This window comes from Facklamia sp. HMSC062C11, assembly GCF_001810675.1.
Lineage (GTDB): Bacteria > Bacillota > Bacilli > Lactobacillales > Aerococcaceae > Facklamia > Facklamia hominis.
Window position 1 is genome coordinate 35,373 of the sequence record NZ_KV802416.1, and the last position, 57,001, is coordinate 92,373.

Consider the following 57,001-nt stretch of genomic DNA (forward strand, 5'->3'; position numbering starts at 1 on the left):
GATCCGCCACAGCAGAGGAAGGGTTCAGTTTTGAGGTAATTTTTTTGATTGACATGCAGCAGCCTATAGGATTGATTTTTATAATCGATCCGTTAAAGTCATAATTTGCTGATACTTACATTAAAAAGCTTAATAGATAAATAAAAACAGGAGGCAGCAACATGGCTGGAATATGATTCAAGACCTTGAAATTGGTCACGTTCATAATATTCAAAGCCAAGGCAATCAACAAGAGTGACCCGACAGATACGATCTCCGTTACGACCGCATCCGATAGAATAGGGGCTAACACCTGAGCCATTAACATAATGCATCCTTCAACAATCACTACTGGAATTGAAGAAAAAGCCACACCCACCCCTAAAGAGGAAGCTAATAATAGTGCAGTAATCCCATCCAAAATAGACTTCGTATACAGGGTTGTATTATCTCCTTGAAGCCCGGCTTGCAGGGAACCTAAGATTGCCATGGAACCGATACAAAAAATCATGACCGCTGATATAAAGGCCTGCCCAAACTGGTTATCCACTGCTTCCTTTTTTTGACCAACGAACTTAAGCTCCAAAAAATGAATGCCATTGGTAACCGCCTTATCAATATCAATACGTTCTCCAATATAGGTTCCTACAATCATAGAAAGAATCATTACAATGGTATTCTTTCCACTTATGGTTCCTTGAATTCCAATCGTTAAAATACAAAGAGCGATTCCTTGCATTAACCGCTCATGTATTCTGGGTTGAATTCCACCTCTTAACAGCAAGCCTACCAAACTAAACACGATTATCACGAGTCCATTAATTAACACACCCATTACTAAGCTCCTCTCTTAGTTATCAAGTTGATCCTCTGTCGCTGATTCTTGACAGGAATCCGATTTAAATTGACCAGTTTCCTTTTCGAACGTCCTTTTTGAGTCAAATTTCTGTGAATCTTTAATGTCATCATCTTTGTATAAGGACGAACGGTCGCGATAAATTTGGTAAAGCTCTGTAAAAACAACTTTAATCACTGCAAAAGCAGGTACTCCTAAGATCACTCCCGTTAAACCAAACAAACGGCCAGCTCCTAAAAGAACTAGGAGAATCGTTACAGGATGAATTTTCAAATTAGACCCCAGGATATGTGGCTGCACTAAACGTCCTTCAATAAAATTCTCAATAGCTAAGACCATTACGACTTTTATAAACATAAAAGGTGAAACGGTTAAGCCGATAATCAAGGCCGGTACCGCTGCAAGGATCGATCCAATATAAGGCACCACATTTAATACCATGGCTAATAGTCCGAGTGTAATCGAATAATCTAATCCAATCACCGAAAAACCAAATGCAAACATTAAACCGACAACGATCGCAACCAGGATCTGTCCTCGAATATAACGTCCCACTTGATAATGCGATTGGTAGATGATAGTTTTAACGGTCGATCGATATTTATTCGGCACAAAATAAAGAATAGTTGGAATTAAGTGGTAGCCTTCTAAGAGCATATAATAGAGCAAGACTGGTATCGTTACTAATCCTGCCACTACCGTTGAGACGGTTCCTAGAACGTTAGTTAATCCCCCAAAAGTCGTTGATACCAAGGGCTGAACATCCTGAATAAAACGATTGATATCCAACTGATCTAACTGGTGGGCTAGACTCGGGTAAGTCGTCTCTAAGTCCGGCAGGAGCGGATTGCTCTCTAAAATACTGTTCAACGAATGAAGATAGCTAGGTAAGTTGTCCATAAAGGACCGAGTTTGTGATTGGACAATCGGTACTAAAGTCGCTACCCCCCAAATAGCCAAGAGAATAACACTTACATAGATCAACCAGATCGCCAAATGGCGGTTCATACCACGCCTTGATAATTTGACCACAATCGGCGAAAATAGATAATAGAAAATCCCCGTTGCTACAAAAGGAAAAGCAAAAAATTGCAAAAAGATCCATACTGGTTCAAAAAGATAGGCGATCTTAGTAAAAACAAACAAAACTAAGAGAACCAATAAAAGCATTAATAAATTCATAAATAATCGATTCTCTACGATTGGCCTTTTCCAAGGGGTCTTGGATTGGGTATGTTGCTTCGCATTCATAGGGCACCCCTTCTTATAAGTTTAATCAACCTCATTCTAACATAATTTGGGATGAAGAGTCGATTTGAAAACCGTTAGAAAATGTTAAAGTCACCATCATCATTTTAGGAGGTAAACATGGAAAGCTTCATTCTTGGCGGATACACCCGTCTATCCAACAAAGGAATTTCTCAGTTAAATATTTTTGATTTTTCAAAAAACACCACTCATCGTCAACGTCAGATCGCCGAGTTAAATAGTCCCACCTATCTCTGCCTGTCAAAGGATGGAAGATTCCTCTTCTCAATTATTAAAGATCAACCTCTAAGCGGCGTAGTCGCCTATGAGCGTCAGGCTGATGGCAACTTTCAAGAAGTCGACCGATGCTTAACCAGCCAGGTCTCAGCTTGTCATATCTGTTACCGGGAATCTTCACGGAGCCTCTACCTTTCAAATTATCATCTAGGTACCCTCGACCACTATCATTTTGATGACCAATGCCAATTGCACCATCGTCAAAGCCTAAACCACCAAAAAAACTCCCTACTCCCAGTACAAGATCAATCACGTATCCACTGTGCTTGTTTAAGTAGCGATCAAAATTGGCTTTACGTCTGTAATCTTGGTGGTGATGAGGTCTTATCCTATCGCATCGATTCTCTGGGTGACTTGACCCTCAAACACCATATGCCCACCCCAGCTGGCAGTGGTCCCCGTCATTTAGTGATTCATCCTAACGGAAAGTGGGGATACTTGGTCAATGAGTTAGCTAATACAACCGCATTCCTAACGATCCAACTTGATGGACAGCTTGAATGGGGCGACTCCTATCCAAATATCCAGACTAATGAGGGAAAAAATCAGCAAGAAGCTAGCGGTGCCGCCATCAAATTAAGTCAGGATGGGCATTTTTTATATGTGACCTCGCGATTTATCAACCAAATTACCGTTTTTGAAATAAATCAAAGAACCGGCCAGTTGAAGTGCATTCAAACCATCCCTAGCCATGGTCAAATTCCGAGGGATTGTTGTCTTAGTCAAACAGAAGATTATCTACTCGTTCCCCACCAAGATTCTGAATTTTTATCTGTTTTTAAGCGCCACCCACAAAAAGGAAGCTTACACTTCCTCCATTCCGCCATTCCAGCACCAGAATGCGTCTGCATCATTGCCGATCCAGCTGCTTCTTTGAGGAAAAACGATGACTAGCTCTTACCAAACCCTTGAATTCCCAGCTATGGCCACTCAGATCCGCTTGAGCTTAATTCATCCCCAAGCCGACCAGGTGTTAAAGGAAAGCCAGGCTTTTCTCTTAGATCTCGCTCAACGTTTTACAGCTTTTGGGCAGACCAGTTCCTTACAAAAAATCAATCAAGCAGCAGGACAGCATCCCGTTCAGGTTGAAGCAGATCTCTATGAATTAATCAAGATTGGCAAGCAAGCCAGCCTCGATAGCCAAAGGCGCTTGAATATTGCAATCGGCCCACTGGTTAAACAATGGAAAATTGGATTTGGTGGTCAAACGAGCCCTTCCGCTTCTAACCTTAAAAAATGTCTTACTTTGTTGTCTCCCCAAGAAATCGAACTCAATTCAAAGGATCAATCTGTCTTCCTCAGAAAAAAGGGAATGAGTTTGGATTTAGGAGGAGTTGCTAAGGGCTATTTTGCTGATCTACTTAAAATATATTGGATTCAAAAGGGGGTTCGATCTGGTCTCATCGATTTAGGGGGAAATCTACTAGCCCTAGCAGGAAATATTGATCATCCGGACGGTCATTGGCACGTCGGTATCCAAGACCCTAGAAAAAATCGAGGGCAGTGGTTGATAACACTGCCCCTCAATGATCAAAGCCTAGTAACCAGTGGGATTTATGAACGTCATTTTCTTGACCCTCAAACACATATTGTACGTCATCATATCCTCGACTCAAACACTGGCTATCCAAGCGATAGTCCTTTGGCGAGCGTCTCCGTTCTCAGTCCCCAATCACTACAGGCAGAAATATGGTCAACGAGACTATTTGTTGATTTCACCAGTCAAGCCCCACTTGCTCAAAAAGAAGGAATCGAATTTATCGCGATCACAAAAGACTCTAAGCTAATAGTGAGCCCCGGTATCAAAACACTTTTAGAAAATAGATCCTAGGCATAATTCAACTTAAACTATGACGGACCGACTATGGCCTCCGCTGGAGTCCCGCCGGCTTAAGAGGCTACTCATGGATAAGCAGTCTCTATAATCAAGAAAAGAATTTACTGAAATGATTCTCATTGACGATTGAATATATTTAACAACTCTCTTTAAAGAATGAAAACTATATAAATAATTCCATTTGTTATGGTAATTCATAAAAGCTAACCTTAATTTGACAATCCTGATCTTAAATTTTTAATATAATGAAAGATTTATCCAATTTATTAGACTGGGTACTATTCATTTTAGATATTTATAAGAATGCCTCAGAAGTGACTTTCTTTAATCGTTTGGTTATGCCGTCTATCAAGTAGTTATGCTAGAGCCTTGAAACAGGCGATAAAAATAAATCCAATCCCACAGCCGTGGTCAAAGGACAGCTGGCGCACATCAAAGTCTTGGCGCTTTAGCGCTTAGTCTTTGAGTAGCCAGCTGAGCCAAAGAGACTTCTTTAGAAGGCTCTTGGCGGTCCACCACAGCCGTGGGATTGGATTTATTTTAATAGCCAGTGAAAAGGCCCATACTTCCTCATCTAAAGGAGGCTCTAGGCGATCCGCCACAGCAGAGGAAGGGTTCAGTTTTTGAAATAAATTTTCGGATTTAAAAATTACAACTATTGGATTTTCGAGCCAGTGAAAAGGACATGGCTTTCTCACCCAAAATAATCATTTATTGATGGGCTTATTTTTATAAGCTCGATCAATAGCTTTCGCTTACACATTAATGGCTGTCGTCGTCTTTGAATTGCACATACTGTGAAGGCAAAGGCAGCTTTTGATAATGTTTGTATAGCCCAGTAAAGTAATTATAACCGGAATCAAGCCAGGGCTTTTTACGGCCACAAAAATGTAGGATAGCCGTATGATCCATCACCCAAGACAAGTCATTATCTCCCCCACTTCGCAAAAGATAAATGGGATAAAAACGAGGATCAAAATTCCACAAGGTATCATCGATTTCCAACGAATGCTTACCATAAAGAATATTAAACACATCTTGGTCCGGATAGATGAGTTCCTGGTCTTTTGATTCAATCAAAGCAAAAATAGCTGCTTGCTTCACCTCTAACCGCATACGATCCAAGTCCATTAATAGTACACCCGTATTAAAAAATGCATGGTCTGTCTTCAGTCGAACATTGTTAACACCCTTTGACAAGTTCAAAATTCCATTATGCGAAGCCGCTGCAAAAATCTGACCTTGAAGGTCCATTTGCCATAAGGCATCTAGGGGGTTAATCACTAAAATATCCGGATCTAAATATAAAACTCGCTTCAAAGATTTAGGTAGAAAATCCCCTGCCAACAAGCGATAATACATGGCAATTGGATAACGATCGGTGGTCTTTGAACCTGAAAAGACCTCTTCTTCTAGTGAAATATCCTGCCAAAGACAACCTAATCCTTGACAGAAGACTTTTAAATCCTCTAATACTAGCTCGTCCATTTGATCATGCAAAAACCAGAAACGAATTGCAAAATGGCTATTCGTCAATGCGAGGGATTTTGCCAGAGTCTTAAAAGGGCCAACATAGCCCGCATCAAAGGTTACTAAAACCTCTAAATTTTCACGTTCATTCGACATACTCTTACTCCTTACCCATTCGCCTAAAGCTCAATAATATGAGCAGGATGTCCAATTGATTCCAGAAAATCAATCAGGTCCTGCGTTGCTATAAAGATTGTTTTTTCATTGGTATTAGGGTGAAAAGACATTCTAGTTTGATCCATAATTTCTTGGTCAATGTATACCTTGATGTCATGCTCGTCATTATTCAATAGTCCAAAGGGGGAGACCACTCCAGCCGATAGATGCATCTTTTCCATCAAAGACTCCTCTGAAGCCATGCGAATTTTCTTTTCTCCCACTAGCTCCTTAAAAAGATCCATATCTAGGCGTTTTTGATCATCCATAATTAACAGATAATAAGCAGTCTTCTTGCGGTTGGTTAAAAACATGGTCTTAGTCCGAACCCCTTCAATGCCTTCAATATAGGAATCGGCTTCTTCAGTGGTTAATGCTGGTGGATGTTCCACGATTTGATAATCCATCGATAATTCCGCTAATTTATCTGCCACTGCTTGATACAAATCCATTTTACTTCACTCCTTATTAGAATTTCCATTCCGACCTTAATACACCATACTTCATACTGTCATAGTAATAGCCTTGCCAATAACGCACTTGACGAATGCGCCCTTCTTCTTGAAAACCAATCTTACGTGCCAAAGCCATCATCGCTGGATTACCCGACCAAGTCGTTAAGCCGAGATGATTAATGCTAGGAAAGGCTTCAAAAGTCTGACCAACCCACTTCGTCAGGGCTTGAGTGCCAATTCCTTTTGACCACAGGTCATCAGCATAAATCACAATCCCCACTTCCATCCAACGCGTTTTTTGACTTTCCCAATAGCGAGAAACCATACCAACCAATTCCCCTTGATAAAAAACAGCCTGAACATTGGAACTTAAGAAAAATTCCGCTAAAGCACTTTCGATAAAAGATTTTGAATCCGAATAAGCTTGATATTCTTCAAAATAAGGGGCGTTCGTCTTAGTCCAAACTGGATCGACTTGTGAAAAACCCAGTTGCCAGAGTGTCTCAAGATCCGTTGACTTAAAAGGCCTTAATTGAATACTCATAGATCCACTCCTTTTCAATCATTTCTGATATTATATCATTTTTTTAAGCAGAGATCCGCTTGAGATCCCCTTCATCTTAAGCTATCATAAAATAAAAGAAATGGAGGTAAGCTATGTCTACAAAATATATCAATGCCCATATCTATGGACACCCTCAAGCCCAGGAAATCCTTGTCAAAGATGGCAAATTCCAAGCTTTTGGGAAGGACTTACAGGAAGCTGATGAAGTGGTTGACTTAAAAGGCCGCTTTGTCATCCCCCCTTATGTGGATTCGCATCTGCACCTAGACTATTATTTTACCGGGCAGGATCCAAAAGTTAAAAACGAATCTGGCACCTTATTTGAAGCTATCGACTTATGGAATAATTATAAAAAAGGGACCAGCTACGAGGAAATGAAAGCTCGAATGAAACAAGCCATCAAAGATGTTGTATCCTATGGCACCCAATATATCCGAGCTCAAACAGACTGTACCGATCCTAATCTGACAGGCATCAAAGCAGCCATTGCTATCCGAGAAGAGTTAAAAGATCTAGTCACCATTCAAGTCGTTGCTTTCCCTCAAAATGGCATGTACTCCTATTGTGAAGCTGGAAAAACGGGCCGAGACTTAGTTGAAGAAGCCCTTCAACTCGGAGCAGATTGTGTCGGAGGAATTCCCCACAATGAATGGTGCCGAGAAGATGGAGAAGATTCGATCAAAGAAATCGTTCGACTAGCGATTAAGTACAATAAGCTCATTGATGTCCATTGTGATGAAACAGATGACGACCAAGCTCGATTCCTAGAGCTACTAAATGCCCAAGCCCTAAAACAAGGCTATGGTCGCTTGACCACCGCCTCTCATACCTGTTCCTTTGGATCAGCCAACGATTCCTATGCCTTTCGTATGATGGGACTCTTCAAACAATCAGGAATTAATTTTGTGGCTTGCCCAACGGAGAATCTTTTCCTTCAAGGACGTCAAGATACCTATCCAAAGCGACGGGGCTTAACTCGTGTTAAGGAGTTTGTTGACCATCAAATTAACGTCGCCTTCGGTCAAGATTCAATTGTTGACTTATGGTATCCTGCAGGTTCTGGTAACATGATGAATATTCTCGATAATGGAATTCATGCTAGCCAATTAATGCGCGAAAGCGACTTTGACCATAACTTAGACCTTGTTACTTACAACGGTGCCAAACTCATGGGACTTGAAGCGGAATATGGCCTTGAAACGGGTAAACCGGCTAACTTCATCGTCCTCGATGCTGATTCGGCCTTCGATGCCCAAAGAAGACGGGTCGAATGCCTAGCCTCTGTCCGCCAAGGGCGCTTCCTCTTCCAAAAAGCTTGGCCAAGTTATCAAATCGAACTTAAATTAGATTAAACAAATCGCAACTTAATAACTTTTATCATAGACAGTTCATTAACACCATCCTGTCTCTAAACAAAACTAGGGAAGGCGCCTCTAGTTCTAGTGGCGCCTTTTTTGGTGGAATACTTAATTAAAGGAAGATACCATGAAAAAACAACGACTCTTAACCCTATTACCCTTATTATATGCGGCCTATGCCAGCTCGCTTTTAGCTATGAATCTCTTAGCAACTAAACAATTCGACCTCTGGCAATTTACCGTAACGACTGGGATTTTAGTTTCACCAATTGCTTTTATCATTCAAGATCTAACAACAGAGGTATTTGGTTTTCGAATTGCTAAAAGGATGATTCTAACCGGCTTCGTCATTCTGATTGTAGCTAGTCTAGTCTATCAACTAGCCATCCTCATTCCACCCTCTAACTTTTGGTCCAATCAAGCAGCTTTTGCGAGTATCTTATCGACTACCCTGAGAATTTCTTTGGCCTCGCTAACCGCTTATTTGATTGGGTCTTTGGTCAACGCTAAAATTATGGACCAACTCAAACAAAGCTACCCAGACTCGCTCTTCTTTAGAGCCATTACTTCCACAATCTTTGGCCAATTACTCGATAATTTACTTTTTGCCTTTCTAGCCTTTTGGGGAGTATTACCACTATCGGCTTTAATATCGATGGTCATTGGGGGAACACTTTTTGAGACGATCTATGAAATTGTTCTTTACCCATTAACACGCTTATTAATCCGTCTTAGTCAAACATATTTAGGAGATGAAATCGATGCTATTTAGTCACGACGCTAGTTATTATGGACAAGGGATTAAAGAAGGCCAATGGTCTTGCCTTGAATTAACCCAAGCTTGCCTTGCAAATACAGAAAAATTAGACCCCCTTCTCAATGCGATCACGGAAGTTTATACAGACTCTGCGATTGAGCAAGCTAAAGCCCGTGACTTAGCCTTAGCTAAACTCAATCATCAAGAACGCCAAGAACTATCCCCTTTCTATGGGCTCCCTTATTTGTTAAAGGATCTCGGCCAATTCTTCCAGGGACATCCTACTACTGCTGGGTCTAGCCTGCTCTTAAAAGACCGCGCCTCTCAAACTGATCGAGCCTTACAACAAGGACAAAAAGCTGGACTCGTTTATTGGGGTCGGTCTAATGTCCCCGAATTCGGCTTAAAAACTGTTTCTGATTCCAAATACTTTGGAAAAGTTGCCAATCCTTTAAACTTAGCTTATAACCCAGGAGGCTCTTCTGGCGGAGCAGCGGCGGCGGTTAAGTCTGGCATGGCGCCTATTGCGGCAGCATCCGATGCAGGTGGATCCATACGGGTCCCGGCTTCCGATACCGGCCTAATCGGTCTAAAGCCTAGTCGAGGACGGATTGCCCAAGGCCCTAATCGCTATCGTCCAGTCAATGGTCTAGCCACTCAACTGGTACTGGCTAAATCCGTTCGTGATGTCTTTAATGCGCTTAAAATCTTCCAAGCAGATCAGCATACAGCCATAGACCACTTACCGCTCATTCAAAAATCCAACTTAAATCCTCTAGACCGCCCCTTAAAAATCGCCTATTCAAGCCAGGATCCGCGTGGAAACCAACTTAGTAACCAAGCTCAAAAAGCCCTTGAAAGTGCTGTTTTGAGTCTTCATGACTTAGGTCATGAAGTCATTGAAATCGATCTTCCCGTTGATTACGACGCAGTGATGTCGGCCTACTACACCATCATGGCAACGGAAACCGGTTACTTAGTTCATCAACTTGAAAAAAATGGTCAGTCCATTGACTTTGATGCACTGGATCCACTCACCTGGGTAACTTATCAACTGGCAGACCAGATGCCGGCCAGTGCTTATATCCACTTTACCGGCCAACAAGATCAATGGGTAGAAAACATGCAAATGCTGCTCCAAGACTGGGATCTCTTCCTAACTCCGACCTGTTCAGCTCCTGCTGTGAAAAATAGCGACCTGGTCTATCCACAAGGACTTCTCGATCAAATTCAAGCCATGGAAAGTATGAGCTTCCAACAAAAATGGCAAGTTGCTAAGACTGCCTTTGATTTTACCTATCTAAGAACCTCTTATTGCCCGCTGCTCAATATTACGGGACAGCCTGGAATTTCCTTGCCAATCTATCAAGATGAAGCGGGCCTTGCTATGGGCGTACACTTCACAGCAGCGATTGGAAAGGAATATCTACTACTTCAAATAGCCCAAGCCTTAGAAGCCCAAGGCAAGCTTCATGTAGAGATCTGTGAGCTTACCTAACAATCTTGATGTGGACACTTAGACAAAGAAGTGACTATCCAATATTCAAGCGTCTGCTTAATTCGGCGACCGGAAGTCCAATCACCGTGTGAATATCTCCCTCAATACTTGCCACAAAACGAGGATCTAATTCTTGAATTCCATAAGCCCCCGACTTATCGAGACAGGATCCACTTTGAATATAGGCTCGAATCGGCGCTTCCAAATCTGGATAGTAGGGAACAAACGTAACTGCCGTCACACAGTAGAAGGTATCTAAATATTCTTTCTGTCGCATACATACCGCCGTGATGACATAATGCGTCTTTCCAAAATAGGACCGCAACATATTATAGGCCTCTTGATCATCTTTAGGCTTATGATAAATCTGATCATGATGAACAACCACGGTATCCGCTGCGATATACAGACAACGATCCCTTAGGTCATTCCCAATCTTTCCCTTGGCAATCTCACAACAGGTCTTAGCCACCCGCTCAAGATAAGGATCTTGCTGATATTTTGCCATGTAGCGTTCTTCAATCGCTCTTTCATCAAGCGGTTCGACCAAGACCTGAGGCCTTAAAAAACCCAATAGTTCACGTCGGCGTGGCGACCCACTCTTAAGAATGACTTCTTGATAGGAATTCAGCTGGCCCTCTTTTTGATAATCATAGACTGTTTGCATTATTTATCTCCTCACTAGTTCTTATGTTTTATATTTTCTTTCAAGTCTTGAATCTGATCTTGCAATTGGCGAATTTCGGTTAAAGATACCTCTGGATTGCTAATGGCTTCCTGAAGTTTAAATTGCAGCAAGGACAAAGTTTGCTGAGATCTGTCAGAATAGTCTGTATCTTGTTGCTCATTTAATAATTGCTGATCTTTTATATAATACCTTCGATTAACACATTCTTTGATGAATTGCTGATCATGCGATACCAACACAAAAGTCCCAGGGTATTCCTGTAAAAATGCCTCTAATTCCTGCAAAGTTGGCAAATCTAAATAATTAGTCGGTTCATCCAAAAATAGAAGATGATGATCTGCTAAAAGCACCTTGGCCAAGCTTAAACGAACCCGTTCTCCGCCAGATAAGGTTGATATCCGTTGATCTAGTTTATCAATATTAAACCCTAAGCCTGCTAATAAATTACGAACCAGAGTCATTGACTGCACGCTATCTTGGGTCACATTTTCTAAGATAGATTGATTGAGATCCAATTGGTCAAAATTTTGTGAAAAATATCCCACTGACAGTTGGTCATAATAATAGCCTGGAAGACTGCGACTAACCATCCCTTTCAAAAAAGTAGTCTTACCCGCTTTATTCGGTCCTAGCAGACCAACCTTATCTCCTTTTTGAAGCTTAAAATGCTGCAAATGAAAAAGCAGTCTATCATCAACTTGGACGTCAATATCTTGAAGATGAATCAAGGTATTTGATGGATCTGACAAATGCCCCAGCGCTTTCAAGGTATAGCGCTTTTCTTTGACCGGTTTGTCTACTTTTTCTAAACGATTCATGCGCCGTTCTAAGGCCTTAGCCGACTTAGCCATAGCCTTTTCCTGAGCGTCATATTTGCCAGCAAAGTTATTGACCTTATAATCAGACCAGGAAATGCTCGCTTTTTTCTTTTTAAAAGATTGAGCTCGATCTAAGCGTTTTTGGGCACTTGCTTGCAATCGCTGTAGGCGATCTTGATATTGATAATAATCCTGCCACTGCTTCGCCCTTTTATTTTCTTGAAGCTTTAAATAATCCGTATAATTGCCTTTATAAACGCTTAATCTTCTTTGTTCGATCGCCCAAATCCAATCAACCGTTTGATCCAAAAAATCACGATCATGAGAAACCATTAAAACGGCCCCCGGGTAATCTTTCACTTGTTGAATCAAACAATTTTTATGGTCTAAGTCAAGGTTAGCAGTCGGTTCGTCTAAGATTAATAGCGACTTGGGCCAAACAAAAAGAGGCTGTAAAGCAGTTATGGTCGCCTCGCCACCGGATTGAGGGCTGGGGGCTTGTATCTGGGGAAGGTAGTCCACTGGAACACGTAGATCAATCCTACCTTGATAATCCGTATCCATCCCCATAATCATCCGCAATAAGGTTGACTTTCCAGAGCCATTGGCTCCCACTAAACCAATTCGATCCTGTGGTTGAACCAATAAACGATCAATTTCAAGGATCAATTCTGCTTGCCATGTTTTTTTTATGTGATTTAACTCTAAAATAGCCATTTTTAGGACTCCTTTCTGGATCATTGCACCACAACATCCAAAGAGCTGCCTAAAAATGGCTAATAAAAAAGACATGGTTAACTTAACCATGAGCTTTAGCGCATAAAATCCCCTATATAAACAGGATTCTTTTAGCCAGCTCCTTAGTTAAGTCCTAAATTCATGTCGACTACCTCTACTTTCTTTGATTAAACTTATTATAAATTTCATGAGTCAAAATGTAAAGGCTTTACTCCATAATACGTCCCTATTATTTGCTGGAGGGTGTAAGGATAACAAATTACCCCGACTTCAAACGTAAAAAAAGAAGCCGCGATCTAAAATCACAGCTTCCTTCAAGTCTATTGGATCTCGACTAATCGATTAGTCGAGGCTCTCTTCTTATATTAACAATTAATGTTCGTTTGGATCATCTTTGGCATCTTGGTGGGTCTTATGAACCGTACCTGGTACATGATCAGGACCCGCATAGATGGTATAAAGCTTCAAAGGCTCATCGCCGGTATTCGTTACATTGTGCCACTTATCAGCAGGAACAAAGATCGCATCATCAGGTCCCACTTCTTGTTCAAAGGTCAACTGATCTTCTTTATCTCCCATTTGGCAGAGTCCCTTGCCGGCTTCAATTCTTAAGAATTGATCAATGCCATGGTGCACTTCTAGACCAATGTCATCACCAACCGCAATCGACATCACCGTGACTTGTAACTTATCCCCCGTCCAGATTGTCGTACGGTAGTTTTCATTTTCCTTGGAATAGTCCTCAATATTTAAAACTTGAGGTTCTTTTCCGTGATCTTTGTAGTCAAATGCCATGAAAATCCACTCCTTTTAAATAATTTGGATAATACTATCCGCTTTCAGCATATCAAAGCCTAAAAGAAAATTCAAAGAATATCCCTCACCAAAACTAACGAATCAAATCTAAAATCGTATCTAAAAGGCCACCCGATGACTGTGAATCAGTGTCCTTAGAACCTAATAATTTATCAAAGATTGACCCACTGGCTTGACTGGCCTCACGTGCTTTACGCGCTAATTGGTCGGTCTCTTTTTTTAGGCCTTCATTATCGAGTTGATTTTTGCGCCGTTGGTCTGCCAAATATTTTAAAACCATAGGCGCAATCAAGATTAGAACACGCTTGACTGCTGCAGGTTCAATCCCTAAAGTATCTGCGATCCGATTAATAATCGAGTCCTTATCTTTAAAGACATGCCCTAGAACCTTATCGCCTTCCACTTCATCCGCTTGGTTCAACAAATCATCCGGACTTTGATAGTGGTCTAAAGCTTGTTCATGCTGATTTAATGCTTCTGAAAAAGACTCTAGTCCTTCCGGGGTTTGGTTGTTATGATTCATTCCTTGAAGAATTGCTGGAAGTCCAAGCGAAAGAATCTTCCCAATACTCCCTTTATCAATTCCTGATTTGGCAGATAAACTATCTAAACTTGGTAAATCTTGGCTGTTGGTCAATAAATCAACCAAACCACCTATTTGATCAAAAATTCCCATTCAATCTCCTCCTTGTCTTTAAGACTAAGTTAGGGGTTTTAAAGCTGGATTGCAAGTAATACGCACACAGAAATCGCTATTCCACTTCATCCCACACTGCAATCACTTCCGCTGGAAAAGCCACCGCATCCTTAATATGTGGACAATTAATCATAATCATGGCACCTGCAGCAGGAACCAGATCCAAATTAGCCATCACTTCGACTTGGAATTTATTCTCATTCAACCAATAGCGTTGGGCCACCAAATCTCCAGCTTGGGCAGCTTGGGGACCAGCATCCGTATTCAAGGTCTCATGCCCAATCGCTGTAATCTGCCGGTCGCGACTTAAGAGTTCCAAAGCTTCTAGCGACCAGCCTGGTGTCACCTCTACGCCTTCCTCGTTCTCATTGGTAAAATCAGCCTGAGAGTGAATCCGAGGGTACCAGCGTGATGAAAATGCCACAAAGGCACCCGCTGGGATTCGACCATACTCTGCCTCATAATCAAGAATGTCCTGCACCGTTACGGCATAGCCTGAATCTTGGGATACCTTGTCTTCAAGATGCAAGACATATAAAGGCAAATAGCGTTCCTTTAAAGGAATCTCGCTTAAGATACGTCCTCCAGCCATAAAGTGCGCTGGAGCATCAATATGAGTTCCATGAGAAGTCCCTAAAGTATACTCTCGATTATCCGATCCCGTTTCTTCTAGGGTCGTTAGGATTCGCTCTTTTAAGGGATTAAAGGCTTGATATATCGCCATATCCGAAGAAACATCATGCGTCAATGATTGCCATTTTTTTGATTTAAGAGCTTGTAATAATTCCTGTGTATTCATCAATTCATTAACCTCTTTCATTTATCGTTTTTTTAATGCGTTTACACGATCTAGCCAAGGGCTTCATCCTTGTAAAACAAGGCATCTTTATCAAAGACCGTTCCTTCAAACAAACAACTAAGCTAGATCACTCGAAAATGCTTCATACTTAAATCCAATATCCCGGCCGAGTGAGTAATAGAGCCGGAAGAAATATAATCTAGACCCAAATGTGCCAAATCTTGGCAATTATCCAAAGTAATATTCCCTGATGCTTCTACAATTGCACGACCGTCAATTCGTTGAAGGGCTTCTGTCATCTGCTCAATGGACATATTATCCAACATGATAATATCAACCTTAGCTTGAAGGGCTTGATCAACCATATCTAGATTCTCAACTTCCACTTCAATCTTATGCATATAGGGGTCTTGCTGCCTGACCAATTCAACCGCAGGCAGAATACCACCCGCCGCTGCGATGTGATTATCCTTCAACATTATCAAGTCCGATAAGCCAAAACGATGATTATACCCACCTCCGACTCGTACAGCATATTTTTCTAATTGACGTAGTCCCGGTGTCGTCTTTCGCGTATCCATTAACTTAATTCCGGTATTATCTAATGCGGTCACAAACCGATGGGTCGCTGTCGCAATACCAGAGAGCCGTTGGATAAAATTCAAGGCTAACCGTTCGCCAGTCAACAAGGTCGTTGCTAGTGCTGAAACTGTTACTAAGACTTGCCCCGGTTGAATGCTTGCTCCCTCTTCAATCCGCCAGTTAAACTTTGTATCCTCTTGTAGGCTAGAAAACACCGCTTCAAAAATTGACTGACCACAAAATATTCCCGCTTCCTTGGCCATTAAATCCACCTGGCCAGACTGACCTTTAAAGATAGCCTGACTCGCTAAATCTCCATACGGGGCATCTTCTTGTAACCCTCGACGGATCAATGCTTGGATCTCTTCTTGATCTAAAAACACCACCCACACTTCCTTTCCTTAAAGATAGTATATCATAAGCCGATGAAATTCGTCCTCCTAAAAAAACACCCACCCTTCCAGCAAGGCTAGAAAGGCAGGTCCTTATCGAGTGACAGCGATTCGTCACTCATTTCTTAATCTAGATGGGTTAAAGGCTCTGATTGAAGGACTACATCAAGAACTTCTACCCCTTGACGGTCATCTTCCAAAACCTTAAAGTTCCATTCCCCGACGCTAAAGCGGTCTCCTTTTTCAGGTATTTTCGCCAAATGATGCATGGCGAAACCATTAATCGTATGGTAAAGCCCCTTTTCAATTTGAGGCATATGTAATAAGACGAAGGCCTTCTCAGTCGAACAAGATCCATTGAACTGATAATGTTGGTCCGGAATCATAACTTCATAATCATTGATAATGACTTCATCTTCGTCCCAAATCTCCCCAACTAAAGCTTCCAGGACATCTTCCATGGTTACGATTCCCATCACACCCCCATGTTCATCGCGGACAACCGCCATATGGACTTTTTGCTTTTGCATCTTATGCAATAAACGGGCTAAAGTCATTGTTTGAGGTATAAATAGAACATCCGATAAAATGCTTTCTATGTTCGCTGTTGGATCATCTTCTAACTTAGCTCTTAAATAACGGTTAAAATCACGTTCATGTAAAACACCTAAGATATGATCAATCTGATCTTCATAAACAAGCAAGCGCGAATAAGGATTATCCATAAAAGTCTCATCGATAATTTGATCTGAATCTGCAATATCAACTGCCACCAGATCAACCCTTGGTGTAAGAATCGAGGCAACTGTTCGATCATCAAAATTAATCGCCGCCTTAACTAATCGGTGCTCATCCTTTTCAATACTTCCACCCAGACGGGCTTCATCCACCATAAATAGGAGTTCCTGCTCCGAAATTCCAGCTTGAGCTTTCAATGGAAGGATTCTTTTAATAAGCTTTTGCCATTGATTGATCAGCCAGACCAATGGTTTTAGCAGAAACATAATTGCCTTTAAGAAAGGAGCTGATAACTTTGCAATGGATTCCGGAGCTAACTTTGCGATAAGTTTAGGCGTAATTTCAGAACAGAATAATAAAATAATGGTCGTTAAAACCGTTGATAGGGTGGCTCCTTGCTTAGGAAACCAAGCCAATAAAACCACCGTTGCAATTGCTGAAGCCCCAATATTAACAATATTGTTGCCAATCAGAATCGTCGATAGCAAGGAGTCAAACTGAGACTGCAAGGCTAATGCCCGTTTCGCTTTCTTATCCCCGAGGTCTGCTTCATTTTTTAAACGAATCTGGTTTAATGAGGTAAAAGCGGTCTCTGACGCTGAAAAATAAGCTGAAAACAATACGCAAGCAATAAATAAAAAGATACTCCCGACATAAGAGTCATCCATTGAACAATTCCTCCCCAAAATTTTATTGATATTATCTCACCTTACTTTATCATATCCCAAACTATTTGTCCTATTAAAAGCTAATTGTTCAAAAATAAAAAGCGATACTGCAAAGTCCAATGATCTATTAATAAAAAATGGAAATAAGACATTCTCATCTTAATTGACTTCTAAAATGGCCTATTTCAATTTAAATCTAAGAATTGAAGAATAATGATAATTCAATTAGAATTATATGGCGAAAAATTAATACGTTAGATATAATTACTAAAAGGAGGTGAATTTGATTTTTACTCTTGTTTACAACGCGTAAAAGAGAAAGGAGCTTATTATGAAACCACTAAAGTCCCTACTATGTATTTGCCTGTTGCTATTAACATTCAACTTAAAAGCTTTTGCGGCTGAAGATGGGGTTTACCTAACCGATCAAGCGGAAAGCCCCATCCAACAAGTGCAATTTAGCGATTCCCAAATTTATCTAACGCTTAATCTGGATTCACAAGATGGTCGTGGTTTAATGATCCGCCTTCTTAGCGCTAGCGATGCAGTCACCAGCCTACTTAATCCTGAAGCTAATCAAGCAGACATTGAGAAAAAACAGAAAGAATTAGGCTTAGATTACCAGAGTAAGAAAGACCTGCTTGACATCCAAGATAATACCCGTGTCTCTGAGGTAATTGACCAACTTGAATCTTTAACCCCAGGGATCTACCCTTATTTCTCTACCGAGGGGCAATTAATTCTTAAGATCAGCCAAGCAGACATCAAAAAAGACGATCAAAAGCTCATTATCTCTTTATTTAATAATCCATTGCTCGAATTTGTCCTTGAGAATGATAGTCTGATCTATGATGATGTGACGCTCAATAAAGAATAAATAAAGTGATTTTAAAATAAAGAGGGTTAATGGAAGCATAAAACGCGTCCACTAACCCTATTTTTTATGCCAAAGTCACTTATTAAAGCAATGAAGTCAATTCCAGAAATTAGACTATAATCACTTTAGGTTTTAGGTCAAAAAAATAAACCAAGCGAGCTAACTTCGCCTGATTTCAAAATTGGATCATAAAGTTGATTTGACACAGATCCTTAATATTCCTAATATCGCCGGAGGGAATCGAACCCCCATCTAAAGAACCGGAATCTTTCGTGATATCCATTACACTACGGCGACCCAACAGCATATATTTTATAATACGCTATATTTACCCTATTTTCAAGAGTCTCTTTAACTTTAATCCAATAATTCAGATTTTCTTTTCAGCTAATCGATACATCCATGAATAAAACTAAGAAAAAACAAGGCATTTTAAGCCTTGTCTCTTCAAAAATCAAGTGTATTTATAGAACTTTAAGAACCGCTATCTTCCTAAAGCTCTTCAACCGCTGGAACATGGTTAAAGACAGCCAATAGTTTTTGTACAAGCGTCACTAACATGACTGCCAATAGCGTTGGTACGAGCCAGGAAAGCCCTTTGTTAGCCAGCGGCATCGATGCTCCTAATTGGGTCAGCAAGGGCAAGCGAAGGTTAAAAGTATGATACAGCATATCAATGAAGGGTAACACTACCGAGATAAAAGCAGCCACTTGATAAGTTAATTTTGAATAATTAAGTCGATCATGACTGATTCCCATAACAATTAATACTAATGCTACAGGATAGATGACGGTCAATACTGGTACCGAGAAAGCCAACAACTTGTTAAGACCAAAATTCGCAATTAAAAAGGAAAATAGTGTCCAGATATAGACCCATGTTTTATAGGATAATTTTTCATTGAATAATTTATAAAAATATTCGCCCCCGCTAGTTATCAAACCGACACAAGTCGTTAAGCAGGCTAAGGTGAAAATCATCGCCAATAGAACAACCCCAAAATTACCCAAGGCTAATCGAATAGAATCTGTTAAAACAACCGCTCCATTCTCTGCTCCTGGAATGCGAGCCGAACTGAGGGCTCCAATATAACTTAAACACGCATATACCGCAAATAAGACCGCCCCCGCCAATAAACCTGCTTTGACCGTATAACGAGTAACTTCTTTCTTATCTTTGATGCCAAAACGTTGAATGGCTAATGCAACCACAAAACCAAAGTTCAAAGCTGCGACCGCATCCATCGTGTCATAACCTGATAAGAATCCTTTAATCACCGCATTATCTGCATAATCTCCCACTGGCGCACTCACTTGCGAAGGAAGAAAGACAATTTTGATAAACATTAAGAAAATGAGTCCCAATAAAGTGGGTGTCAAATACTTACCTACTCGTCTTACCAACTCGTTTGGCTTAAGGCAAATCCATAAAGCAACCCCGAAGAAGACGAGAGTGTATAAAAAACGAGCCAAGCTAACATTCACTTGTTGACCCAGATAAGGGGCAATTGCCATCTCAAAAGGAACACTCCCTGCCCTAGGGATTCCTAAGCCTGGTCCAATCGAAAGATAGATCGCTGTCGTAAATACCAAGGAGAATAAAGGACCTACCCGATTCGCTAAATTAGTCAAACCGTCTGTCTTACCAACTACAATCGCTCCAACTACCGGGAAAACAACCGCCGTCACAGAAAACGCCAGGAGCGCTAACAGTGTTTGATTCCCCGCTTGATTACCCAGCAAAGGTGGAAAAATCAAGTTTCCTGCTCCAAAAAATAATCCAAACAACATGATCGAAACCTGCCAAAATTGGCTTCTAGATAACTTATTCATAAGCTTCCTCCTAAATCTATTTCAATTTAACCCATAAAAAAAAGCCCCTTGTCACGAATGACAAAGGACGAAAAATTCCGCGTTACCACCTTTATTCTTATATTTCCATAAGCGCTCAAGCATCCAACAATGCCGAGTATCGATAACGCCTACCAGAGCGGCAGTTCTTACTCTTATTCAGACCCGCAAGAAGAAAAATGATTTTCGTCTAAATGAGAAACATAAGCTCACACCCACCGCTTATTCTCTGAGCATTCTCATTAAGCTACTCTTTTTTTCATAATTTTTTAATTGTTAATTGATGGTTTCATTCTACCAAGTCTAAGGTAGACTGTCAATTCCATTTTCGAATATATTTTATTTTATTTTATTGGTTAACCGGTCCTACTTCTTTCATCCAACGCTCAAATTGAGCTTCAGTCGCATAAACCGAATGCCCTGGTTGAACCTGAAAAGACTGTACAGGATCTGTCACTTCTTCATGCTGATAAGGCACACGAATTCGTTTTTTCTCACTAATAGGATCTGGTTGCGGAACCGCAGATAAGAGCGACCGAGTATATGGATGCACCGCATGATGATAGATCTGATCGGCGTCGCCCATCTCAACAATCTTACCTCGGTACATGACAGCGATCCGATCTGAAATATATTTAACCATGGACAAGTCATGGGCAATAAATAAATAAGTCAGGTTCTTATCTTTTTGCAGACGTTTCATTAAGTTAACGACTTGTGCTTGAATCGAAACATCTAAAGCTGAGATCGGTTCATCAGCAATAATAAACTGTGGTTCTAATGATAAGGCCCGAGCGATGCCAATCCGTTGACGTTGACCCCCAGAGAACTCATGAGCATACCGATTGGCATGTTCACGGTTAAGTCCCACACTTTCTAATAGCTGTCCAATGACTTCCATCCGTTCTTTTTTATTCTTATGCAAACCATGAATATCGAAGCCCTCTCCAATAATCTCTGCCACTGTCATTCTGGGGTCGAGCGAGGCGTATGGATCTTGAAAGATCATTTGCATATTTTTTGACACTTCTTTGGGAGAGACTTTGGCTCCTTGACCATTCACTAATTTACCATCATAGTAGACTTGACCATCCGTAATATTATAAAGCCCAATAATCGAGCGACCGGTAGTGGACTTTCCACTCCCTGACTCACCAACCAATCCAAGAACTTCCCCTTCATAAATATCAAAGGAAACATCATCTACGGCTTTAACCGTCTGCCCCGATTTACAAAAATATTGCTTCAGGTTCTTTACTTCTAGTAATTTTTTACGCATCGGTTAAAACTCCTCCCTCTTCTTGAACAAATCGGTCGATTCGTCGTTGAATAATTTCTGGTACTTGAACTTTTGGCGCTTGGGGATGCAAGAGCCATGTCTTAGCATAATGATGGTCGTTTACTTTAAACATCGGTGGTTCTTGTTCATAATCAATTTTCATGGAATAGCGATTTCGAGGCGCAAAAGCATCGCCTTTAGGCGGATTAATCAGATTAGGGGGTGCCCCAGGAATCGTATAAAGCTCTTCACTATCATCACTTTCTAAATCTGGCATTGACCCTAATAAGCCCCAGGTATAAGGATGTTTTGGATTATAGAAGATTTCATTAACATCACCATATTCAACAATCTGTCCGGCATACATGACTGCCACACTATCAGCCACATTCGCCACGACCCCTAAGTCATGAGTGATAAAGATCATCGAGCTGCCAGTCTTTTCTTGGATATCTGCCATCAATTCCAAGATTTGAGCTTGGATTGTCACATCAAGGGCAGTCGTCGGCTCATCCGCAATTAATAGTTGAGGTTCTGCTGCTAAGGCAATCGCAATAACAACCCGTTGTCGCATTCCTCCTGAAAACTCGTGCGGATATTGGTCGAACCGTGCTTCTGGATTTGAAATTCCTACCAATTCGATAAGTTCTAGTGCACGTTTGCGAGCATCAGCGGCCGAAACGTCCTTACGGTGATGAGTAATCACTTCGGTAATTTGTTTTCCGATTTTAATCGTTGGATTTAGGGCGGTCATTGGATCTTGGAAGATCATGGCGATTTCATTACCTCGAACATGGGTCATTTCCTTTTCAGATAACTTCAATAAATCACGCCCATTAAAAAGGATCTCTCCAGAATCATATTGACCAGGTGGCTGTGGGATCAAACGCATGATTGCGTTGGAAGTCACACTTTTACCAGACCCAGACTCTCCCACAATGGCCAGCGTTTCTCCTTTTTTCAGAGAAAAGTCCACACCACGAACAGCTTGCACACGGCCCGCAAAGGTCTTAAAAGACACTGCAAGGTCCTTTACTTCTAAAATAGTTTCAGTCATGGTCTTTCCTCCTATTTTCTTAATTTTGGATCTAAGGCATCACGAAGCCCATCACCTACCGCATTAAAAGCGAAGATGGTTAGCGAGATCAATAATGCTGGGAATAGTAAGCGCCAAGGAGCCGTTAGAATTGCCTTAGCCCCTTCTGAGGCCATCGTCCCCCATGAAGACATAGGTGGCGTAACCCCCAGTCCCAAGAAGCTTAAATATGATTCAGTAAAAATAGCCCCAGGAACAGATAGCGTCATTTGAACAATGATTATTCCCATCGCATTTGGAACCAAGTGACGACGAATCAAATGCCCTGTACTCGCCCCTAAGGTCCGAGCCGCTAGAACATATTCTTGATTTTTTAATGATAGGACTTCGGTCCGAACAATTCGTGCCATAGAGATCCATCCGGTAATGGTCATGGCTGCAATCATCGGTACTAGCCCTTGCTTCATAACAACCAGAAGCATGATAACTATTAAAAGATAAGGAACGGCATTGAGCACATCACAGATACGCATCATCAAGTTATCCACCTTACCACCTGCAAGACCTGCGATACTTCCGTAGACAACCCCAATTAAGACATTGACCAAGGCAGCCGACAAACCAATAAAGAGAGAGATTCGCGCACCCACCCAGGCTCTGACAAAGATATCACGGCCTAAATTATCCGTTCCAAACCAGAACTGGCTACTTGGTGCAGCATTATATTGACTGGTCTGCTCACTGTAAGTATAAGGTGAAAAGATTGGAACAAAGATAGCCATTAAGGCTACAATCACCAATACCACTAATCCAAACATGGCTAATTTATTTTTCTTAAAGGTTAAAAATACTTCCTGCCAGAAAGATACGACTTTATCACTTAGAACGTCGGTCTCTGATTCTGTAATTCCCACTAATTGGAAGTCATCATTTGAAAATACTATTTCTTCCATTACTTATCAGCTCCTTCTAAGTCAATTCGTGGATCAATCAAGGCATTTAAAACATCAACTAGAATAATCATTCCTAAAAGAACAATTGCATAAAAGACAGTGACACCCATAATAACGGTATAGTCCCGATTGTTAATACTGGTCACAAAATGGCGACCCAATCCTGGAATTGAGAAGATATTCTCAATCACAAAGGTCCCCGTTAAAACCCCTGCTGTTAATGGACCTAAGTAAGTCACAACAGGAAGTAACGCGTTCCTTAAGGAGTGCTTAAAGACAATCTGCCAGCGACCTAAGCCCTTAGCATGTGCTAGCTTCACATATTCAGAGGTATTCTGTTCTAAAAGACCTGAACGCGTCATCTTGGCAATACTTCCCATATAGGTTAAGCCCAGAGCAAAGGTTGGTAGAACCGTATGCATAAAAGATTTCCATCCACTAATCGGTAAGAGGCCTAATTTTAAGCCTAAGAAATACTGGGATAACCCCGCTAATACGAAGGAAGGAATCGAAATTCCTAAAACCGAAATAATGGTGGCTAGATAATCACCGGCACGATTATGATACATAGCGGCAATCACCCCTAATAGGATCCCGCCGCCTACTGAGATTAAGAGGGCTTGTAGACCTAATTGAACCGACACAGGGAAAGACTCCCCGATCATATCATTAACAGACCGACCCCGATATTTCATGGATTCACCAAAATCGAAAGTCGCAACCTTTTTAACATAATTACCATATTGTACATACCAAGGATCATCTAAACCATAAGCCTCGTTCAACTGTTGTTGAATCGCAGGTGTTATAACCTGTTGCTCACTTGCAAAGGGATTTCCAGGTGCAATCCGCATTAAGAAAAAGGTGACTGTCACAATCACTAAGAGTGTTATTAACGCATAACCGATGCGTTTTAAAATATATTTTAACATTTTATCCTCCTTTATTATCCACTCGCAAAATAAAACCTAGGCATGGGTGGATAATCTTGTCCTTAGGTTATCCCAAGCATCGTTTAAACTTCATTGGCGTCCATACAATGAGTGGGTATCAAGTATAAAAGGCAACCTAGCAGAAGCTAAGTCGCCTAATTCTTAAAATCAGCCCGGTCTATTCTGCTTCTACATCAACATATTTTAAGTTGATGTTTCCTAATGGGTCTGGATGCATATTCTTCACATGATCCTTACAAACTGAGTTATTAGTATAGTAGTATAGTGGGATAACTGGCATTTCTTCCATCATTAAGGCTTCAGCTTGTTTTAAGACATCTAAACGTTCTGCTGAATCCGAGATCGTTGCCGACTTATCAATTAATGCCTTGAACTCATCATTTTCCCAACCGGTATCATTGTTACCTGTATCCGCTGTACGGTACATATCTAAGAAAGATACCGCATCGTTAAAGTCTGCAATCCAACCCAAACGTCCAACTTGGTAATCTAATTGGGTTAAACGATCAAGGTATACTTGCCATTCAGTTGAATCGATTTCTGAATTAATTCCTAATTCACGTGCCCAACCTTCTTGAATGTATTGAGCAATGGCTGAGTGAGCTTCACTGTCATTGATTGAGATCTTAACGGTGATTGCACTTGGATCATCAATACCCAATTCTTCCATTCCCTTAGCTAGATATTCTTTCGCTTTTTCAAAGTCCGCATCCTTCATATAGCCACGATCTTCTCCAAAACCTTCAACAGCTGGAGGTACGAGTCCTAAAGCGGGTTCTTGACCACCCTTGGTGATATTTTCAACCAAACCTTTACGGTCAATCGCATTAGCTAAGGCTAAACGGATATTCTTATTACCTGTCACTTCATCAGTCACATTAACCTTATACCAGTAAATCGCTGCATAAGGGTTAGAATCTAAGTCGCCAGATTCTTTATAGCGGTCGATATAATCAAGTGCTACCGTACCATAAGGAGCTCCTAAATAATCTAGGTTTCCTGCTTCATATTCGTTATTAGCCGTTGTTTCTGATTCAATAATTTGAACATTCACACGATCTAATGCCACATTATCGGCATCCCAATATTCTGGGTTCTTTTCAAGTGTGTAGTGACTATTATGTGCCCACTCTGATAAGAGGAAAGCACCATTCGTAACATATTCTTCGCCCGCATCAGCTGCCCAATCTTTATTGGCTTCAACCGTTGCTTGGTGAACTGGTTTGTAAGTATAGAATGCAGTTAATTCTAAGAAGTAAGGTGTTGCATTGACTAACTTAACTTCTAGGGTAGAATCATCAAGAGCCTTCACGCCTACAGCATCTGCTTCACCTTCACCACGGTTATAAGCTTCAGCACCTTCAATTGAATAAAGGATTGACGCATATTGTGACATCGTTTCTGGATTTAAAACACGTTTCCAAGCAAATTCGAAATCACTGGCCTTTACAGGATCGCCATTAGACCATTTCGCATCAGATCTTAGTTTAAAGGTATAGACTTTGCCGTCTTCACTAATATCCCAAGACTCTGCAACCCCTTCAATGACTTTTCCATCTGGGTCTAATCCCGTTAGTCCTTCAAAGACATTCTTGATAACAGCTCCAGATGTACTATCCGTCGCCAAGCCTGGATCGATGGTTGGTGGCTCAGTATTGATGGATAAGTTCAACTCTTTAGCTCCTTCAGCATGAACTGCTCCCGGCCAACTAAGTAAATTCGACAAAGAAAGCATTAAGGCAAATAACAGCTTTAATGTTTTTTTCATTAAAATTCCCCCTCGTTCATTTGTTTTTAATGTTTGATAGTAATATAAAGGTTAACAGAATGATTGTCAAGCTTTTTTGGCATTTTTATGAGTTTTTGATTAATTTTATTAAAGAAAACGGTTAAATTATCAACTCTAAAAAATAGCTAACCTTATACAAAGCTTAAACTATATTTGAAGATAAATCTCTTTAGCATAATGAGTATTGCATCTTAGTGCGTTTCCCATTAACCACAGAACGTTCAAGCTGATGGTGATAATTCAGCTAAATCTCGAGTCTTTCCTAGTTCTAGTTATTCATTTCTTAGATAGGCATCCAATTGACCTTCATTAACTTTTTTTATCTTAAATATTACGCCGCAAACATGTAAATTAATTAACTAGATCTATCAATCCTCTCATATAGATTATTTAATCACCCAAATAAGACTGACTTATAAAAAATGAGCGTCTCAATCGGTCAAATTCACCAATCAAAACGCTCACTTAATTTAATATAGATTAACCATCGGTTTAATCGAAAACAAATGCAGATCTGAATCACGTTTTATGACACTATAGCCATTCTAAAGAACTATTAAAAATTCTCATTCGTATTATTAATTGATCATTGTTAAGCTGAGAGATTTATAACACTGTCGAACTTATCTTTATTTTCTTGGTAAAGATGATGCGTCACAAAGATAGCTGTTAATTTTGGATCATTAAGAATCCGATTCTCTAGTTTTAACGCAGTTTCTTTATCAAGATTTGCTGTTGATTCGTCTAGGAGAATTAATTTATCTTCATTTCCACTTAACAAAGCCCTAGCAAATGCAATTCTTTGTTTCTGACCACCTGATAAATTCTTACCATGTTCTTCAATCATTTCCTCAGCTTTTAAAAATTGATCGATTTCTAATTGATGAATCAGTTGCGACAAATCATAAGTATCTGCATCTCCTTTAAGGTCTATATTATTATCTAATGTATCATTGAATAAATAAGGCTCTTGCGAAATATATATTATCCTCTCCCGCAAGTTTTTTAAATCTCGCTTCAATTGAGTCGCCCCATCAAGCAAAATTTCTCCCGAAAACTTATCGATTTTACCTGATATGAGATTTAATAAGGTGGATTTTCCGGAACCACTTTCTCCTACAAGTGCATATTTATTACCCTTGCTAAACGTTAAATTTAAATTTTTAAATATTATTTTACCATTTCTTTTATACGATATATTTTTTAATTCAAGACTTGTGCTAAAACTGAGGCGACTTGATATTGACTCATTTTGATCGACTATATTCTTCTCAAAGTCTTCATACTTTTTAAAATAGACATCAGTTGATCTTACTACAAACAAATTTGAAGTCATTTGAGATACTGAATTAAAGATATTTGAAGCGATATTTCCTGTACTAGATGTGGACCCTATTGTCACAATCCTTAAATAAGCTAAAATACCCGTTTGGATGCCTATTAGTACTTGACAAAGTATATTTGTCGAACCAATAAATCCTTGTGATACAGCCATCGTCCGAGCATACAATACATTACTATCAGCTAACGATTTAGATATTTTTCTAATACGATTCTTCATTTTAGAAAATATATTATAATTGTAGTATTCATCGTAACCGCTCACCGTATCTTGTAATTCAGAAGAAAAACTCTCATTCGCTTGAGTTAACATTAAAGTGGCATTATTCATTTTTCTTTCAAAAAGTTTCGGTACTAGCATCATGATAGCCATTAATATAAACGTCCCTACTACTAAACTATAGTGATAAGTAAGCAATGCAATTGTAGATACAACACACAAGATTAAATTATTTATAAAAGAAAAATATTGTTCAATTCCTTTCTCAGCAATCTCCCGCATATCTGTATTCAACCAAGAAATATAAACCCCTTCATTTTTACCTTTAAAATTTTGATAAGGTGTGTTAGCAATTCGATTAGCTATCTCCTGGCGAATATCACTAACAATTTGTTGAGTTGTCCTTTCTTGAAATGGCGATAAAAAGAAGTTAATAATAAAAAGCAATCCCCACATTCCAAAACTTGCAAGATTCCAAATAATAAATTCTTTAATATGCATCTTTACCAAGGAATCTAGAGAGAAAGTGAGCATAATCGAAGAACCTGTAGTTAAGAGAGAAATGCAAATGTAGCCCAAACAGATTAAAAAGTTTCGTCCTTTATATTTGTGTATGTATTTCTTAATCATAGTATTTCCTCCATATTCAAAAATCAATTTTAATTTCTACAATTAATAATTTGAATTAATTTACTTAGTTCCTTTTCACGATTCAAAGATGTATGGCTTGTTTTATTTTTTAATTCACTTAATTCACTTAATTCACTTAGTTCGCTTAGTTCGCTTAATTCGCTTAATTCGCTTAATTCGCTTAATTCTTTTAACTCCTTCAATTCTGAAAAATCTTCATAAGAATTAAAACCGATCACTTTTACTCCTAATATTTGAGATAGCTTTGACAATTTATTTTTCATATTAATCTTCCTCCTAATTATTTATTGATCAATTGATACGCTTTGTTATACACAAAATATCGCCCAGCACTCCCTTCTTCAAAGGTATCGTTATCAAGTTCGGGGTCAATATTTTCTTCACATAGAAGCATAACTTTTAGATTAGAAATCGATTGATTTAACCAATCCTTATTTTGAGTAAAGTCATAAGCTGTTAGAAATACGTCTGTCAATCCAGCTAATCCACCAAAATTCTATATATTTTAATGTTATATATTGCTTCATTAGCTCCCTCCTCACTTTCCATTTTATCTAAATTGCTTTATACTATCTGTATGTTGAATATATGAAACAACCTAGAAGGGATAATAATATGGATAAAGATTTTGGGGGTACCTTTAGGAAACTTCGAGAAGGAAAAAATATCAAAATAAGTGCAGTATGTGATTCGAGTATTTCAAAATCAATGATTTCTAAATTTGAAAGAAATATTTCAAGCATTTCAATATCAAAATTCTTCTATTTGCTCGATAAAATTCATGTAAGACCCGCCGAATATGATCTGGCTCTTAATGAATTTTATCCAGACGGCTTCCAAATGCTTTTATCTGATGCTACCCATTATTTTTTTGAAAAAAATACACATATGTTACAAATCCTTTCTGATAAAGAACTTACCTTCTATCAGGAAGAAAAGCGACAAATGAGCTTATTAAACCACTTAATGATTGAAGTTATGATAGCAATGTTAGAAGAACGCCCATTAAGTAAAGACAAAGATTTTTCACCAATCACAAGTTATTTATTTAATTGTGAAAATTGGGGATACTATGAACTTGTTCTATACGGAAACACTATGGGACGTATGAAGATTGAAAATGTTTTATTATTTTCGAAAAATTTACCTAGTAAAACACTATTGATGAGGGACTCTGGACAACTGTACAGCATATATATCAATCTAATGACCAATACACTCTCTCTATGCATTAATTCAAAATTAAAAAAAGATGCTGAATATTTTCTTAAGGCACTCGATCAATTAGAAATAGACGATACCATGTTGTTTGAAAAATTACTTCTCAAATATTATAGGGGACTCTATAATATACAATTTTCCCAAAACCCAATGGAAGGAAGAAAAGCGGTATCTGAGTGCTTAACCATCCTAAAAACGCTCAATTCATCAAATCTATACCTCATTTTCAAAAATGAGGTTGATTCAATCCAGATTTAATATATTCAACTTTAATCAAAAAATATTTTATCGTTATATATTAATATTGAAAGGAAGGATATTATGAAAACAGTTTTAAATCTACAAGCCAAGAAACCACAAAATAAAACCAACGGTCTAGTCATTACATGGAAATGCTCTGTTTCTAATTAATTCAATTTCGTTAAATACACCAGCAATTTAAAAAGCTTAGAGTTACAATTGAAAACTCTAAGCTTTTTAAACTTCCAAAGTAGATAGAGTTGATGGAAGATTTCTAACTCCTTCAACCCTATCTTTTTGATTTTAAAAAAATTAATCTATGCTATTCGCTAGTCACAAATTAGTCAAACATTTCATTGAGAGTTCCTCAAAATTATGATTCATTCATAAGGCTAATAAAACAAATAAAACAAAACTTAATTTGAATTTTTGGAACTCACTTCTCATTTTATTTATTCCGCCAACTCTCCCTGAGTGGCATTCAAATACATTAGGGTCACTTCTTGACCGTCTGTTTCTAATTCTTGGACCAAGATTAGGCCTACCTTATCCGCATAATAATAGCGTAACGGTCGCATACCGTCCTGAGTTTCTTCGAGAACAACGACATTAGAATAGACCGTTGATCCAATGGCGACTTGATCTACTTGTTTGATAAAAGATAGACTTTTTTCATTTTGATAACCGGACCTAAAATGACTGCCAACTGCTAATCGGGCCGGCAAAATTAAGGACGCACTTGCCCCACTAGCTTGAGGGGAATATCGTAAGTCTTGAACCTGATCGTAGGGGTCAATACAGGCTAATTCATAAAGACCATCTGCACGAATTTGGTAAATATAGGCGACTGCTTTTTGATCGGTAAATTCTGCCACTTGAAAGATCCCTTGATCGTCCGGTCGATACTCTAAGATGATATTTTTATTGATAAAGGCTTGACCTTGACCAATATACTGATAATTCATAAACTGGGAAAATGGCAAAATCGCATAATATTTTTGGGTATCCAAGGTAACTGGACGATCATTTTCTTCAAGGATGGATTCATCCGTTTGTTCCGATTCATTAGTGGATTCTTCCAGTTCATCAATCACTTCTCCTGAATTTAAGTCAACCGCATTTATGGAATGAGGAGTGCTTACTAAAGCGAATAACCACCCAGCAAGCATTACAAGCCGAAGATATCGCCGCTTGTTAAAATCTTTTATTGACATCCTAACTCCCCCTCATTCTCCATTCAAGATGCCTTAATTATAGCATACTCCTATTCGATGGGAGTGAGAAAGTCTAGAAAAAAACATGAACTTCCGCCTTCAATCATGAATTTTTTGTGAAGTCTGCCTTTGCTTTCTACTAGTTTTTATAAGCATTTATTGATATGCTTAGAGTGTAGTTCAATTAATCAATTCATTAAGGAGTGAAACTATGACAGACTGTCTATTTTGTCGTATCATTCAAAGTGACATCCCATCAACTAAGGTTTATGAAGATGAAGATGTCTATGCCTTTCTAGATCTTAGCCAAGTAACGCCTGGCCATACTTTGGTCATTCCCAAACAACATGTCAGTGATATTTTTGAGTATGATCAAGAATTGGCTGCAAAAGTCTTCAGCCGAATACCAAAAATTGCTCGAGCTATTGAAAAAGGTCTACCTGGTGTAAAAGGTCTCAATATTCTTAATAACAACCGTGAGGTGGCTTATCAATCCGTCTTCCATTCACACATCCACCTCATTCCAAGGTATCAAGAAGATGAAGGTTTTGGACTTAAGTTTGTCAATCACGCTGATCAATACCAGGCGGAAGACTTACAAAACATCGCCAGATCAATTGCCGAACAGATTGAGGATTAAGCTATGAAAGGATCATCATTTATACAAGGGTTCTGGACAGGCTTAGGACTCGGTGTCTTAGCTGGACTCATGAATGCCAAACGGCCAGGACGCGAAACTCGCCAACTCCTTCGCCTAAAAATTGATCGAACGAGCCAAGATGTCCATGATCTACGTTTTAGTTTGGACAATCTTAGTCAGTCCATCCAGCATCTTTCAAAGGAAGGAATTTTATCGGTAAATGAAGCGGTCGAGGCTGTTAGTGAAAGTCTCAGACACTTCCAAGAAGAAAATCAACCTCGTTTAAAACGAGTCAAAGCTCAGGTCAATCGACTGACAGACACCCTTCAATCAGAAAAAGAGAAATTTACTAAGGAAGTATAATAAAAGATTGATCTTTTTGTTAATTTTTCCTTGGAATCCACCATTTAATAACATTAAATGTTATTATAATAAAGTGAAAGACAATAACTTATAGGAGTGAAGTATCATATGAAAAAATCTATCCGTCGTTTTATTTTAACGGCTTCTAGCTTAGTCTTCTTAAGCTTACCTGTTGCTAATGTGGCTGCCCAAGATGGCGTCGTTGCTAAGATGGGAGACACTGAATTTACAGCAGCCGATTTGTATGAAGATATGAAAGAACAATATGGATCCGTGACCTTACGCGCGAAAGTCATTGAAAAAGTATTAGAAAATAATGTCAAAGATCCAGCTGCATGCAAGAAAGAAGCCGGCGAAGAAGTTAAAAAACAAATCGACGAACTAGGTGGCGAAGAAGTCTTCAATCAATTCTTAGCTTATCAAAAACTAGGAACAATTGAACAATACGAATATCAATTATATATTCGCAATATGCTAAAAGAAGTTGTAACTCAACAAATTGATCTATCCGACGAAGCCATTCAAAACTTCTACGACAAAGATTACCAACCAAAGATGGAAGCTCAACACATCCTAGTTGATACGGAAGATGAAGCCAAAGCAGCCATCAAACGAATCAACGATGGTGAAGAATTTGATGCCGTAGCTAAAGAGGTCTCAAAAGATGGCTCAGCTAAAAACGGGGGTCTGCTCTCACCATTCACCAGTGGTCAAATGGTTAAAGAGTTTGAAGATGCGGTTAAATCCTTAAAGAACGGCGAGATGACCCAAGAACCCGTTAAATCAAAATTCGGTTTCCACGTTATTAAAGTCATCAATAATGGAGAGAAAAAACCACTTAAGGACAGCAAAGATGAAGTTGTTGAAGCTTATAAAGATGCTAAATTTGCTGATCAACAATTCACTTATGGTATTGTTGGTGAATTAATCAAGAAATCCGATCTTAAGATCATGGATGATAGCTTGAAGACAGCCGTCGATGACTTATTATCACTCGCTGATCAAAAAAATAAACCTGAAGAAGACAAGAAGGAAGAAACAAAAGAGGATAAAAAAGAAGATAGCGACCAAGCTGCTAGCGAAGAAGGTCAAGAATCTGCAGAAGAAACGCAAGAATCTCAAGCAGAATAAACCATTAAACCCATTAATAATAGCTAGATGTGCTATATAAAGAGAGACTGTGATTTCGATTAATCACAGTCTCTTTTCTTTATCTAAAATTCGGTTTATAGAAAGATCGACGATCTAATGGGTAGATTTGTGCACTCTCTTCACCTGGTTGCGTACGTTCCAAGGCTTGTGAGATCATATTAATCGTCGCATCCATATTATCAATTTGATGCAACACTTCGGCTTCTAATAGCTTAGGTTGGACCGGACTTCCATATTCTAACTTACCATGGTGGGCTAGAATTAAATGCTTCAGGCATAAGACCGGCTCACTGTCTGGATCAAGCGCTAGCTTCTGACATGTATCCTGAATCATTTCATCCATAATCACAATATGGCCTAATAATTTTCCTTTAAAGGTATACTCCGTTGAGATCGGTCCCGATAATTCATAGATCTTACCCACATCATGAAGAATCAAAGCCCCAATTAACAAAGATTGGTTAATTTGAGGATAATACTCAATAACCGTCTTTGCTATACGAAGCATAGATACCGTATGATAGGCCAAACCTCCCGATAAGGCATGATGATTCCGCTTAGCTGCCGGATAAGTATAGAAGGCCTCTTCATGATCTGTCAAAATCTTACGAACAATACGGTTAATGGTTGGCTCATGAATCTGAAAAAGAGCCTCATTAATCATCTCTTTCAAGTCTTCCTTCTTCAGACTAATACGCTCTAAATATAAGGCGGGATCATTTGGCTCGCCCTCCTCGGCTAAGCGTAAAGCTTTAATCTTCACCTGTGGGGTCCCCTGATAGGTATCACGTTCCCCTCTTAAAAAGACCACCCGCCCTACCTGGAATTTTTCAATTTCTTCCTCACTTGCTGACCAATACATGCCATCCATGGCTCCGGATCGATCCTGAAAGCGAAAGGCGATAAATGGATTCCCATTACGGGCAATACGACGATCAGCCCCTTTAATTAAGACATAAATGCCAAATTGATCGCCTTCTTTGATATCGTATAATTTTGCCATTTTTTACTCCTTTTTAGACTTACTTGCTTCAACCGTTTCAACATATTGATTCAAATCAATCTGATGATCATTGGCTAACATTTCTTGTGCTTGTTGATCAAAAGTAAAGAAAAGTACCTGGTGATTTTGACTCACTTTTTGTAAGACTTTATACATACTAGTCTTCCGAACTTCATCAAAATTAACAAAGGCATCATCAATCATAATTGGCATCTTAACCATTCGAGAAGCCGTCGCAATGAAGGCGAGTCGCAAAGCTACATACAATTGTTCAAGTGTGCCCTGCGATAATTCATGGGGTTCAAAAAGAATATCCGAAAATTGTCGAACCTTTATTCCCTTTTTATTCAAATTAATCTGCGTATAACGGTTATAGGTCAATAATGAAAATATTTCGTTGGCTAACTGATTCATTTCCGGTAAAGGATTATCAAAACCTTGTCGTAATGTGCGATAAATTAGGTCCATGGCTATTCGCTTCTTCGCCCATTGTTGATACAGTTGAATGATCTCACTCTTCTTATCAGCCAATTCTTGGATTAGTGTTTGATAGGAGCCATCTTGTTCTAATTGATTCATGCTCACCGCTAAGTCCGCTCTTTGATAGAGATAGGGTTGTAATTGAGCTTTTAATTGATTAAGTTGATTCTGCTCTTGATTATAAGATTCAATTAAACGCTGTTTACTAGTTATCGCTTCTAACTCTTCTTCATACCCCACCATTTGATCTGCATAGAGCTGTCGTTTGGCTTTTAACTGGTCTACTTCTTGATTGACCCGTAATTTTTGTTGGAAGTCAACCTCATCAAAAGCATTGGTTGCTTGATATATTGCTTCAATCTGCTGCTGCTCTTCCTTAATCTTTTTGCTTTGCAGCTCGATCACTTCTTCAGCATTTTGACGGCGTTCTTCCATCGCCTTTCCACGTTCCATTTGACGAGCCAGCGAAGCTTCAACTTCTTCCACATGCTGAATCAGAGGTCGTGTTGGTTGTTCTTCAAATGGAAAACGTTGGAGCAATTCTTGAATATGATGACGCCAATCCAATATTTCAACCTGTAAGTCACTCAACTCTTGTTCATATTGGTCTCTCATCATCAACACCTGACGGTATTCCTTGGCTGGATTAGACTTCAAAACCAAGTCCACTTCGGCTGTTGGATAAAAGCCAAGTTGCACTAGCCAATTTTGCAGACGACTTTCTAAGGCTTGAATTTGAGTCTGACCTTCTCTAAGTGCAGCTTCTCGATCGTTAATATCACCACCAAGGGCGTTGGATCGTTCCTGATACTGCTGGTCTTTTTGCTTTAATTCTTGCATCTTTTCAATAATGGGACTATTTTGATAGTGATTTTTAGCTTGTTGATGCCGGATAAAAATATAAATACCACTCGCAACGGCCAATCCCATCAGGACTATCGCTGGCCACTTAACGACTTGACTATCAAAACGAAATCGATTAAAAACAAACAAAATAGCGGCAAAAACAAATAACGTCATTGAAAGGCCATAATGCTTCCAAGAAGTCGTTTCAGATAATTGAGCCTTCTCATTAAGTCGTTGGTTTTCCAACTGAGCATACTGGTGTCGAACCGTCCCTGAATAAGTTTGTAATTCTCGACGCTGATCGATAAATACTTTACGCTGAGCTTGTAGGGTCTCTTGCTGTCCCCTAGCTTGATCTAACTGTGCCTTTAATTCAATCCCATTTTCAATTTCTGCGGAATAATTTTGTACCTGTAAAAGCTTTTCTGGATAAAACTGGCCCTCTTGGGCTAGGCGAGCAAGTTGGTTCGTCTGTTCTTGAATCCGCTCTTGAACATGTTCGAGTCGTCCCTGAACTTCCTTAATATGGGCAGTTTCTCGTGCCCACTGACGCCTTTCTTCTTGGTGATTCTTTGCCCAATTCAACCGCGTTAAAGCAGTCATCTCATGGTTGATGTTGCGAATCCGCTCTTCCATCTGAGTGATTAAGGCTTGGCCTTCACTTTGAATCTTCAAAGAATGGGCTAGCTGCTCAGGTAATTGAGGATCCATTTCGGTATACACTAACTGATCTAAGCGATTAGCTGCCTGCTGATCTTTAACATAGATATCATACCTTCCCATCAACTTATCAATTTGGCTGAGTGACTGTTCCACTTGGGTAATAGCCTCGTTAGTCTCATCGATCTTGAGTTGACATTCCTTGGACTGCTGCACTAATTGATCATACTGGTCCATCTTCCCTTTTAGAGTATCGAGGGCTTTCGCCAAGGATTCATAATCTTTTAAAGCTTGGTTTAAAGCAGGTTTTTGTCCCTTGGGTTTAAACAGTGCATCGGATTCCTTCTCAAATTCTTTGGCTACCGACAAGAATTTATCCGATCCAAGGGTGCCAATCGATAAGAAATAGTCACTCAGCTTATCTGAATCGACATTGGCTAATTCCTGTAGATTCTGCAATGAAAAAGCATAGAAAGCATCAAAGAGATTCTCATCTAACCCCCCTAAAACAATATCTAAACTATCTTCAGCTAAATCCGTCCCCTCTTGATCAGTTACTTTTAATCCATCAAGTGTTCGTTCTACCCAAACCGTTCCCAACTTGGTCTCGGTCAAGAGGATTCGTCCTCCATAAACATCAGCCATCTTCGGCTCGTAGCGATTTATTTGATTCACACGGTAACGCTTATCTGGAAAACCAAATAAGATACTTCGGATAAAGGATTGCAGGGTTGATTTTCCGGCTTCATTTTGACCGTAGAATAATTGCAATTGATCTTCTAATTCAAAATGCTGATCTACCCACTTCCCATATCCATAAATATCTAACTTTTTAATTTTCATCGCGCTTCACCTCCTCCGAATCAAAACCAATAGCTTGAATCATCAATTCCTTAGCCGCTGCAACATTCTCTGCTCTCAAGGATTCCTCTAACTCTAATTCAGCTAATCGTTCCTTCACGATGGGGTGCTTGAAAAAATCTGCCATGAGTCGGTCATACATTTCACCAGACTCTAACTGGTGACAGGCCGATTGGAAGCTCTCCTTAAGAGTAGAATCATATTCAAAAGCTTTAAATACCATGGACCGCTCTAAACGAACTGCAACCAATTGGGTAAAGGCTTGATCTGTTACTGAACCTTCACCCTGAATAACTGACTCTAATTCACCCGACTCAATCTGTTCTTGCAAAGCTAAATCTAACCGCTGGGCTTGTGTCAAGATAATACTCAGTAGTTGTGACCGACCCGTTTCTTCTTGACGCATTTGGTAGACAGTCAAAGTCTGCTGCAAACGTTCAACCACGTCTTGCAGTTGCCAGTGTCGCTGAACTTCAATTTCTTCGATCTGCCACTCAATAGGAGCAAATTCAACAAAATCTAACTGATTGGGTCGATCCTTGAATAAGCTCACTAAGTAGCCTCCCTTAGGACCCACCTCCAAGCGATTACGTCCTTGAAGCGTCCCCGCATAACAGATCATTGGAGTCTGATTCAAGCAGGCCTCTTGATGAATATGACCTAACGCCCAATAGTCATATCCTTTGTCAATCATTGTCTGCCGAGTAAAGGGAGCATAATGATCCAGCTTTCCTTGCTGCGTTTTTTGAGCCCCATGGTAAAGGCCAATGACGAAATCAGTCTGATGAGGATTCTTAGGAAAATCTGCGATCATCTCTCGATCGATCCAACGATTACAGTAGGAGAAGCCATAGATCCTCACACTTTGTCCATTTTTTAATTCAATATCCACATAATCGACTGCTTCTTCAGTAAAGACATAGACATTATTAGGATAATTAATCAATGCCTGATTTGACTTAAGATAATCATGATTCCCATGGCAAAGTACTACTGGAATTTCAGCATCTGCTAAACGCTTTAATTCCTGCATCAAAAAATGTTGAGCATAGATGCTCTGCTGATTGGTATCGTATAAATCTCCCGCTAAAACAACTAAGTCAATTGTTTCGCGAATGGCATACTGAACGGCTTTTTTGAGAGCCGTAAAAGGCGCTTGTACCAAAGCTTGTTTTAAATCCGCCGATTGTTTGTCCATCCCCAAAAAGGGGCTATCTAAATGTAGATCGGCCAAATGTAGTAACCGCATTGCTCTTTCCTTTCTAGTCTTGAACGATATTCCTTGATAAAAAGCAACTGAAAGTCTCTTGATCACGATGTAAGATCAAAAACTTCAGTTGCTTCACAAAATGTTACGGTGCTGTTATCAACAAAAGCTGCTATCAAAGGATGCCCCTGACATTTCATCCAATGATAAAATGATGTCAGTTTAAGCATCCAATCAGTCGATAACTCTTCCAGATCCATAGTCCGTTATCTGTAGCGCCCCATTTCACTAGCTCATCATGCACAGCTATCTATTATCTTTTTCCTTTTTTCATTGATCCTATCTTAATCACTTAATAGTCCATCAATGATATTTAATAGCTCAATTTTATCTTATCAATTTATCAAGACATTTTCAATTAAAAACTAACAATTAACCGGTCCCCTATAAATAGTTAGATAAGCCCCAGTCATCCCACTGACGCTTAATGCGTTGATTTACCTGATCCAACAAGTCCTTAGCCGATTGCCACCACGATCCAGAATGATCCTCTAAATACTGTCTAGCTTGATCTAACCAATCTTGACCCATTTGCCACCAATTGCCTTCCTCCAAGTGATTGCTATCTTCTTGCATAGCGGAAGCATACGTCACTTCAAAAGGAGTTTGAGCTGACTGAGCAATCAAATAGGACGTTTGTAACTTGAAAAGGGGGCTCATTCCCGAAGGCATCCGCTCCTTAATATCTCCCGAAGAAATATCGTCATAACCAACCCAAGTTGCAATCGCAAAATCAGGCGTATAAGCCACCATCCATTGGTCTCTGACCTTATTCGACCCATCTGAGACTTCAGTGGTACCGGTCTTGCCTGCAATCTGCCCATTATCTGGACTCGCGTTATAGCCAAGACCATAGCCACCATAAGTGTCCAACATCATCGAGGTCATATCTGCTGCAACATTTTTTGTCATAGCTAGGGTGCGTTTAGGCCGCTCTTGATCATAGATAGTCTTACCTGAAGCATCGACAATTTTACGAATATAATTTGATTCGTTTCGAACACCCGCGTTAGCAAAGCTAGCGTATGCACTGGCTAACTGTTGCGGCGATAGTCCTGTTGAAAATGCCCCCAAAGCTAATGGTAAATGTCGATCTTTTTCAGGGACTTGAATTCCAAATTGCTTTAACTTTTGAACCGATTTTTCGATTCCAAATTTATCCATCAAATAAACAGCGGTCGTGTTTTTACTTTGAGCCAAGGCATAATACATAGGAGCTTGATGGTCTGCTTCCGTTGTTCGATTATAATTCTCTGGGGTATAGTGGTTCTTGCCATACGACCTAACTTCATCAGGTAGCATTGAATGCATATTATATCCTGCCTCTAATGCTGGTACATAAACCGCAAGGGGCTTGATCGTAGATCCGGGTGCCCGATACATATCGCTAGCACGATTAAACCCTCGATAAGTGTACTCACCGCGTCCACCAAAAACCGCCATTACCCCACCTGTCTTACAATCAACGACTGTAGCTGCTGATTGGATAATGGGATCTTCCCCATCATTGAATAGGTAGGCTCCATCTCGATAGGCAGCATCCAAAGCCTGTTGGGCTGCTTGATCTAAATTAGTATAGATTTGATAACCTTTGGACATCAAGTCATCTTCAGGAATGGATGTCTTTCGAATGGCTTCATTGATGACCCCGTCAAAATAATAAGGATATTCATGACCAGATGAAGCAGCAATATAAGCATCATAGAGATTAATCCCCGATTGCTTGATGCTTTCAGCTTGATTAAAAGAAATAACTCCTTCTTGACTCAAAAGATCAGCAATTACATTTCGGCGATTGATGGCATTATCATAATGGTCAATCGGATTATAGATATTTGGGCCCTTAAGCATCCCGGTCAGTACCATACTCTGATTCCAGTCTAACTGACTCGCTGAGATTCCAAAATACTTCATTGCCGCATCTTCAACACCCCAGACGCCATTACCAAAATAGGCATTATTCAAATACATTTCTAGAATCTCGTCTTTAGTGTAGTTTTTCTCCAACTCTAATGCGAGAAATAATTCTTTTAACTTACGTTGAAAGGTTTGATCTTGGGATAAAAAAGCATTCTTTGCAAGTTGCTGAGTGAGGGTCGATCCCCCACCTCCGGATGTATTTCGATTAATAAGCATACGGACAAAGGCTCGCCCGATCCCCATAGTATCAAAGCCATTATGTTGGTAAAAACGTTTGTCCTCCGTGTTAACGACCGTTTTTCGCATGGTTTCCGCAATCTGGTCCAAAGCAGCATAATCCCCTTTTTGCCCTAAGAGCGAACCAGCTACTTGATCTTGTCGATCATAAATTATTGTCTTGGATTGTAGCGCATTGTGTAGCGTATCAACGTCTGTTGTTTTAGCAATCAAAACCATATAGGATGATAAAAAGAGGGCTAAGCTTAAGCCTAAAAAGACAAGCCATTTCCATCCCCGATAGTAACGCCATATGTTTTTAAATCCTCGCCAAAAATACCTTAATCGCTCTTTCATATCATCAGCTACTTTCTAACAGACTTTTTTCCTATTCTATATTATGACGGATTAAATCGAAAGCCCTGAGACTAAAGTAGTAATTATTTGCGTCTTTTTTGGGAAAATTGCTCACTCTGCTAATAAACTACGATACAGTTCCTTGTACTTTTGAGCGGGTTTATCCCAAGAGAAGTCCTGAATCATGGCTTTTTGAACTAAAGACTGCCAGATCTCAGGTTCATAATCATATATCAATAAGGCCTGTTCTAAACAATGATAAAATACCTCTGGCCGATAATCCTCAAATGAAAAACCATAACCCGATCCTGTGTAACAATTATAAGCTTCTACCGTGTCTTTTAAGCCACCCGTTTCATGGACTAAGGGTAAGCTGCCATACCGCATGGCAATCATTTGAGAAAGACCGCAAGGCTCAAAGGCTGAAGGCATCAAAAAGATATCTGAAGCAGCATACAATCGCGAAGCAAACTCACTTGAAAAACGAATTTGAACGTTGAGCTTATTCGAATATTGTAAAGCCTTCTCTTTAAAACGGTCTTCAAAATAAGGATCGCCTGTCCCCAAAATAACTAGTTGAAGGTCTTTCGTCATTAATTGATCCAGGCAAGCCAGTATTAAATCGCATCCTTTTTGATCCGTCAACCGACTAACCATTGCAATCAAAGGAATACGAGCATCCTCTTCCAAAGCCAGTTCAGCTTGGATCTTAAGTTTATTCTTAACTTTTCCGGATAAATCCTCCACTGAATAAGGGTAGTCTAAAGCAGGATCCTTAGCTGGATCTAATTGGTCTTGGTCAATCCCATTAATGATCCCAGACAATTTCCATTGATTATATCTCAGTGTTGAATCCAATCCCTCTCCAAATTCTGGAGTTTGAATTTCTTGAGCATAGCTAGGACTTACAGTTGTAATCCGATCCGAATAAGAAATACCCGCCTTTAAATAAGAAAGTTGATCATGATGTCGCAGACCATCTTCCTTAAAAGTTTCCCAGGACATACCAAACACATCCGGAAGCATGACAGGATCATAATTCCCCTGAAAACGAAGATTATGGATGGTCAGCACTTTTCGAATCGACTGGTAGATCGGCTGATCTTGATAAGAATCCACTAATAAAGCAGGAATCATGGCTGTCTGCCAATCGTTACAATGGATGATATTGGGAATCCATTGAATAATAGGCAACATCTCTATAACAGCCTTTTGGAAATAGGCAAAACGTTCGCCATCATCCCACTCTCCATATAAATGATCTCGATAAAAATAGCTTTGATTATCAATGAAATAATAAGTAATTTGATCGCGTTTTAAGGATTTAATTCCGCAATAAACATGCCTCCAAGAAAGATTAAAGTAAAAATAGCCAAGATCTTCCATTTGCTCTTGAAAATGAGCTGGCATTTGACGATAGTAAGGCAAGACCACCCTCACATCGAAGGTTGGATCCTGCGCTAATTTTTTTGGCAGGGCATAAGCAACATCCCCCAATCCACCCGTCTTAAAGAAAGGAGCTGCTTCTGCTGCCACATATAGTAATTTCATGGTATTCTCCTAATGAATCTTGGCATCCACAAAATGGTTCTTGCCAATAATCTTAATCTGCTCCTTCGTTCCACGAATAATAGCCCCTGGTGCAATCTGAGCGCCTTTATCTAAAATAGCATATTCAACCACTGCCCCTTCACCAATTTGAGCTCCCTGCAGAATAACCGAATGTGTTACTCGTGCATTTTCACCGACCAAGACCCGACGGTTGATCACTGAATCTAGGACCTCGCCGAACATTTTACACCCAGTTCCTACAATCGCATTACGCACAAAGGACCGCTCATGATAGTAGCTTGGTACACCATTTTTGGTTTTTGTAAGAACAGGTTGGTCTGAATGAAATAAGTCTTTAAAGTTTTGATAATTTAACATATCCACATTGGCTTGGTAATAAGCCATCAGATGATTAATATTCGCAATATATGACTCATGCTTAAAAAGGTTGATTGAATAATCCATCAGATGCGCTTGAACCAATTCATCCACTTCCATATATTCTCCACGAGCACGGGCTTGATCAATCAAATCCCTTAATAAGTCCGTTGAAAGGAGAAACATATTCAGGCTAACTGGATAAGTATAATGTGTCTCATCCAATTGACTCTTTTTAAGCAATTTTTTAACCTGACCTTTTGTATCTATGTCTAAAAATCGTTCGTTGGGATGGTCCTTACCAAAAAGATCTGGATGGCTATCCGCATAGACCAGACTAATATCTTTCCCACTTTCAATATGAGCAGATTTTAGATTCCTAAAATTAATATTGGCGACAATTTTAGTTCCAGCTACTAAGACATACTGACACCTTGACCGCTCCAAAAAGACTCGGTGGTTATAATAGTAGTCCTCAATCTGATTTTCATGGTGATGTCTTGCCTTCCAATTTTGTTGAGAGAAGGTAAAGATTCCCCCACGTATACGTGAATCTAATTTCCAGTCTTTACCAGAACGAACATGGTCATAAATTGACCGTCCAGAATCTCCGATGAATAGCGCCACTGAAGCAATATGGGCATAGCTTAGTGGTGACAGCATAAAATCAATCAGACGATAACGTCCCGCAAAAGGAAGGGCAGCGATCGGACGATTGTAAGTTAAAGGGTATAAAGCGGCATTATTGGCTGTTAAATTAAGGATCGCACATGTATCATATTTAACCATTTTAATGTCCTCCTACTCTTTCATTAGCCCCAACGACTGCAATTTGATCTTTGGTGCCAATCACCATGCCGCCATCTTCAACGACTGCATTCTCTCCAAGAATAGCATACTCCACTCGACATGATGCCCCAATTTGAGCATTAGCCATCAATACAGCACCTTTTACTTGACTATCCAATCCAATCACCACATCTTGTGAAAGTATCGAATCATGAATCTCACCCGAAACATAACAACCATCGTTAACATAGGAATTATAAATTGCCGCATGGTTAGTGATGACTTGAGCAGGAGAGATGGGAGCATTGGTATAAATGCGCCACTCATTCTCTTCCTTAAAGATTGGATGGTCTTGATCCAACATTTCCATATTAGCTTGCCACAAACTTTGAATCGTCCCCACATCCTTCCAGTACCCTTCGAAGGAATAGGTATAACAAGCCTGCCCTGCCTTTAAAAAGGCTGGAATAACATCTTTACCAAAATCATCTAACTTCGATCCTTTCAATAAATACTCTCTTAAAATAGACCAGGTAAATATATAAATTCCCATCGACGCTAAATTCGATTGTGGCTCATCTGGCTTTTCTTCAAAAGCGGTAATCCGTCCCTGGTCATCTGTCGTCATAATTCCAAATCGACTGGCTTCTTCTAGCGGAACCGGCTTGACTGCAACGGTTAGATCCGCCTTCTTTGCTTTATGTTGTGCCAGCATGGTTTCGTAATTCATCTTATAGATGTGATCTCCTGATAGAATCAAAAGATACTCTGGATCTAGCCGATCAATATAAGCCATATTTTGATAAATCGCATGAGCCGTTCCTTCAAACCATTTCTCACCTTCTGATGAGGAATAAGGCTGCAAAATAGTGGCCCCTCCCCGAGTATCCAATCCCCAAGCTTCCCCATTAGCAATATGCGCGTTTAAGTCGAGAGGTTGATACTGCGTCACAATTCCTACATGGTCAATTCCTGAATTGGCACAATTACTTAAAGCAAAATCAATCATTCGATATTTTCCACCAAAGGATACAGCCGGCTTGGCAATATGCTTGGTCAAAGGTCCCAACCGGGTTCCTTGTCCCCCTGCTAAAATCATTGCGATCATTTCATGCTTCATATTAGCAACCTCCCTTATTAGAATTCCCTCCTTTTGAGGGATCTGACTGTAAACGAATAAAAATAGCACTTAAACCTGGAATATCCAACTCAACAGAAAAAGCTTGATGATGATAAGGAATCGCCTCCGTTTGATAAATTTTCTGAAAATCTTTCAGCTTACCTCCATAGACCATGGCTTGCGAGTGCATAATCACTTGATATGTTCCATCAATCGGTAGCCCTACCCGACGCTTGAATCGGTCAACTGGTGTAAAGTTTAATAAAACTAAAGTTAAGTCTTCTTCCTGCTTTCCTCTTCTTATAAAGCTCAAGACCCCTTCTTCTAGATCATCCGCATCCAAAATCAGAATACCTTGAGGCTGATCATCCAATTGATAAAATTCTGGACAAGCTAGACCCAAATGATTCAAATCTTTTATAAAGTACTGATATTCTTGATTATAAGGGCGCTGCAAACCAGTCCAATCAAGCTCTTCATAATAACGCCACTCTAGAAATTGCCCCAACTCATTACCCATAAAGTGCAAGATTTTCCCAGGTTGTGCCAGCATATAAGCATGAAGCAAGCGTAAATTGGCAAATTGACTGAATCGGTCTCCAGGCATACGGCCAAGGAGCGAGCACTTTCCGTGAACAACTTCATCATGCGACAAGGGCAATATATAGCGTTCTTTAAACTGGTACATAAAAACAAAGGTCAATAGCCTTAATGAAGCTGGACGATACAAAGGGTCTAAACTCATAAATTTTAGCGTATCCTGCATCCAACCCATATTCCATTTGAAATCAAAACCAATCCCCCCATCTTCAAGGGATGTGGTAATTCCTTCCAAGGCTGAAGACTCCTCAGCAATCCGATAGACTTGTGGATGATCTCTAGCCAATAGTTGATTCATCCTTCGTAAGAAAGCAAGGCTATCCTCTTTTAAAAAGCTTAAATTATCTTGTATCGATCCTTGAGGCTGTTGGTCTAATGACTTACATAAAATATGCGATACTGCGTCCACCCGAATCCCATCGACGTGAAACTCCTCAATCCAATAATAAAGATTCGATAGCAAGAAAGATTGCACCGGTCCCTTACTCAAATCAAAATTTAGGGTCCCCCAAGTTGGATTATCTGCTAGAGTTACATCGTCACTTTCAAAAGTTGCAGTCCCATCATAATAAGCAAGAGCATTCGCATTCCGATTAAAGTGCCCCGGAACCCAATCTAAAATCACGCCAATATTAGCTTGATGAGCGGTATTAATAAAATGCCTTAATCCCTGGCAATCTCCATAACGAGCACTCACTGCAAAATACCCAGTGATTTGATAGCCCCACGAAGCCTCATGAGGATGATCCATGACAGGCATTAGCTCCACATGACTATAGGACATTTCTCTTAGGTAAGGAATCAGGCTCTCTGCCAAATCCTCCCAAGTATAAAAGCGTCCATCAGGATGTCGCCGCCAAGACCCCGGATGAAGTTCGTATATTTGTAAAGGTGATTCAAACTTATTAATTTGTGATTGCTGTTCTAGCCAGGTTTGATCTTGCCAATCAAAAGTTGAATGCGACGATAAGATTGAAGCATCTTTAGGAGGTCGCTCAAATTCAGTTGCAAAGGGATCTATTTTATATTCAATATGACCATTTCCATGATCAATCCCATATTTATAGCACTGTCCGGCTTGAGCTTGAGCATTAAACAAAGCCCAAATCCCACCTGATAATCTTTCCATTGGAATAAGCTGCCAATTAGAAAAATCTCCTTGCAAATATACCTGAAAAGCATGGGGGGCCCAGACCCTAAAACGATAACCCACTTGCCCAAATTCTTCTGTTGGCTTAGCACCTAATAGATGGTAAGCATGCAAGTGATCACCTTGGTTAAATGCTTCAATTTCTCGACTGATAGACAAGGAATGGGGTGATTCAAAAGTCATAACACCTCTCCTAACATTAAAAAATAATGTGGAAACCGTTTACTGATCGATTGATTTTATTATAGCTTAAAATGGTTTAAATTGCACCATAAACGTGCAAATACGTACTATACCGCCATTTGTACGCTGCCGCTTTTACAAATACGTCCAAATATGATCGAATTTTAACCCCTTTTCTGCCCCTTTTTTTAAATAATGGCCATAAAACAAATTTTTGAAAAATTCGTATGCTATAAATATTAACATTTATTTGATAAAAGTGCTTGACTTTATACAACTTCCGTTGTATAAAGTCAATAGAGGTTGAGAGATACCTCTAATAAAAACAAAGGAGGTGACTAAGTGAGTAGGAAAGAAAAAAAGAAGCTTGAAGATGAAATCAAGCTAACCAAATTATTAAAAGCAGTAGCGGTGCTTGAAATAATTAAAACGTTAGTAGAAATCATCGACAAACTTCTTAAATAACACAAGGGGCTGGGCAACCAGCTCGGCCCTTTTCTTACTTGCATTATATCATGAAAAAAGAAAAAGTAACACTCAAAGAGCTATTAATAGTATTAATTGTTTTACAAGCGATCGATATCTTATTAACCATTTTCAGATAGGGGTGCATTATGACCTACACAGAAATAATTGAATCTGTTTTGAATTCAGATCAAACTAGTTACTCAATCGCAAAAGCGATCGGTATTCCAGTGCAAACAATTGATCGATACAGAAAAGGCAGTAAAATTGATAATATGAAGCTTTATATAGCTGAAAAATTAGTTGCTTATTATATGAATAAACAAAAAAACACCCCCACCGATTAAGGTTGAGGTGACCCCCAAAAGTTAGAGTTAAAAACTAACTTTTTTGGGGTCATTTTATGTCTAAAAAATATAGTTACAAATTTTAAATGAAAACAAATGAAAGACAAATACCATTGGATTCCCTGCTAAACAAATTCATTCTATCCCCTTAGCCTTGCGATTCAAGACAGAATGGTCAATATCAATAAAAAAAGGATCCGATATATATATCGGATCCTAAAAAGCAAAGCTTTTTGAGCAAAACACTAAGGTGTCACAAAAGACGCTTCACATTCATCTTTTGAATTGCCGCCTTCCTGGCTTGAACTCTAAGTTCTAGGCAATTTGCTTGGCAATCTTCCAGATTGCTACGACTCATCGCATAATGCTATTCTAATCGATTGAATCAGATTTGTCAAAATAGGAAATAGGCACATTAAGAATAAAAAAAAGCAGAAACAGGCTAAACCACACAATCTAGTTTGCCCTTTTCTGCCTCTTTTGTTAAATCAATTAATGTAAAATCTTACACCATCTTATCCGACTGCTAATTTAGCATTATCCATTACTTCTAAGCGGTAACCATCTGGATCCGTTACAAAGAAGTATTGGCTATCAGAACCTGGTAAAGACTTCAAAGGTGTGGTTTCATAACCGGACTCTTGGCATTTTTGGTGAATCGCATTAAGATCATCCACACCAATGGCCATATGTGAGAAGCCATTTCCAATCGTATAAGGATCAGACTCGTAATTATAGGTTAGCTCCAATTCAAAGTCAGATCCTGGAACTTGTAAATAAATAATATCAAAACCATCATCAGGAAAACGACGATCTCTCATAATCTTGAAATCAAACACTTGAGTATAAAAGGCTAAACTCGCTTCACGATCAAGAATGCGATAGCAAGTATGTAATAATTTTTGTGACATAGTATTCCCCCTTATCTGCCTCCAATTTACCAAAGACAGTTATAAAAATCAAAAGATAGGCTTAGTTCATTTGGGTAAATGAATAGGGTGCTAAGTCTAAAAGTTTCAATCGTTTAATTTGTCCATCATTGCGGGTTAAAAAGACTGGCGTTTCCGGATCAGCCCATTCCACCAGCACTTGTCTGCATATGCTGCAAGGAGGAAGAAAGTCTTCCGTTTCACCTGCAACGGCAATGGCTTTAATAAATCCTGGACGATATCCTAAGGAAGCGGCTGTGAATAGTGCTGAGCGTTCAGCACAGTTTGTTGCTCCAAATGAAACATTCTCAACATTCACACCCGTAAAAAGCTTACCATCTTGGCTTAATAAGGCACACCCCACTGGAAAATGCGAATAAGGGCAATAAGCATGCTGCCGTATATTTCTAGCCGCATCAATTAAGGCTTCAATCTGATTCTGATCCAATCCATCTCCTCCTTACTATAGATCGCTTAATTCCTCTAAGTCAAAAATAAACTGATCTCCCCACTTAAGAACCGGGACTCCAGCCTGATGGGCTGCTTTAATGGGAAGAAAGGCCTCCTTTTGATCCCTTAAAGCTAAAAACTCTTTTAGATTTTTCATAGACGCCATAATATTGATCGAGTCATAATCGATATTTTGTGCTTTTAATGCCTCCACAAAGGGCGGTGTATCAGGACACTTATCTGAATAATAAAGAATTGCTTTCATCAAAAAACCTCCTCCTAATCTAACTCTATTATACCTCAAAGTAAGACCAATCTTCTAATACTTGATCTCTGTTATTAAAAGCCTTAAACTGTAGGCTAGTATTAATGAAAGGCAGATGACGATGAATACAATAAAAGATTGGTTATGGCGTTTTGTCAAAGGAATGTTTATCGGATCCGGTTTTATTCTTCCGGGCGTCTCAGGTGGTGCTTTAGCAGCAATTTTTGGAATATACAAACAACTTATTGGTTTTTTAGCAAATCTCACAAAAAACTTTTGGTCTAATATTCGTTTTTTTATGCCAGTGGGTCTTGGTGCCCTGTTTGGAATTATCATACTTTCCTTTGGGGTTAGTCATGTTCTTGAACACTATACAACCATTGTCATGTGGTTCTTTGTTGGCTGTATTCTAGGCATGCTACCTTCTTTATGGAAAGAGGCTGGTCAAGAAGGCAGAAATTCTAGCGATTGGATCATGCTACTCCTCTCAACCGTTGTCGCCACCATCCTTTTATCCTTCGGCGAACAATTATTTAACGGACAAGTTCAAGCCTCCTTTGCTTCCTGGATGGTTTGTGGAGCACTAATCAGTCTAGGCGTTCTAGTTCCGGGACTCAGTCCTTCAAACTTTATTCTTTATATGGGATTATATAAGACAATGGCGGACGGATTCAAACGCGTGGACCTTGGGGTTATTATCCCGATTGCGATTGGCGGCTTGCTAACGATCTTACTATTATCCAAACTCATCGAAAAAATATTTAAAAATTACTACGCTAAATTTTTCCATTTCATATTTGGAGTGGTTCTTGCCTCCACTATTATGATCATCCCTACAAATTACCAAGGCTTCTCATTCTTTCAATACTTTATCTGTTTGTTATCACTGGCAGGAGGCAGCCTACTAGGATGGTGGATGGCTCAATTAGAAGCAAAATATAAACATTAATAAAAAGCTCTCCTTATCAAATGATGTGACCCCCAAATGTTAGACTTTATTGCGTAACAGCTATCACAAGCTGTTACGCAATTTTTTATGCAACCAAGAGGCTAAGCCTGTATTGCACGGGACTCATCCATCCTAGTTTTTCTTTTATCCTTTGCTCATTATAATACTTAATGTATCGTTCAATTTCTGTCTTTAATTCTTCGTAACTATAGTAAAGTACACCATAATAGATTTCTTGCTTAAGGATACCAAAGAAGTTTTCCATAACAGAGTTATCAAGACAGTTTCCTTTGCGTGACATACTTTGGAAAATCTGGTTTTCTTTAAGGCGATGAGTGTATGCTTTCATCTGATATGCCCATCCTTGATCAGAATGAAACGTTCTTCGATATGGGCAATCAGAAGTTATTGCCATAGCCTCTTCTAAGGCATCCATGACGTTCTTAGCTGAAGGTTGTTTATCAATTCCATAGCTTAGGATTTCTCCATTGCACATATCCATAAATGGATCCAAGTAAAGCTTGTGTATGGTCATATGTCCTTTAGAATCTACCTCATAGTACTTAAACTCCGTAGTATCTGTTGTAATCTTCTGATGGGGGATGTGTGTGTTAAACCGTCTCTTTATGCGATTAGGTGCAACTTTTCCAATTCTCCCTTTGTAAGAACGATACTTGCGACTCTTGTGGGTGAAGGATGTAACTTGTAATCCTAGCTTCTGCATTATACGTTGAACTTTCTTTTTATTAATGCGATAGCCTTGGTTTCTTAATTCTCCTAATATTCGACGATAGCCATAATCCTTATGACGTTCTCGAATTTCTAGTATCCTTTCCTCGATTTCTTTATCAGGATTTTCTCGATTAATTCGTTTTCGCCAATACATATAGGTTGCCTTAGGCATACCGATATAAGAGAGAAGGTCTTTTAGTTTGAATTCTCTTCGGAGGTCGTTGATGACGAGTGCCGTTCTCTCATTTTTTCCTCGTCCTCTAAACGCAGCCTCCTCAGTTCTTTTAAAAAGGCATTCTCAATTCTTAGCTTAAGCAGTTCATCCTCTAATTTTTTAACATGTTCTGCACTGACATCCACTGTTCTTTCTTCAACTTCCAGAGCCTTAATGTCTATCTTAGATTTATCCATTTTTTTCTTTCGACCTTTCTTGCGTGGTCTCAAAGCATCAGGACCGGCAACGCGAAAACGGCTAACCCAATTACTAATCATACTGGGGTTGGTTATACCTTCTTGAATCGCCAATTCTTGATACGAAATTTCACTTGATAGATATAATTCTACAACAGAAAGCTTTTTCTCGAAAGAATAGTTTGTTCGTTTACGAGAACGCATTAATCCTTTATCTCCCAAAGCCTTGTATGTATTGATCCATTTACGTAGCTGTGAGTTAGAACCCAATCCATATTTTTTAGAAAGATAGTGTGTTCCCCCTTTACCATCCAAATATTCTAAAACAACTTTCTTCTTAAATTCAAAACTATATTTTGCCATAAAAATACCGACCTCCCAATCGTTAGATTTTTTGGTCTAACTTTTGGGGGTCGGTACAAAATTGTTTTGACTAGGAGAGCTTCTCTATTTTTAATGGTTTAATGTTTTCCATTTTTACCTTTTAAAATTAAAGCGATCCCTGCCGCAAGAACAATGAGCCCAATTACAACTAGTGACCAAGTTACAGCTTCACCCGTTTGAGGTAGCATTAAATCAACTCCTCTCCATTAACCCCTCATAAAACAACTTATATAAAAGAGGTCGCAACATTTTGTCACAACCCCTCATATATTCTATCAATCGATATTAATGATATCTTTCCTTATACATCGCAAACTCTTCATCATTACAATAAATAAAGTGACCTGGAAGAACTTCTCTGACACTCGGTTTATCGGTTTCATAATGATGTTGATTAGGATCATAAACCTTAAGCTTAACTTTTCTTGCCAAGATGGGATCCGGAATTGGAACCGCGGACAATAGCGCTTGGGTATATGGATGCATTGGATTCTTAAATAGTTCTTCAGTTTCAGCAACCTCCAAAATACGTCCATTACGAATTACCGCAATCCGATCAGAAATATAACGTACTACGGACAAATCGTGAGCAATAAAGATATAGGTTAGACCTTGTTCACGTTGGAATTTACGGAGCAAATTCAAGACTTGTGCCCGTACGGATACGTCCAATGAAGAAATTGGCTCATCTGCAATAACCAAGTCTGGCTGCATGATTAATGCTCGCGCAATCCCAATCCGTTGACGTTGACCTCCTGAGAATTCATGAGGATAACGATACATATGTTCAGGTAATAGTCCGACTTCTTTGATCATTTCCTCAACTTTTTGAACCCGATCTTCTTCATTCTTGAAAAGATTAAAGTTATATAGTCCTTCAGAAATAATATAATCGACTGTTGCCCGATCGTTCAAGGAAGCAGACGGATCTTGAAAGACCATCTGAATTTCTGAAATTAATTGGTGTTTTTCGCTTTCACTTAATTTTTTATTAATCTGTTTGCCCTTAAAAAATATTTGACCCCCAGACGTTTTATTAATTCCGTTAATCGCCCGAGCAATTGTTGTTTTACCTGACCCGGACTCTCCTACCAAGGAAAATGTTTCTCCCTTAAACACTTGGAAAGTAGCATCTTGAACAGCCACGAAACGATTGCGACCTTCACCAAAGCTAATCTCTAAGTCTTTAACATCAACCAAAACTTCTCGATTATTATTCGTCATGGTCAGTCTCCTCTCTTAAAGCCGCATCCGTTCCATGAACAGCTTCTAATTTATGATGGAGATTATGGATAATCTCTGGTTTTTCACATTCAGGAGCTCTCGGATCGAGTAGCCAAGTCTTGGCATAATGACCCTCTGAAACCTTAAACATCGGTGGCTCTACTTCGTAGTCCACTTGCATCGCATAAGGGCTTCGTGGAGCAAAAGCGTCACCATGAATGGTCGTATACAATGAAGGAGGAGTACCCGCAATGGAATATAAATCTTCTTCACTATTGGATAATTGAGGCAGTGAAGATAGAAGTGCCCATGTATAGGGATGTCTTGGATCATAGAAAATATCTTCGACACTTCCCGTTTCAATAATTTGTCCAGCATACATGACAGCAACCCGATCAGCGATCTGAGCGACCACCCCTAAGTCATGCGTGATAAAGATAATCGTAAATTCATACTCTTTTTGTAGGTCTTTTAATAAGCGTAGAATTTGTGCTTGAATGGTCACATCCAGTGCGGTCGTCGGTTCATCACAAATTAATACCCGTGGACGACAAGCAAGGGCAATCGCGATAACAATTCTTTGCCGCATCCCACCAGAATATTCAAATGGATAATCATTAAATCGTTTTTCAGGATTACGTATTCCAACACGATCCATCAAATCAATGGCGATCTTCTTCGCTTCCGAAGCAGACACCTTGCGGTGCTTGGTAATGACTTCAGTGATTTGGGAACCGATCGTACGAACTGGGTTCAAAGAGGTCATCGGATCTTGGAAGATCGTTGCCAATTCTTTCCCACGGTATTTTAACCATTGTCGGTTAGTGGTTAAGTTCTGTAATTCTTCACCGCGATAAATGATTGTTCCTTGAGGAATATAACCATTGGATTCAAGCATCCCAGTAAAAGTTTTGGTCAAAACAGACTTACCTGAACCTGACTCTCCTACTAAGGCTAGAACTTCCCCTTCATAAAGATCTAAATCAATCCCACGAATAGCTGTCAACTCAGTATTACGAACTTTAAATTTAACGACTAAGTCTCTTACTTCTAAAATTTTATTTTTTTCTTCAGTCATGGAATCCACCTCCTAAATATGGTTCTTAGGATCGGTCGCATCAGCCAAGGCTTGTCCCACTATATAAAGTGAAATAGTGATAATCGCCAAGACCGCAACTGGAATCCAGAATAGATAGGGCTTTGAAGATAAATTTGTTGAATACTTCTTAATCAGTCCCCCTAAGGACACTACATCTGCCGATAAACCAACCCCAATAAAGGAAAGGAAAGTTTCTGTCGAAATAAATCCAGGCAAGGCACGAGTAACATCTGTTACGATAATAGATGTAAGATACGGCATAATATTTTTAGCAATCATTCGTGAGGATGGGGTCCCCAAGGTTCTGGAGGCCATATTATACTCACGGTCCCGTTGAATCATCACTTGAACACGAATGAAATAAGCCGTAAATATCCAAGAAGTTACCGTCATTGCAAAAAGCAAGTTCCAAAAACCATTACCCATTGAATAAGCTAAAATGATCACAATGAGCAAAGTCGGAATATTAGCAAAAATATTATAAACTTCCAACATGATTCGGTCGATTTTGGGTGATAGTCCCCAGAAAGCTCCTACCGTAACCCCAACGACAGTCGTTACGAGTACGGCCAAGAAGGAAATCGAGAGAGAGGTCTTAGCTCCTGACCAAGTAGCATCAAACAAGGATTGCCCATTAGCATCTGTACCAAACCAGTGAGTCATATTAGGCTCAATATAACGTGCAGACATATCGTTGATATTAGTGGTGTCCATTGGATCATAGCCTGAAATTAAGGGTTGAATAAAGGACATTAAGAGAATAATGATCATTAGTATCATAAAAAAGATTGCCACTTTATTTTTACCAAAGGTTCTCCAAACACTTTCCCAATAGGAATACTTTGGTGCATCAATGACTTCTGCTTCTTTAAAGTTTGTCTCAACAAACTTAAACGAATTGTCATTAGCTTGTGCTTGAGCATTTTTAACTTCTTCAATTGAATTTACCATTATTTATCCTCCTTCACATCTAAGCGAATTCGTGGATCGACAATTGTCATCACGATATCTCCTAGGAATACAGAGAAGACACCTAGAACGGCGAAAATAAAGATCAATCCAACAGCGATTGGGTTGTTATGAGCCAAAATCGCATCAGGAAGCATCTTACCCATACCAGGAACAGCGAAAACTGTTTCAGTAATAGTTGCCCCAGCAATCGTAAAGATAATGGCTCCAGGAATCCCATTGACAATTGGAATAAAAGCATTCTTAAAGATATGTCTACTTGAAATTTCTGCCTCGCTTAGTCCCTTTGCCCGAGCAAATTTAACGTAGTCTGAGGATTGTTGATCTACCATATAACGACGAACCCAAATGACAGTATTCCCTACAGCTAATAATCCAAGAACAATCGTTGGCATGATATAGGATTTGATATTACCTGCACCTAAGGTTGGAAATAGATCGGGAAGTCCGAACCAATTCGATCCAATATATCGGAAGAAGAAAATAAAGGCAACCGATGGTACTGAAATTAAAATCATGACAATAATGGTACCCAAACGATCAATCGCTCCATTCTTAAAACGAGCCATTAATGACGCCATTGGAATAGCAATAAGATAAGTAATGAATACCCCTACAATCCCCATTCTGAAGGATATTCCCATCATAGAAGGATCGCTATTCACTTTTTCAGCACCGGCATAATTATTATCAAAAATTCGTTTTTCAGTCGGAGAAATTTCTGAAGTGGGTTTATAATAGCGCGTATATGGATTAATGGACGCCTTATAAATGGATCCATCCTCCAAGGTGATTTCTTGAGTAACAGGGCGTCCTTGTTTATCGGTAATAACATCCACCACATTTTGACCCGCAAAAGTTGGATAGGAAACACCTAAATTCAACTTCAAGAAATTCTGATGAATAAATGGAAATTCTCCATTGAAATAGATTTGATAATAATATTTTGTTCCTGATCCCGTCAAGGCCCATCCAGCCGTCTGGTCATGAGTAATACGATAACCGCGTTTCATATCCGGATTTTCTGGATCTTTTACTCGCCAAGGATGGTCAATATCAAATAAATTCTTATAAAAGTTAAGTACTCGAGTTCCAATTGAGATATCATTCACCGCAAAATAAGCTTTAGAAATCGGCAATTGATCCACTTTCCATTCAGGATTTTTCTTTGCCCATTCATCCACGATTGCTTGATTAGCTTCTGAACCATCATTATTAAACTCTGGATGGTCTTCTTTAACTGCTTCTTGAAACTCCTTTTGGCTTAAGTAATGATGATAACCCATACGTTCAAAGGCTGTGTTCTCATAATCTAAAAGTCGATCTGGCTGAGACTTTAACTTGGTATAGGCTGGGTCATCCGTAAAAATAGCCTTTCTTGGAACCAATGTATAGACTGCTAGGAAAACTAAGGTCGTTACCATAAATATGGAAAAAAGTGACCGAAGAATTCGATTAAAAAAATATTTTCCCATGTGAATCCTCCTATAATAAATGAAAAAGGCCAATTTCTCAGCCTTTTTCATCTAAGATTTTTAAAGTGTCCTATTCAGCTTTTTCTTCTGTTTCAGCTGTTTCTTCAGACGCTTCTTCTGTGTCAGTTTTTTCAGATTCTTTTTCTTCTGTAGAAGCTTCTTCGCTGTCTTCTTTGGATTCTTCAGATGCTTCAGATTCATCTTCTTTAGATTCAGCTTTTTCTTCAGAGCTTCCGCTTGAAGTGGTATTTAATTTAGATTTCCATTCTTCTAAAGCTTTTTCCCATTGTTCATAAGTAACAATGTCTTTTTGAACTTTCAAGAATTTCATACGGCCCATAGGTCCAGCATAAGGGAATGGTCCAGAGAATGGTACAATCTTAGTTACACGAAGGTTACCACCACCGGCTCTTACAGGGATGGCAAAGGCTGCATCTGTTAACCAAGCTTGAGCTTCAGCAAACTTATCAAAACGTTTTGTTTGATCATCCGTAATACCATTAGCTTCATCTACTAATTTACCATAATCCCAAAGGCCAGCTTTTTCACGGGCTTCTGCTTGAGGATCATCTTGACCATCTACTAATAAAGGATTAAATCCAATAGGGATTAAGAAAGTACCATTTTCTGGATGATAGATATCCAAGAAGGTAGATGGGTCTAAGTAGT

General features: G+C 39.4%; 52 protein-coding genes, 1 tRNA gene, 1 pseudogene and 1 other annotated feature. Of the genes and pseudogenes, 13 read left to right on the forward strand and 41 right to left on the reverse strand.

What is annotated here, in order from left to right; genetic code table 11:
* Positions 1-115 precede the first annotated feature (115 nt).
* Complete coding sequence (locus tag HMPREF2758_RS07890) at positions 116-814, reverse strand: DUF554 domain-containing protein (protein WP_070609920.1); 699 nt, start codon at positions 812-814, stop codon at positions 116-118.
* Positions 815-829: 15 nt separating this feature from the next.
* Positions 830-2,086: an AI-2E family transporter gene (locus HMPREF2758_RS07895; RefSeq protein ID WP_070609923.1), complete on the reverse strand. Its 1,257-nt coding sequence runs from the start codon at positions 2,084-2,086 to the stop codon at positions 830-832.
* Between the two features lie 117 nt (positions 2,087-2,203).
* Between HMPREF2758_RS07895 and HMPREF2758_RS07900 the strand changes: the two genes are divergently transcribed.
* Together HMPREF2758_RS07900 and HMPREF2758_RS07905 are read left to right on the forward strand one after the other, a co-directional pair.
* Complete coding sequence (locus HMPREF2758_RS07900; protein WP_070609925.1) at positions 2,204-3,274, forward strand: lactonase family protein; 1,071 nt, start codon at positions 2,204-2,206, stop codon at positions 3,272-3,274.
* A complete protein-coding gene (locus tag HMPREF2758_RS07905; protein ID WP_070609926.1) occupies positions 3,267-4,211 on the forward strand; it encodes an FAD:protein FMN transferase in 945 nt (314 codons plus the stop codon). The genes HMPREF2758_RS07900 and HMPREF2758_RS07905 overlap by 8 nt, the downstream gene beginning before the upstream one ends.
* Before the next feature lie 768 nt (positions 4,212-4,979).
* On the opposite strand, the gene HMPREF2758_RS07910 is transcribed toward HMPREF2758_RS07905, so the two are convergent.
* From HMPREF2758_RS07910 to HMPREF2758_RS07920, 3 genes are read right to left on the reverse strand one after another with little or no spacing between them, the layout of a single operon-like run.
* Complete coding sequence (locus tag HMPREF2758_RS07910; RefSeq protein ID WP_070609928.1) at positions 4,980-5,843, reverse strand: glycosyltransferase family 8 protein; 864 nt, start codon at positions 5,841-5,843, stop codon at positions 4,980-4,982.
* A gap of 23 nt (positions 5,844-5,866) precedes the next feature.
* A complete protein-coding gene (locus tag HMPREF2758_RS07915) occupies positions 5,867-6,355 on the reverse strand; it encodes a prolyl-tRNA synthetase associated domain-containing protein (RefSeq protein WP_070609930.1) in 489 nt (162 codons plus the stop codon).
* Positions 6,356-6,371: 16 nt separating this feature from the next.
* Complete coding sequence (locus tag HMPREF2758_RS07920; protein ID WP_070609932.1) at positions 6,372-6,902, reverse strand: GNAT family N-acetyltransferase; 531 nt, start codon at positions 6,900-6,902, stop codon at positions 6,372-6,374.
* Positions 6,903-7,015: 113 nt separating this feature from the next.
* On the opposite strand from HMPREF2758_RS07920, the gene HMPREF2758_RS07925 reads away from it, so the two are divergent.
* The 3 genes from HMPREF2758_RS07925 to HMPREF2758_RS07935 all read left to right on the forward strand — a co-directional run bounded on the left by HMPREF2758_RS07925 (position 7,016) and on the right by HMPREF2758_RS07935 (position 10,536).
* Positions 7,016-8,275, forward strand: coding sequence for an amidohydrolase family protein (locus HMPREF2758_RS07925; RefSeq protein ID WP_070609934.1), 1,260 nt, complete (start codon positions 7,016-7,018; stop codon positions 8,273-8,275).
* Positions 8,276-8,408: 133 nt separating this feature from the next.
* Entirely contained in the window at positions 8,409-9,053 is a 645-nt protein-coding gene (locus tag HMPREF2758_RS07930) for a queuosine precursor transporter (RefSeq protein ID WP_070609936.1), read from the forward strand.
* Positions 9,043-10,536 carry an amidase family protein gene (locus HMPREF2758_RS07935; protein WP_070609938.1) on the forward strand — a complete coding sequence of 498 codons (1,494 nt, stop codon included), beginning with the start codon at positions 9,043-9,045 and terminating at the stop codon, positions 10,534-10,536. Before HMPREF2758_RS07930 ends, HMPREF2758_RS07935 begins: the two co-directional genes overlap by 11 nt.
* 34 nt (positions 10,537-10,570) lie before the next feature.
* Here HMPREF2758_RS07935 and HMPREF2758_RS07940 read toward each other — a convergent pair whose 3' ends face one another.
* From HMPREF2758_RS07940 to HMPREF2758_RS07970, 7 genes are all read right to left on the reverse strand, one after another.
* Positions 10,571-11,203: a Maf family protein gene (locus HMPREF2758_RS07940; protein WP_070609940.1), complete on the reverse strand. Its 633-nt coding sequence runs from the start codon at positions 11,201-11,203 to the stop codon at positions 10,571-10,573.
* Positions 11,204-11,217: 14 nt separating this feature from the next.
* Positions 11,218-12,759, reverse strand: a complete 1,542-nt coding sequence (abc-f, locus tag HMPREF2758_RS07945; protein WP_070609942.1) for a ribosomal protection-like ABC-F family protein — start codon at positions 12,757-12,759, stop codon at positions 11,218-11,220.
* 393 nt (positions 12,760-13,152) lie between these two features.
* Complete coding sequence (locus HMPREF2758_RS07950) at positions 13,153-13,575, reverse strand: cupin domain-containing protein (RefSeq protein WP_070609944.1); 423 nt, start codon at positions 13,573-13,575, stop codon at positions 13,153-13,155.
* A gap of 94 nt (positions 13,576-13,669) precedes the next feature.
* Positions 13,670-14,272, reverse strand: coding sequence for a DUF937 domain-containing protein (locus tag HMPREF2758_RS07955; protein WP_070609945.1), 603 nt, complete (start codon positions 14,270-14,272; stop codon positions 13,670-13,672).
* Positions 14,273-14,348: 76 nt separating this feature from the next.
* A complete protein-coding gene (locus tag HMPREF2758_RS07960) occupies positions 14,349-15,092 on the reverse strand; it encodes a cyclase family protein (protein ID WP_070609947.1) in 744 nt (247 codons plus the stop codon).
* Between the two features lie 122 nt (positions 15,093-15,214).
* The gene (gene nadC / locus HMPREF2758_RS07965; protein ID WP_246823301.1) at positions 15,215-16,057 is read right to left on the reverse strand and encodes a carboxylating nicotinate-nucleotide diphosphorylase; all 843 of its coding nucleotides are present in this window, start codon (positions 16,055-16,057) and stop codon (positions 15,215-15,217) included.
* A gap of 134 nt (positions 16,058-16,191) precedes the next feature.
* Positions 16,192-17,472, reverse strand: coding sequence for an HlyC/CorC family transporter (locus HMPREF2758_RS07970; protein WP_070609951.1), 1,281 nt, complete (start codon positions 17,470-17,472; stop codon positions 16,192-16,194).
* 331 nt (positions 17,473-17,803) lie between these two features.
* Between HMPREF2758_RS07970 and HMPREF2758_RS07975 the strand changes: the two genes are divergently transcribed.
* Positions 17,804-18,349 carry a hypothetical protein gene (locus tag HMPREF2758_RS07975; RefSeq protein ID WP_070609953.1) on the forward strand — a complete coding sequence of 182 codons (546 nt, stop codon included), beginning with the start codon at positions 17,804-17,806 and terminating at the stop codon, positions 18,347-18,349.
* Positions 18,350-18,574: 225 nt separating this feature from the next.
* Here HMPREF2758_RS07975 and HMPREF2758_RS07980 read toward each other — a convergent pair.
* The 10 genes from HMPREF2758_RS07980 to HMPREF2758_RS08025 all read right to left on the reverse strand — a co-directional run bounded on the left by HMPREF2758_RS07980 (position 18,575) and on the right by HMPREF2758_RS08025 (position 28,897).
* Positions 18,575-18,646, reverse strand: a tRNA-Arg gene (locus HMPREF2758_RS07980).
* A 195-nt stretch (positions 18,647-18,841) separates the two neighbouring features.
* Positions 18,842-20,182, reverse strand: a complete 1,341-nt coding sequence (gene brnQ, locus HMPREF2758_RS07985; protein WP_070609955.1) for a branched-chain amino acid transport system II carrier protein — start codon at positions 20,180-20,182, stop codon at positions 18,842-18,844.
* A 60-nt stretch (positions 20,183-20,242) separates the two neighbouring features.
* Positions 20,243-20,472: a binding site (T-box leader), on the reverse strand.
* Positions 20,473-20,549: 77 nt separating this feature from the next.
* Positions 20,550-21,479 carry an ABC transporter ATP-binding protein gene (locus HMPREF2758_RS07990; protein WP_070609957.1) on the reverse strand — a complete coding sequence of 310 codons (930 nt, stop codon included), beginning with the start codon at positions 21,477-21,479 and terminating at the stop codon, positions 20,550-20,552.
* Positions 21,472-22,536 (reverse strand): ABC transporter ATP-binding protein, encoded by a 1,065-nt coding sequence (locus HMPREF2758_RS07995; RefSeq protein WP_070609959.1) that lies wholly within the window; start codon positions 22,534-22,536, stop codon positions 21,472-21,474. Before HMPREF2758_RS07995 ends, HMPREF2758_RS07990 begins: the two co-directional genes overlap by 8 nt.
* Before the next feature lie 11 nt (positions 22,537-22,547).
* On the reverse strand, positions 22,548-23,468 hold the full coding sequence (locus HMPREF2758_RS08000) for an ABC transporter permease (RefSeq protein WP_070609961.1): 921 nt from the start codon (positions 23,466-23,468) through the stop codon (positions 22,548-22,550).
* Positions 23,468-24,400, reverse strand: coding sequence for an ABC transporter permease (locus tag HMPREF2758_RS08005; RefSeq protein WP_006907929.1), 933 nt, complete (start codon positions 24,398-24,400; stop codon positions 23,468-23,470). The genes HMPREF2758_RS08000 and HMPREF2758_RS08005 overlap by 1 nt, the downstream gene beginning before the upstream one ends.
* Before the next feature lie 178 nt (positions 24,401-24,578).
* The gene (locus HMPREF2758_RS08010; RefSeq protein WP_070609963.1) at positions 24,579-26,189 is read right to left on the reverse strand and encodes a peptide ABC transporter substrate-binding protein; all 1,611 of its coding nucleotides are present in this window, start codon (positions 26,187-26,189) and stop codon (positions 24,579-24,581) included.
* Positions 26,190-26,802: 613 nt separating this feature from the next.
* A complete protein-coding gene (locus HMPREF2758_RS08015) occupies positions 26,803-28,401 on the reverse strand; it encodes an ATP-binding cassette domain-containing protein (protein ID WP_070609964.1) in 1,599 nt (532 codons plus the stop codon).
* A 29-nt stretch (positions 28,402-28,430) separates the two neighbouring features.
* Complete coding sequence (locus HMPREF2758_RS08020) at positions 28,431-28,685, reverse strand: hypothetical protein (RefSeq protein ID WP_070609966.1); 255 nt, start codon at positions 28,683-28,685, stop codon at positions 28,431-28,433.
* Positions 28,686-28,702: 17 nt separating this feature from the next.
* Positions 28,703-28,897 carry a hypothetical protein gene (locus tag HMPREF2758_RS08025; protein ID WP_070609968.1) on the reverse strand — a complete coding sequence of 65 codons (195 nt, stop codon included), beginning with the start codon at positions 28,895-28,897 and terminating at the stop codon, positions 28,703-28,705.
* A 140-nt stretch (positions 28,898-29,037) separates the two neighbouring features.
* On the opposite strand from HMPREF2758_RS08025, the gene HMPREF2758_RS08030 reads away from it, so the two are divergent.
* Complete coding sequence (locus HMPREF2758_RS08030) at positions 29,038-29,901, forward strand: Rgg family transcriptional regulator (RefSeq protein ID WP_070609970.1); 864 nt, start codon at positions 29,038-29,040, stop codon at positions 29,899-29,901.
* Positions 29,902-30,335: 434 nt separating this feature from the next.
* On the opposite strand, the gene HMPREF2758_RS08035 is transcribed toward HMPREF2758_RS08030, so the two are convergent.
* Positions 30,336-31,097, reverse strand: coding sequence for a hypothetical protein (locus tag HMPREF2758_RS08035; RefSeq protein WP_070609972.1), 762 nt, complete (start codon positions 31,095-31,097; stop codon positions 30,336-30,338).
* 211 nt (positions 31,098-31,308) lie between these two features.
* Here HMPREF2758_RS08035 and HMPREF2758_RS08040 point away from each other — a divergent pair, with 211 nt between their 5' ends.
* From HMPREF2758_RS08040 to HMPREF2758_RS08050, 3 genes are all read left to right on the forward strand, one after another.
* Positions 31,309-31,737, forward strand: a complete 429-nt coding sequence (locus tag HMPREF2758_RS08040) for an HIT family protein (RefSeq protein WP_070609974.1) — start codon at positions 31,309-31,311, stop codon at positions 31,735-31,737.
* 3 nt (positions 31,738-31,740) lie between these two features.
* Positions 31,741-32,100 carry a YtxH domain-containing protein gene (locus tag HMPREF2758_RS08045; RefSeq protein ID WP_070609976.1) on the forward strand — a complete coding sequence of 120 codons (360 nt, stop codon included), beginning with the start codon at positions 31,741-31,743 and terminating at the stop codon, positions 32,098-32,100.
* A 108-nt stretch (positions 32,101-32,208) separates the two neighbouring features.
* The gene (locus HMPREF2758_RS08050) at positions 32,209-33,231 is read left to right on the forward strand and encodes a peptidylprolyl isomerase (protein ID WP_070609983.1); all 1,023 of its coding nucleotides are present in this window, start codon (positions 32,209-32,211) and stop codon (positions 33,229-33,231) included.
* A gap of 79 nt (positions 33,232-33,310) precedes the next feature.
* Here the strand turns inward: HMPREF2758_RS08050 and HMPREF2758_RS08055 are convergent, their stop codons facing one another.
* From HMPREF2758_RS08055 to glgB, 8 genes are all read right to left on the reverse strand, one after another.
* Positions 33,311-34,255 (reverse strand): 3'-5' exoribonuclease YhaM family protein, encoded by a 945-nt coding sequence (locus tag HMPREF2758_RS08055; RefSeq protein WP_006907939.1) that lies wholly within the window; start codon positions 34,253-34,255, stop codon positions 33,311-33,313.
* Between the two features lie 3 nt (positions 34,256-34,258).
* The gene (locus HMPREF2758_RS08060) at positions 34,259-37,084 is read right to left on the reverse strand and encodes an ATP-binding protein (RefSeq protein WP_070609985.1); all 2,826 of its coding nucleotides are present in this window, start codon (positions 37,082-37,084) and stop codon (positions 34,259-34,261) included.
* Positions 37,074-38,351, reverse strand: coding sequence for a metallophosphoesterase family protein (locus HMPREF2758_RS08065; protein ID WP_070609986.1), 1,278 nt, complete (start codon positions 38,349-38,351; stop codon positions 37,074-37,076). Before HMPREF2758_RS08065 ends, HMPREF2758_RS08060 begins: the two co-directional genes overlap by 11 nt.
* Positions 38,352-38,753: 402 nt before the next feature.
* A complete protein-coding gene (locus HMPREF2758_RS08070; RefSeq protein WP_070609987.1) occupies positions 38,754-40,862 on the reverse strand; it encodes a PBP1A family penicillin-binding protein in 2,109 nt (702 codons plus the stop codon).
* A 111-nt stretch (positions 40,863-40,973) separates the two neighbouring features.
* Positions 40,974-42,413, reverse strand: coding sequence for a glycogen synthase GlgA (gene glgA, locus HMPREF2758_RS08075; protein ID WP_070609988.1), 1,440 nt, complete (start codon positions 42,411-42,413; stop codon positions 40,974-40,976).
* 9 nt (positions 42,414-42,422) lie between these two features.
* The gene (glgD, locus tag HMPREF2758_RS08080; RefSeq protein ID WP_070609989.1) at positions 42,423-43,580 is read right to left on the reverse strand and encodes a glucose-1-phosphate adenylyltransferase subunit GlgD; all 1,158 of its coding nucleotides are present in this window, start codon (positions 43,578-43,580) and stop codon (positions 42,423-42,425) included.
* Between the two features lies 1 nt (position 43,581).
* Complete coding sequence (locus tag HMPREF2758_RS08085; RefSeq protein WP_016647993.1) at positions 43,582-44,700, reverse strand: glucose-1-phosphate adenylyltransferase; 1,119 nt, start codon at positions 44,698-44,700, stop codon at positions 43,582-43,584.
* A 1-nt stretch (position 44,701) separates the two neighbouring features.
* Positions 44,702-46,633 carry a 1,4-alpha-glucan branching protein GlgB gene (gene glgB / locus HMPREF2758_RS08090; RefSeq protein ID WP_070609991.1) on the reverse strand — a complete coding sequence of 644 codons (1,932 nt, stop codon included), beginning with the start codon at positions 46,631-46,633 and terminating at the stop codon, positions 44,702-44,704.
* Positions 46,634-46,975: 342 nt separating this feature from the next.
* Here glgB and HMPREF2758_RS09070 point away from each other — a divergent pair, with 342 nt between their 5' ends.
* Positions 46,976-47,098, forward strand: a complete 123-nt coding sequence (locus tag HMPREF2758_RS09070) for a hypothetical protein (protein ID WP_256388686.1) — start codon at positions 46,976-46,978, stop codon at positions 47,096-47,098.
* Between the two features lie 149 nt (positions 47,099-47,247).
* Positions 47,248-47,445: a hypothetical protein gene (locus HMPREF2758_RS08095; protein ID WP_070609993.1), complete on the forward strand. Its 198-nt coding sequence runs from the start codon at positions 47,248-47,250 to the stop codon at positions 47,443-47,445.
* 515 nt (positions 47,446-47,960) lie between these two features.
* Here HMPREF2758_RS08095 and HMPREF2758_RS08100 read toward each other — a convergent pair.
* From HMPREF2758_RS08100 to HMPREF2758_RS08110, 3 genes are all read right to left on the reverse strand, one after another.
* A complete protein-coding gene (locus HMPREF2758_RS08100; protein ID WP_070609997.1) occupies positions 47,961-48,356 on the reverse strand; it encodes a lactoylglutathione lyase in 396 nt (131 codons plus the stop codon).
* Positions 48,357-48,417: 61 nt separating this feature from the next.
* A complete protein-coding gene (cdd, locus tag HMPREF2758_RS08105) occupies positions 48,418-48,822 on the reverse strand; it encodes a cytidine deaminase (RefSeq protein ID WP_070609999.1) in 405 nt (134 codons plus the stop codon).
* Positions 48,823-48,837: 15 nt separating this feature from the next.
* Positions 48,838-49,089: a hypothetical protein gene (locus HMPREF2758_RS08110; RefSeq protein WP_070610001.1), complete on the reverse strand. Its 252-nt coding sequence runs from the start codon at positions 49,087-49,089 to the stop codon at positions 48,838-48,840.
* 121 nt (positions 49,090-49,210) lie between these two features.
* Here HMPREF2758_RS08110 and HMPREF2758_RS08115 point away from each other — a divergent pair, with 121 nt between their 5' ends.
* On the forward strand, positions 49,211-50,038 hold the full coding sequence (locus HMPREF2758_RS08115; protein ID WP_070610003.1) for a DUF368 domain-containing protein: 828 nt from the start codon (positions 49,211-49,213) through the stop codon (positions 50,036-50,038).
* 85 nt (positions 50,039-50,123) lie between these two features.
* Here HMPREF2758_RS08115 and HMPREF2758_RS08780 read toward each other — a convergent pair.
* From HMPREF2758_RS08780 to HMPREF2758_RS08155, 7 genes and pseudogenes are all read right to left on the reverse strand, one after another.
* A protein-coding gene (locus tag HMPREF2758_RS08780) for an IS3 family transposase (protein WP_148128898.1) occupies positions 50,124-51,544 on the reverse strand; the annotation gives its coding sequence in 2 pieces (ribosomal slippage) (positions 50,124-50,977 and positions 50,977-51,544; 1,422 coding nt in all).
* A 98-nt stretch (positions 51,545-51,642) separates the two neighbouring features.
* Positions 51,643-51,753, reverse strand: a complete 111-nt coding sequence (locus HMPREF2758_RS08130; protein ID WP_070610007.1) for an LPXTG cell wall anchor domain-containing protein — start codon at positions 51,751-51,753, stop codon at positions 51,643-51,645.
* Between the two features lie 97 nt (positions 51,754-51,850).
* Positions 51,851-52,789, reverse strand: a complete 939-nt coding sequence (locus tag HMPREF2758_RS08135) for an ATP-binding cassette domain-containing protein (protein ID WP_070610009.1) — start codon at positions 52,787-52,789, stop codon at positions 51,851-51,853.
* The gene (locus HMPREF2758_RS08140; RefSeq protein WP_070610010.1) at positions 52,779-53,867 is read right to left on the reverse strand and encodes an ABC transporter ATP-binding protein; all 1,089 of its coding nucleotides are present in this window, start codon (positions 53,865-53,867) and stop codon (positions 52,779-52,781) included. The genes HMPREF2758_RS08135 and HMPREF2758_RS08140 overlap by 11 nt, the downstream gene beginning before the upstream one ends.
* Before the next feature lie 12 nt (positions 53,868-53,879).
* Positions 53,880-54,839 carry an oligopeptide ABC transporter permease OppC gene (oppC, locus tag HMPREF2758_RS08145; protein ID WP_070610013.1) on the reverse strand — a complete coding sequence of 320 codons (960 nt, stop codon included), beginning with the start codon at positions 54,837-54,839 and terminating at the stop codon, positions 53,880-53,882.
* Positions 54,839-56,332, reverse strand: a complete 1,494-nt coding sequence (locus HMPREF2758_RS08150) for an ABC transporter permease (protein ID WP_070610015.1) — start codon at positions 56,330-56,332, stop codon at positions 54,839-54,841. Before HMPREF2758_RS08150 ends, oppC begins: the two co-directional genes overlap by 1 nt.
* 70 nt (positions 56,333-56,402) lie before the next feature.
* A pseudogene (locus HMPREF2758_RS08155) lies at positions 56,403-57,001 on the reverse strand (peptide ABC transporter substrate-binding protein); the annotation flags it as partial.

Bases quoted from the DNA above. Each gene is read 5' to 3' on its own strand.
- HMPREF2758_RS07890 (WP_070609920.1), bottom strand. From the start codon at position 814: ATGGGTGTGTTAATTAATGGACTCGTGATAATCGTGTTTAGTTTGGTA.
- HMPREF2758_RS07895 (WP_070609923.1), bottom strand. From the start codon at position 2,086: ATGAATGCGAAGCAACATACCCAATCCAAGACCCCTTGGAAAAGGCCA.
- HMPREF2758_RS07900 (WP_070609925.1), top strand. From the start codon at position 2,204: ATGGAAAGCTTCATTCTTGGCGGATACACCCGTCTATCCAACAAAGGA.
- HMPREF2758_RS07905 (WP_070609926.1), top strand. From the start codon at position 3,267: ATGACTAGCTCTTACCAAACCCTTGAATTCCCAGCTATGGCCACTCAG.
- HMPREF2758_RS07910 (WP_070609928.1), bottom strand. From the start codon at position 5,843: ATGTCGAATGAACGTGAAAATTTAGAGGTTTTAGTAACCTTTGATGCG.
- HMPREF2758_RS07915 (WP_070609930.1), bottom strand. From the start codon at position 6,355: ATGGATTTGTATCAAGCAGTGGCAGATAAATTAGCGGAATTATCGATG.
- HMPREF2758_RS07920 (WP_070609932.1), bottom strand. From the start codon at position 6,902: ATGAGTATTCAATTAAGGCCTTTTAAGTCAACGGATCTTGAGACACTC.
- HMPREF2758_RS07925 (WP_070609934.1), top strand. From the start codon at position 7,016: ATGTCTACAAAATATATCAATGCCCATATCTATGGACACCCTCAAGCC.
- HMPREF2758_RS07930 (WP_070609936.1), top strand. From the start codon at position 8,409: ATGAAAAAACAACGACTCTTAACCCTATTACCCTTATTATATGCGGCC.
- HMPREF2758_RS07935 (WP_070609938.1), top strand. From the start codon at position 9,043: ATGCTATTTAGTCACGACGCTAGTTATTATGGACAAGGGATTAAAGAA.
- HMPREF2758_RS07940 (WP_070609940.1), bottom strand. From the start codon at position 11,203: ATGCAAACAGTCTATGATTATCAAAAAGAGGGCCAGCTGAATTCCTAT.
- abc-f (WP_070609942.1), bottom strand. From the start codon at position 12,759: ATGGCTATTTTAGAGTTAAATCACATAAAAAAAACATGGCAAGCAGAA.
- HMPREF2758_RS07950 (WP_070609944.1), bottom strand. From the start codon at position 13,575: ATGGCATTTGACTACAAAGATCACGGAAAAGAACCTCAAGTTTTAAAT.
- HMPREF2758_RS07955 (WP_070609945.1), bottom strand. From the start codon at position 14,272: ATGGGAATTTTTGATCAAATAGGTGGTTTGGTTGATTTATTGACCAAC.
- HMPREF2758_RS07960 (WP_070609947.1), bottom strand. From the start codon at position 15,092: ATGAATACACAGGAATTATTACAAGCTCTTAAATCAAAAAAATGGCAA.
- HMPREF2758_RS07970 (WP_070609951.1), bottom strand. From the start codon at position 17,472: ATGGATGACTCTTATGTCGGGAGTATCTTTTTATTTATTGCTTGCGTA.
- HMPREF2758_RS07975 (WP_070609953.1), top strand. From the start codon at position 17,804: ATGAAACCACTAAAGTCCCTACTATGTATTTGCCTGTTGCTATTAACA.
- brnQ (WP_070609955.1), bottom strand. From the start codon at position 20,182: ATGAATAAGTTATCTAGAAGCCAATTTTGGCAGGTTTCGATCATGTTG.
- HMPREF2758_RS07990 (WP_070609957.1), bottom strand. From the start codon at position 21,479: ATGCGTAAAAAATTACTAGAAGTAAAGAACCTGAAGCAATATTTTTGT.
- HMPREF2758_RS07995 (WP_070609959.1), bottom strand. From the start codon at position 22,536: ATGACTGAAACTATTTTAGAAGTAAAGGACCTTGCAGTGTCTTTTAAG.
- HMPREF2758_RS08000 (WP_070609961.1), bottom strand. From the start codon at position 23,468: ATGGAAGAAATAGTATTTTCAAATGATGACTTCCAATTAGTGGGAATT.
- HMPREF2758_RS08005 (WP_006907929.1), bottom strand. From the start codon at position 24,400: ATGTTAAAATATATTTTAAAACGCATCGGTTATGCGTTAATAACACTC.
- HMPREF2758_RS08010 (WP_070609963.1), bottom strand. From the start codon at position 26,189: ATGAAAAAAACATTAAAGCTGTTATTTGCCTTAATGCTTTCTTTGTCG.
- HMPREF2758_RS08015 (WP_070609964.1), bottom strand. From the start codon at position 28,401: ATGATTAAGAAATACATACACAAATATAAAGGACGAAACTTTTTAATC.
- HMPREF2758_RS08020 (WP_070609966.1), bottom strand. From the start codon at position 28,685: ATGAAAAATAAATTGTCAAAGCTATCTCAAATATTAGGAGTAAAAGTG.
- HMPREF2758_RS08030 (WP_070609970.1), top strand. From the start codon at position 29,038: ATGGATAAAGATTTTGGGGGTACCTTTAGGAAACTTCGAGAAGGAAAA.
- HMPREF2758_RS08035 (WP_070609972.1), bottom strand. From the start codon at position 31,097: ATGTCAATAAAAGATTTTAACAAGCGGCGATATCTTCGGCTTGTAATG.
- HMPREF2758_RS08040 (WP_070609974.1), top strand. From the start codon at position 31,309: ATGACAGACTGTCTATTTTGTCGTATCATTCAAAGTGACATCCCATCA.
- HMPREF2758_RS08045 (WP_070609976.1), top strand. From the start codon at position 31,741: ATGAAAGGATCATCATTTATACAAGGGTTCTGGACAGGCTTAGGACTC.
- HMPREF2758_RS08050 (WP_070609983.1), top strand. From the start codon at position 32,209: ATGAAAAAATCTATCCGTCGTTTTATTTTAACGGCTTCTAGCTTAGTC.
- HMPREF2758_RS08055 (WP_006907939.1), bottom strand. From the start codon at position 34,255: ATGGCAAAATTATACGATATCAAAGAAGGCGATCAATTTGGCATTTAT.
- HMPREF2758_RS08060 (WP_070609985.1), bottom strand. From the start codon at position 37,084: ATGAAAATTAAAAAGTTAGATATTTATGGATATGGGAAGTGGGTAGAT.
- HMPREF2758_RS08065 (WP_070609986.1), bottom strand. From the start codon at position 38,351: ATGCGGTTACTACATTTGGCCGATCTACATTTAGATAGCCCCTTTTTG.
- HMPREF2758_RS08070 (WP_070609987.1), bottom strand. From the start codon at position 40,862: ATGAAAGAGCGATTAAGGTATTTTTGGCGAGGATTTAAAAACATATGG.
- glgA (WP_070609988.1), bottom strand. From the start codon at position 42,413: ATGAAATTACTATATGTGGCAGCAGAAGCAGCTCCTTTCTTTAAGACG.
- glgD (WP_070609989.1), bottom strand. From the start codon at position 43,580: ATGGTTAAATATGATACATGTGCGATCCTTAATTTAACAGCCAATAAT.
- HMPREF2758_RS08085 (WP_016647993.1), bottom strand. From the start codon at position 44,700: ATGAAGCATGAAATGATCGCAATGATTTTAGCAGGGGGACAAGGAACC.
- glgB (WP_070609991.1), bottom strand. From the start codon at position 46,633: ATGACTTTTGAATCACCCCATTCCTTGTCTATCAGTCGAGAAATTGAA.
- HMPREF2758_RS08095 (WP_070609993.1), top strand. From the start codon at position 47,248: ATGACCTACACAGAAATAATTGAATCTGTTTTGAATTCAGATCAAACT.
- HMPREF2758_RS08100 (WP_070609997.1), bottom strand. From the start codon at position 48,356: ATGTCACAAAAATTATTACATACTTGCTATCGCATTCTTGATCGTGAA.
- HMPREF2758_RS08110 (WP_070610001.1), bottom strand. From the start codon at position 49,089: ATGAAAGCAATTCTTTATTATTCAGATAAGTGTCCTGATACACCGCCC.
- HMPREF2758_RS08115 (WP_070610003.1), top strand. From the start codon at position 49,211: ATGAATACAATAAAAGATTGGTTATGGCGTTTTGTCAAAGGAATGTTT.
- HMPREF2758_RS08130 (WP_070610007.1), bottom strand. From the start codon at position 51,753: ATGCTACCTCAAACGGGTGAAGCTGTAACTTGGTCACTAGTTGTAATT.
- HMPREF2758_RS08135 (WP_070610009.1), bottom strand. From the start codon at position 52,789: ATGACGAATAATAATCGAGAAGTTTTGGTTGATGTTAAAGACTTAGAG.
- HMPREF2758_RS08140 (WP_070610010.1), bottom strand. From the start codon at position 53,867: ATGACTGAAGAAAAAAATAAAATTTTAGAAGTAAGAGACTTAGTCGTT.
- oppC (WP_070610013.1), bottom strand. From the start codon at position 54,839: ATGGTAAATTCAATTGAAGAAGTTAAAAATGCTCAAGCACAAGCTAAT.
- HMPREF2758_RS08150 (WP_070610015.1), bottom strand. From the start codon at position 56,332: ATGGGAAAATATTTTTTTAATCGAATTCTTCGGTCACTTTTTTCCATA.